The sequence below is a fragment of the Terasakiella brassicae genome (genome assembly GCF_014641495.1).
Taxonomy (GTDB): Bacteria; Pseudomonadota; Alphaproteobacteria; order Rhodospirillales; family Terasakiellaceae; genus Terasakiella; species Terasakiella brassicae.
In genome coordinates this window covers 1-57,135 of the sequence record NZ_BMHV01000021.1, presented here as the reverse complement: position 1 = coordinate 57,135, position 57,135 = coordinate 1, and the positions used below count along the sequence as shown (strand labels likewise).

Sequence of the window (57,135 nt, the reverse complement as noted above, 5' to 3'; positions counted from 1 at the left end):
GAGGCCCTCACCGGTGCTTCCAAAATATGAATGCAGCAATATCTTGGAAGTTGTTGGTTGTGATGTTCTCACAGAGCCAACTCCTTTATCCTGTTTGTTTAGGCTGGCACGGAACCTTTGTATCTAAGATCAGCGTCGGAACAGGTTGCTTGTTAGCGAACCGTCGTTTGCGGGATACGATACAACGATCTTCCAGTCGTGGGGAGGATACCCACTCATACCCCCGGTCAGTCTTCCCGGCGTGTTTTAGGCGTTGTCTTTTATGATCCTCTGACCCAACGATTCACACCGTCAGATGTTGCATTATACGGCAGGTGTGATCCTACCGTCATTTTATATCTATTACTTATCACAGAAGGTCATTTTCGTGTCCAAAATGCAAAATTACTTGAGATTCCAAGTATCCCGTCATTCCAAAGAAATACCAGCCGCATTCCAACACCGGACTTGCCATTGAACCATGCGTATGAAACGCTAGTGCGTTGTTATAGTTGGTGTTTTTGTTGATCCCTCCTGCCCTACCAAACCTCTTTTATTTAGTGGTTTCAATAGCTTACAACCTCCTGAACCATAACGGTTCTGGGGTTGTTTTGCTATGTGCACATGGCATTGGTGCTGTCGGTGGTAGGCCAGAGTGTGACACAAAAGTGTGTCACATCAGGTGCCGATTATGAGCCGGGTAGCGGGTCTATATCGGCGTGGAAACGTCTGGCAATACCGTGTCCGGGTGCCGATGGATATACGGTTAATTTTGAACCGTGAATTCATCAGACGGTCTTTAAAAACAGCGGATTACGGTGAAGCATTACGTCGGGTAAGAACGGTGTCATATGACATTGCAATGATGTTTGATGATGTTCGTCGTAATGGTGATGGGGTCCGTCGTTGGAGGCGTAGCCTGCAACGCTGGAACTTCTTCATCAATAGCTGGCATCGCTTTCTTTAATGCCGAAGATCGTCTTATTGCAACCTTCAAGGTCTGAGTAGCAGATCATGTTCAGTGCATTCGATAGCACCGATACGGAGTAGCCGCGACCATAGCTGGCTTCTACACCACGGTTGCCAGTCCAACCACCAAGGGCCAAGGCTACATCATGCTGAATTCCTGCGTTACGCATTGCGTCCCTGAAATTATGTCTAAAACTGTGAAACGAAGTGCGTTCTTCACGGGCATTGCAGCGTGTTAGAAACTGCGGAAAATATTTGCTGAACGCATGCGACAAATAGGCTCCTTCAATCTTTGGAAGGTCGGGGAATAGTTTGCCAGCTTTTGGCAGCGTAGAGTGGTATTCTGTGAAGTTTTGGTCGAGAATACGCTTGTGAACCGGCACTACACGCTCTGACGCGGCAGTCTTTACGTTTTTATCATTAGGACCATGAATGGCTTTGTCGGTTATGTGGAAGCATAATACACCATCAAGTTCAAGAATGTCTTCGGCGTTCATCTGGCAAATCTCATTCAGACGCATACCAGAATAAAGGGCGATGATGGGTATCCAGAAGCGGCTGGGCCAAGATTTGTATGCCTGCTTGGTGAACACCGGGTTTGAAAATATTTTAAGCAGTTGAGTATCGCTGAATGGCAATCGTTTGTCTTTTGCCTTCACATCTTCTTCCAATTGAAGACCGCGAGCGGGATTGCGGGTCAACAAATCTTCTTTCACTGCCCAGTTCAACAGTGCTGATAAGTTCAGAAGATATTTATTGATGGTCGATGGTGATAATGTTTCTAAGCCACGCTTCTTCGCGATTTCGGATATTTTCCGCCATGATTTACCGGGAAATCGTCTTTGAGCATGCGGTGGCAAATATCGGAGAACTTCAAGTGTCTGTCTGCACACAGTGCGATCAATTTGAACAATGGGTGTGTTCTTACCGATGACACTGCTTAAAACGCCATAAACAGCATTATATTCAATGATGGATTTGTTTGATCGCTTTTTCATCGGATCATCCATGTATCGCTTGAATAATTCTTCAAGGGTCACAACAGGCCCATTGGGTGCTTTGTGGCCCATGCCTACAAGAACCCGATTGGTGATGTTTGCAATCAGATCATCAATCTCGATATTTCGAAACGGGTTCGAAATATTTTCTGACGAATCTGGTGATGATTTTGTGGTAGAAAACGGGCCTTGTGTCACAGTTTTGTGTGCCAGTTTTATCGAGACCCCATCACCATTACGACGAACATCATCAAACATCATTGCAATGTCATATGACACCGTTCTTACCCGACGTAATGCTTCACCGTAATCCGCTGTTTTTAAAGACCGTCTGATGAATTCACGGTTCAAAATTAACCGTATATCCATCGGCACCCGGACACGGTATTGCCAGACGTTTCCACGCCGATATAGACCCGCTACCCGGCTCATAATCGGCACCTGATGTGACACACTTTTGTGTCACACTCTGGCCTACCACCGACAGCACCAATGCCATGTGCACATAGCAAAACAACCCCAGAACCGTTATGGTTCAGGAGGTTGTAAGCTATTGAAACCACTATATAAAAGAGGTTTGGTAGGGCAGGAGGGACTTGAACCCCCGACCAGACCGTTATGAGCGGTCGGCTCTAACCAACTGAGCTACTGCCCCTTACCAAAGACAAGTGGCGTGAATTTAAAGGAAACTCACGCCACGTCAAGTCTTAGAAAGACGATTTTCTTTGTTTAATAATCTAGGAAGCTGCGCAGTTTGCGTGAGCGGCTTGGGTGCTTCAGCTTACGCAGGGCTTTGGCTTCAATTTGTCGGATACGTTCTCGTGTAACGGAGAACTGTTGGCCGACTTCTTCCAATGTATGATCCGTATTCATCCCGATGCCGAAACGCATACGCAGGACGCGTTCTTCACGTGGTGTCAGAGAGGACAAGACACGTGTTGTGGTGTTGCGCAGGTTGGACTGAATAGCGGCATCCAGCGGTTGAACGGCATTTTTATCTTCGATGAAATCACCCAGATGGCTATCTTCCTCGTCCCCGATGGGGGTTTCAAGAGAGATCGGCTCTTTGGCAATTTTCAGGACCTTGCGAACTTTTTCCTGCGGCATGGACAGCTTTTCAGCCAGTTCTTCCGGTGTGGGTTCGCGACCGATTTCATGCAACATTTGGCGTGACGTGCGCACCAGTTTGTTGATGGTTTCGATCATGTGAACCGGAATACGGATTGTACGGGCCTGATCGGCGATAGAACGGGTAATCGCCTGACGGATCCACCATGTGGCATAGGTCGAGAATTTATAGCCGCGACGATATTCAAATTTATCAACGGCTTTCATAAGACCAATGTTGCCTTCCTGAATAAGATCAAGGAATTGCAAGCCCCGGTTGGTGTATTTTTTAGCAATGGAAATAACCAGTCGCAAGTTGGCTTCGATCATTTCTTTTTTTGCACGATTGGCTTCGCGTTCGCCCTTTTGGACGGTGGAAACAATACGGCGGTATTCCTGAATCGGCAGACCGACTTCACCGGCAACTTCGGTGATGCGCTCACGCAGTTGTACGATTTCTTCTTCGTGACGTTCTGCGAAACGTTGCCAGCCTTTTGCAGGCAGTTCAGAAACGCGTTCCAGCCAGTTGGGGTCAAGTTCGTGACCGTAATGTTGTTTGAGGAAATCGGCACGTGAGACACGACAGCCGGTTGCCAGACGTAACAGTCGGCCTTCGCAGTTCATCAACGCCTTATTGAGACCGTAAAGGTGATCCATAAGCTCTTCGATACGGCTGTTGTTCAGGTGAACGCCTTCCATCAATTCCACGAGTTCATGGCGCAGTTTTTCAATACGGCGTTCGATTGTGGAAGAGACTTTCTCGCCTTTGCCTAAAGCCGTGAGGCGTTGTTCCTGTGCCTTGTGCATCTTGTCATAGGTTTTGGCGATTTTTTCGAATGTTTCGACAACTTGCGGCAGGATTTGTTCTTCCATAGCGGCGAGGGAGACGTTGTTTTCATCGCCATTTTCGTCGCCATTGGCCTCGTCATCGTCGCCTTCACTCTCTTCGCCGTTTTCGTCGTCTTCCTCGTCGGAAAGATCGTCGTCATCGGGGCCGGCATCGACACCTTCTGGCGCTTCGATTTCGGCCTCGTCATCATCGTCCGTATCGTCACTGTTGTCGATATCGGCTGTCAGGCTGTCGGTGTCGGCAACTTCTGCATCCACATCTTCGGCTGCGGCGACATCTTCGGTGTTCGGGCCGCCGCCATATGTGGTTTCCAGATCAATAATATCGCGCAGGAGAATGTCACCGTTAATCAGCGCATCGTGCCATTCGATGATGGAACGGATTGTGATCGGGCTTTCGCAAATGCCGCCGATCATCATTTCACGGCCAGCTTCGATCCGCTTGGCGATGGAAATTTCACCTTCGCGTGACAAAAGTTCGACGCTGCCCATTTCGCGCAGATACATACGAACCGGGTCATCTGTGCGCCCCGTGTCGTTTTCGTCGATATTGCCGGATTTTTCGTCCTCTTCTTCTGCTGGCGCATCTTCGTCGACTTCTTCGTTATCGACGACATTGATCCCCATTTCAGACAAGGCGGACATGGTATCTTCAATTTGCTCAGAGGACATCTTGTCCGGTGGCAGGGCGGTATTCAACTCGTCATAAGTGATGAAGCCGCGCTCTTTGCCTTTGGCGAGCATTTTTTTAACGGCAGCGCCGAGGGAATCAAGAAGTGGGCCGTCACCGCCTTCTTCTTGTTTGGTTTTTGCTTCGGTAGTATTTGCAGCTTTCGCAGACATGCGATTCCCCGTGAAACTCAATAAATTTTAAAATCCAACGCTCTCTTATAAATAAATAAGAAGTGGAGACTCCTTAGGTAAGATGCGCGACAAATATGTAAAGAGCGTTAATCAAACAAATCTTCTTCATTTAGCTTGTAAGAACCGTTTTGTGCCTCGGTTTCGTCGGTATCAACCTTACCCATCAGTTTTTGCAAAGCCTGAAATTGACTTAGAACCTGTGGGCTCATTTCTTCCTTTAGGCGACGTTTCAGTTCTTTGAACTCCGCAGCCAGGTCGCGTTCCTGCATATATAGCCGGTAGGCGTCTTCCCATCCGCGAAGGACATCTTCAATGGGGCGATCAGGATGCAAAAAAGTCTCGTGCCCAATAAATCTCCCGCCATTCGGGGCGTGAAATTTGCCAAGCAGATCATCAAGCGGTTCTGAAAACCCATTTTTTCTGAGGAGACTTTGAAGCGAGGGTGAATCAAGGCCTAAATCCCCATCGACGGTCTTTAAAACTTCCTGACGAAGTTTGTCAAGCGAATCGCTTTGGAAAATCAACAGCCCTAAACGTTCGCCAACCTCGTCCATAACGTGTGGATGAAGAATAACGGCGGCAATAAGCAAGGACTCCCGCCATTTTTGTGCGTCTATTTTTGTATTTAAGCTGCTTTTTGCTTCCAAATGCGTGTGGTGATTTTTTTCAATATTTTTCCAGTCGCGGCGTTTTTGGAAAGAGTTTGTGTCTTTTTTAGCGCGAATTTCTTTCCACATCCGGTCTTTTAGAGCCGAAATAAAATGGTTCCGTACCGATTCGTCCTGAATTTGGAAGGCATGTTTTTTTAAATTATCATCTAGAACCGCACGATCTTCCGCCGTTTCCAGATTTATGCCTTCTACACAGGTGCGCCACAAAAGTTCAGATAAGGGAATGGCGCTGTCCAGGACGCTTTGCATGGCGGCGCGGCCTTCGTTCTGGATCAGGCTATCGGGGTCTTCACCCGCAGGAAGATGGACAAAATGTAAGGAGTATCCTGCTTTTAAATGGGGCAGGGCGCGTTCGGCACCGCGCAAGGCGGCCCGTTGTCCCGCCGCATCGCCATCGAAGCAAAGCAGTGGGGTTTTGCTCATTTTCCACAAAAGCTGGATTTGGTCTTCGGTTAAGGCTGTGCCCAAGGGGGCAACTGCATTGGGAAAGCCGCCCTGTGCCAGCGCAATAACATCCATATAGCCTTCGGTCACAATGATTTTGTTTTTTTTGTAGGCTTCTTCGCGGGCCTGAGCCAAGCCGTAAAGAATGGTCCCTTTGTGAAACAGTGGGGTATCGGGGGAGTTTAAATATTTTGGTTTACCATCGCCCAGAATACGTCCGCCAAAGGCAATGACCTTGCCGCGTCGGTCTGTAATGGGGAACATGACACGTTCACGAAAGCGTTCATAGGCTTTTCGATTTGGATCGTCGGGTTGAATAAGCAGGCCAGCTTCAATCATCAAGCTTTCTTCGATGCCTTGGCGTGTCAGGGCGGCTTTTAATCCGCCGGGGATGTTTGGTGAATAGCCGAGTCGAAAATGTTTGATGGTTTCTTCGCTGAGCCCGCGTTCCCGGAAATAGGAAAGGCCGATGCGCCCTTCCGGCATACGGAGCATTTTTTCATAATAGGCACAAGCGGCTTCCATCACGTCATAAAGGGTGTTGCGCCGTTCTACCCGTTCGCGCTGTTCGGGCGTGTCTTGCGGTACTTCCATGCCGGCTTGAACCGCCAGCCGTTCGACGGCCTCGGGGAAGTTTAACCCTTCGGTATTCATTAGAAAGTCGAGAGCACTCCCGTGGGCACCACAGCCAAAGCAGTGGTAAAACCCTTTGTCGTCATTGACGGTGAAGGAAGGTGACTTTTCGTTATGGAACGGACAGAGCCCGGAATGTTCGCGCCCTTTTTTGATAAGCTTGACCCGTTTGCCGACAATCTCGGAAACGGAGATGCGGTTTCTTAGTTCGTCAAGAAATCCGGGGGGGATGGCCATCTTATTCTATTGTCCGTCCTTTTTAATATGCGAAAGGTCATTTACTTTTCACATAGAACGACCCCTTATATTTGAAAAGGGGCCGTTTTCAAAATGCACGTTGTTTAGGCGAGGCGCTCTTTAATAATTGCACTGGCTTTACCAAAATCCATTTGGCCAGCATAGCGATCACGCAAGGCTTTCATGGTGGCACCCATGTCTTTTAAGGTGGTTGCCCCCAATTCGGTAATGATTTCGTCAACCACTTTAGCGATTTCTTCTTCGTTCAATTGCTTGGGAAGGAAGCCTTCGATAATGGTGATTTCTGCCGCCTCTTGTTCTGCCAATTCGAGACGACCACCGTTTTCGTACATGGTGATACTGTCACGACGTTGCTTGATCATGGATTGCAACATGGCGAGAATTTCGTCTTCACCGATCCCGTCCGGCTTGTCCTGAGTCCGGGCCGCAATGTCGCGGTCCTTCAGGGCGGCCATAATAAGGCGCAGGGTGGAAACTTTATGCGTGTTTTTAGCTATCATCGCCTCTTTTAAGGCGGATTTAATCTGCTCGCGAAGCATGACCTTGATATCTCTTGTTTTCAGGAAAGCAAGAAACTTATCGCAATTTGTAGGAAAAAGCAATAAATTACTTTTTTATAAGTCATTGAAAAATAACAATAAATTTTATTTTAGACTTCCCCTTGACGCCAGTGTAAGATTTCTTTATCAACGCGCCAATTTGCCTATGCGCTGATGCACAGCCATTTGGGCAAGACTCGATTTAAATAGCTCTTTGTAGATGAAGGACACGTCGATATGTCGCAGACACAAGCGCCCGTTGCGCCTATGCCGCCTAAAGCCCGTCCCCAGAATGCCAATGCCGCGCTGGTATTGACAGATGGAACCGTTTTCTGGGGGAAAGGTGTTGGTGTGGAAGGTGTCGCCATCGGCGAAGTTTGCTTTAACACCTCCATCACCGGCTATCAGGAAATTATGACCGATCCGTCTTATGCCGGGCAGATCATCACGTTCACCTTCCCGCATATCGGGAATGTGGGCACGAATGCCGAAGATATTGAAACAGCCAAACCGGCAGCACGCGGCTGTATTTTGCGGGCCGATATTACGGAACCGGCCAACTTCCGCGCAGCCGAACATTTTGATGCCTGGATGAAAGCCTCCAATCTGGTTGGCATCAGCGGGGTGGATACCCGCCGTTTGACACGTCATATCCGCGATAACGGCGCACCGGGCGGGACGATTATTCACTTACCTGCCGGACAGGACATTGATCTGGATGCGTTGAACACCATGTCCAATTCCTTCCCCGGTCTGGAAGGGATGGATTTGGCGAAAGATGTCATGTGTGCTGCGCCTTATGAATGGGATGAAAGCGTCTGGAAACTGGGCGAAGGATACGGCAAACAGGCTGATCCGAAATTCCATGTTGTCGCCGTTGATTTCGGTGCTAAACGCAACATTTTGCGTTGTCTGACAGCCGCAGGGTGCCGGGTGACGGTGGTTCCGGGCAATACATCCGGTGAGGATATTCTCGCATACAACCCGGATGGGGTGTTTTTGTCCAATGGTCCGGGCGACCCGGCCGCGACAGGTGAATATGCTGTCCCGATGATCCAGAAGGTGATGGACAGTGGCAAGCCTTTGTTTGGCATTTGTCTGGGGCACCAGATGACTTGTCTTGCCCTTGGTGCAAAGACGTATAAAATGCATTTGGGCCATCGCGGTGGCAACCATCCGGTAAAAGATCTGGAAACTGGCAAGGTGGAAATCACCTCACAGAACCACGGCTTTGTGGTGGACGAGGAAACCTTGCCGAAAAACGTGCGTGTCACCCATCGTTCCCTGTTTGATAAAACGATCGAAGGGATTGCGTTGGATGATAAGCCGGTCTTTTCCGTGCAGCACCACCCCGAAGCTTCGCCGGGGCCGCAGGATAGCCACTATTTATTCGACCGTTTTGTCGAAATGATGGGTAAGGCGAAATAATTCCATGTCTCTTTCACCTTTCGCAACCAAACTGCTTGACGCACTGGCACAGGATGACCAGTTGCCGGGTGGGGTGTTTCGAAATGTGGAAGAAATTTGCGATGAATTTTTGGTAAGCTTTTCCAATGTGAGCGAGCTTGCCGACTGGCTCGAAGAACTCTGCGATGCCGGTGCGGTTATTTTGGAAGATCATGAACTCCACGTTGCCCCAACGCCTCCGTTCATGGCCTCCATAACCTTGCACGGGCTGGATCTGGCCGGGTATTTGAGCCGTTAAGTAATAGGCGTCATTTTTGTGCAGGCAGAAATGACGAATTAACCGGGGTGTAAACCTCAACATGAAAGACGATAAGGTTAGTCATGCCAAAACGTACAGATATTAAATCGATTATGATTATTGGTGCCGGTCCCATTGTGATCGGGCAAGCTTGTGAATTTGACTATTCAGGTGCACAAGCCTGTAAAGCGTTGCGTGAGGAAGGCTATCGGGTGATTTTGGTGAACTCCAACCCGGCAACCATTATGACGGACCCGAGCATGGCGGACGCAACCTACATTGAACCGATTACCCCGGATGTGGTTGCCAAGATCCTTGAAAAAGAAAAACCGGATGCCCTGTTACCGACGATGGGTGGACAGACGGCCCTGAATACGGCCCTTGCCCTTTATGACAACGGGACACTGGAACGCCTGGGGATCGAGATGATCGGTGCAACGGCGGATGCCATTGACAAGGCGGAAAACCGCGAACGTTTCCGCGCGGCAATGGAAAAAATCGGTCTGGAAAATGCCCGCTCATTTGTGTGCCACACACGCGCAGAAGCCAATGAGGCCCTGAAGGATATCGGTCTGCCGGTCATTATTCGCCCGTCTTTCACACTGGGCGGTACCGGCGGCGGTGTGGCTTATAACAAAGAAGAGTTCGAACAAATTGTTGCCAGCGGTCTGGCGGCCTCGCCGACATCTGAAGTGTTGGTGGAAGAATCGCTTTTGGGTTGGAAAGAATATGAAATGGAAGTTGTTCGCGACAAGAACGACAACTGCATTATTATCTGTTCCATCGAAAACGTCGATCCGATGGGCGTTCATACAGGCGATTCCATCACGGTTGCTCCGGCGATGACCTTGACGGATAAAGAATATCAAATCATGCGGAATGCCTCGCTGGCGGTTCTGCGTGAAATCGGTGTGGATACCGGGGGATCAAACGTTCAGTTTACCGTGAACCCGAAAGACGGTCGTATGATCGTTATTGAAATGAACCCGCGTGTGTCGCGTTCGTCTGCGCTGGCATCCAAGGCAACCGGTTTCCCGATTGCCAAAATTGCTGCCAAGCTGGCGGTGGGCTATACGCTGGATGAACTGGATAACGACATTACAGGCTGCACACCGGCCTCGTTCGAACCGAGTATCGATTACGTTGTCACTAAAATCCCGCGTTTCACATTTGAAAAATTCCCGGGCACCGATGATAGCTTGTCGACAGCGATGAAATCAGTAGGTGAGGCCATGTCAATCGGTCGAACCTTCCAGGAATCCTTGCAAAAGGGCCTGCGTTCTATGGAAACCGGCTTAACCGGTTTGAACGAAGTGGAAATCGAAGGAGCCGATGGGCCGGACGGTAAAATGGCCGTGATCCGTGAATTGCAAAAGCCGCGTTCTGACCGTTTGCTGGTGATTGCGCAAGCCTTCCGTCATGGGTTGAGCATGGAAGAAATTCAAGCGGCGTGTAAGTATGAACCGTGGTTCCTGCGCCAAATCGAAGGCCTGATCAAGGCGGAAGAAGAGCTTTCCTTGAAAGGTCTGCCGCGTTCAGCGGATGATTTACAGCGTTATAAAAAGATGGGCTTCTCCGATAAACGGATTTCTGAATTGACCGGACGCGACATCAAAGTCGTGAGCTATCGCCGTCACGTCTTAAACATCCACCCGACTTATAAACGGGTGGATACTTGTGCGGCGGAATTCCCGTCCAAGACCTCTTATATGTATTCAGCCTATGAAGGCGATGGGGTAAGCGTCCCGGAATGTGAATCTGATCCGTCAAACCGTGAAAAAGTCATTATCCTTGGTGGCGGTCCGAACCGGATCGGGCAGGGGATTGAATTTGATTACTGCTGCGTTCATGCATCCTATGCGTTGAAAGAGGCGGGTTACGAGACCATCATGGTCAACTGTAACCCGGAAACGGTTTCCACCGATTACGATACATCCGATCGTTTGTATTTTGAACCGCTGACAGAAGAAGATGTGATTGAGCTGATCCGTGTTGAGCAAGGCAATGGCACGGTTAAAGGGGTTATCGTTCAGTATGGTGGACAAACGCCTTTGAAGTTGGCGAATGCGCTGGAAAAGGCCGATATTCCGATTTTGGGAACAAGTGTGGATGCCATCGATCTGGCAGAAGACCGTGAACGTTTCCAACAATTATTGGCAGAGCTGGGGCTGAAACAACCGTCAAACGGCTTGGCCCGTTCTGAAGAGGAAGCCCTGAAAGTTGCCGAAAGTATCGGGTTCCCGCTGGTTATTCGTCCATCTTATGTTTTGGGCGGACGGGCGATGGAAATCGTTCATTCTATGGATCGTTTGAAACGCTATATGAAAGATGCGGTGAAAGTATCCGGGGATAGCCCGGTTTTGCTGGACAGCTTCTTGCAAGATGCGATTGAAGTCGATGTGGATGCGATCGGGGATTGTGACGGCAATGTTTATATCGCCGGGATTATGCAACATATTGAAGAAGCAGGTATTCACTCCGGTGACTCTGCTTGTTCCTTGCCGCCTTATTCCTTGAGCGATAAAATCATTGGCGAGTTGAAAGATCAGGCGGTTGCGCTGGCCAAGGCCTTGAAAGTCATTGGTTTGATGAACGTGCAATTCGCGGTCAAAGAAGATGTTATCTACATCATCGAGGTAAACCCGCGCGCGTCCCGAACGGTGCCGTTTGTTGCCAAGGCAACAGGGGTTGCGGTGGCAAAAATCGGCGCGCGTGTCATGGCGGGTGAGAAATTATCAGACTTTGGTCTGGAAGGCCAAATGCCGAAACTGGATCATGTCGCGGTGAAGGAAGCGGTTTTCCCGTTTGCCCGATTCCCCGGTGTTGACGTCCTGTTAGGCCCGGAAATGAAATCCACAGGCGAGGTCATGGGGCTGGATAAAGATTTCCCGACCGCCTTTTTGAAATCACAAATGGGGGCCGGGTCGCATCTGCCGACAGAAGGCTGCGCCTTTATTTCTGTGAAAGAACGTGACAAAGAAAAGATCGCCCCGATTGCGCAAAAACTTGTGGATATGGGCTTTAGCATTCTGGCCACCGAGGGAACATCCAAGTTCTTGGAAAGCAAAGGGATTTCGACAAAGCAGGTCAACAAAGTGATCGAAGGTCGCCCCCATTGTGTGGACGCCATCAAGAATGACGAAATCCAGTTGGTGATCAATACGACCGAGGGTATTCAGGCGATTGAGGACAGTTATTCCATTCGTCGCGAGACTTTAACGCAAGGCATTCCGTACTATACGACAATGGCGGGCGCTTATGCGGCAAGTGAAGCGATTGATGCTTTGCGTGCAGAAGTACTTGAAGTCAGATCACTTCAGTCGTATTTTGACAATTCCTTCTAATTTTGGAAGGATGAGACTTTAACGCCACGCCTCCAGTGGACTGGGGGCGTGTCGTATTTTTGTTGTTTGTTTTTGGGAAAAGACAATGGACCGGATACCCATGACAGCTGAGGGATACGCTCAGCTTGAAATAGAATTGAAAAACCTGAAATCAGTTGAACGCCCGGCTGTTATTGCCGCGATTGCTGAAGCGCGTGAACATGGTGATCTTTCGGAAAATGCCGAATATCACGCCGCACGTGAAAAACAGGGCTTTATCGAAGGCCGGATTAAAGAATTGGAAGCCGTGATCAGCGTTGCTGAAGTCATTGATACCAGCCAATTATCTGGTGATGTGGTCCGTTTTGGTGCAACGGTGATGGTTGCGGATGAAGAAACCGATGAAGAAACCACGTATCAAATTGTTGGTCAGCATGAAGCTGATTTGGAGAAAGGTAAAATCTCCGTCAGTTCACCGCTGGCGCGTGGTTTGATTGGAAAATCACTGGGCGACAGTGTTGAAGTTCGTACCCCGGGGGGGATGAAATCGTACGAAATTATCGAAGTCGACTATAAATAACGACAGACTTTCCCAAAGACGAAAGGGCCACCTTCGGGCGGCCCTTTTTGTTTTGGGGTCTATTCTTCGTCCGGTTCCGGCCCGTCAACCTTGATCGGGACGCCGGGAATGTTTTTGGCACTGCGAATGGTCATCGCGGATTTCACATGGGCGACATTCGGGGCCGCCGTGAGATGTTTTGTCAGGAAGTGCTGGTACGAATCCCAGTCTTTCTCGACAATTTTGAGCAAGAAGTCGGTTTCACCCGCCAACATATGACATTCGCGAACCTCAGGCCATTGTTGAACGAGGTCTTCAAACGCCTTCAGATCGACCTCGGCCTGACTGTTCAAGCCGACGTGAGCGAAGACGGTGACGTTAAAGCCCAGTGCGGCAGGGGCGAGGTCGGCATGGTAGCCCCGCACAAAACCGGCTTCTTCCAAAGCGCGCACACGGCGTAAGCAGGGCGGAGCCGATATGCCAGCACGGCGAGCCAGTTCAACGTTCGTCATGCGACCATCTTCTTGCAGGTCTGCAAGAATACGTTTGTCGATTCGGTCAAGTTTGACCTTTTGCATAATAATTCTACTCCAAAAACACCATGTTTGACGCAATGATATTACAATGATCCGAGGGGGAAGCCAAGCAAAGCTTCGTCAAAATAGGAAATAAAATTTCTTTTGGAAGAGTTTTTTTCTATTAACGTGAAAAAAAAAGAACACCATTAGGGCGGTTTAGCTCGTACTTTAGAAAAAATGTTCCGGTTTGTTATCGAAAATGAAGGTGCTTTTGTGATATTTTAATTAGCTGATAAAAATAAAAGACGTTACAGTACCTATACTTACAGTGTTTCACTTGGCTATTGCAAACTGGGTCGAGGATATATAATCTGTATAAAGTTTTGAATCATTCTAAAAAAGGAAGAGATAATGTCTCAAGTTCTCGTAGGTCAAGAAGCCCCCGATTTTACAGCACCGGCCGTAATGGGCGATAACTCCATTGACGGTGAATTTAACCTCAAATCCTACCTGGACGGCTCCTATGGCGTTCTGTTCTTCTATCCGTTGGACTTTACGTTCGTATGTCCTTCTGAAATCATCGCTTTTGACCACCGTGTCAAAGCCTTTGAAGAACGCGGCGCAAAAGTGATTGCTTGCTCTATCGATTCGCACTTCACACACCTTGCATGGAAAAATACACCGGTAAACGAAGGTGGTCTGGGTCAGGTTCAGTTCCCGATGGTTGCTGATATCACCAAAGACATTGTGACCGCTTACGGTGTAAAAACCGGTCCGGGTATTGCGTTCCGTGGCACATTCATCATCGATAAAAACGGTGTTGTGCGTCACCAGTTGGTGAACGACCTTCCGTTGGGCCGTAATGTTGATGAGACACTGCGTACATTGGATGCGTTGATGTTCCATGAAGAACATGGCGAAGTTTGCCCGGCAGGCTGGAACAAAGGCGATTCTGGTATGACAGCAACGCCGGACGGTGTTGCCGCCTATTTGGCAGATAACGCAGACAATCTCTAAGGTTCTTTATTCCTTAGTAAATATGAAAGAAAGGGGGGCTCCGGCTTCCCTTTTTTCTTCTGACTTGCGCAATTGCGGCAAGGTGCATAGATTATCGTCCCCAAACAGCGACAGTTAATACAAGGATACATTTTCATGTCCGAACATCATCATTCAAAAGTCTTGATCCTCGGTTCCGGCCCTGCGGGTTATACCGCTGCCATCTATGCAGCGCGGGCCAACCTGAAACCGATTCTGGTGAAAGGTTTGCAGCCGGGTGGTCAGTTGACCATTACAACGGACGTTGAAAACTATCCAGGCTTTGCCGACCCCGTTCAGGGACCTTGGTTGATGGACCAGTTTCATGCGCAGGCTGAAAATGTCGGAACGACGATGTTTGATGACACCATCATTGAAGCTGACCTTTCCTCGCGTCCCTTTAAATTGACCGGGGATTCCGGCACGGTTTATTCCGGTGATACATTGGTCATTTGTACAGGTGCCTCGGCCCGTTGGCTGGGACTGGAATCGGAACAGAAATATCAAGGTTTTGGCGTGTCGGCCTGTGCGACCTGTGACGGTTTCTTCTATCGCGGTAAAGAAGTCGCTGTTGTCGGTGGCGGCAATACAGCCGTGGAAGAAGCCTTGTATTTGACGAATTTCGCCTCCAAGGTTTATTTGATCCACCGCAGAGACGAATTACGGGCTGAAAAAATCTTGCAGGACCGTTTGTTGAAGCATGAAAAAGTCGAAATGGTCTGGGATAGTGTTCTGGATGAAATTGTCGGGGAAGAGGATCCGTTTGGTGTAACGGGCGTTAAAGTCAAAAACGTCAAGACGGATGAAACGAAAATTATTCCGGTACACGGTACCTTTATTGCGATTGGACATGATCCCAATACATCCCTTTTCCAAGGTCAGTTGGAAATGGATGATGAAAATTACATTGTGACCAAATCGGATAGCACACAGACCAGTCTTGCAGGGGTGTATGCCGCTGGTGATGTACAGGATAAAGTGTATCAGCAGGCGGTAACGGCAGCCGGAACAGGCTGTATGGCCGCTTTGGAAGCAGAACGTTTTCTGGGGGAACAAGAAGACTGATTGACCTGATTTTCCATTAATTTGAATTTTTGCGAGGCGAAAGGGTGTTTTTTCCTTTCGCCTTACTTATCTATGCTATATATGCATGGCGACTATGCGCAGGAAGAATGGAAAATTGAATGCATTGGGATAAATTACGTGTGTTTCACGCCGTTGCAGAAGCAGGCAGTTTTACACACGCCGGGGAAAATTTAAATCTCAGCCAATCGGCCGTGAGCCGGCAAATCAGTGCATTGGAAGAAAGCTTGCAAGTGAGTCTCTTTCACAGGCATGCACGCGGCTTGATCCTGACAGAGCAGGGCGAAATGCTCTATAAAACAGCCCATGATGTCTTTGCCAAGCTGGCAATGGTTGAAAGTCAGTTGATGGAAAGCCGGGAAAAGCCACAAGGGACGCTGAAAATCACAACAACGGTGGCATTCGGTTCGACGTGGCTAACGCCCAAGTTACGTGAATTCCTCGAATTATATCCCGATATTGAAGTGAGCGTGGTTTTAACCGACAACGAACTTGATTTATCCATGCGCGAAGCCGATGTGGCGATTCGCATGAGTGCACCCAAGCAGCCGGACCTCATTCAGCGTCATTTATGGAGCATGCCTTACCATATTTACGGCGCACCGGAATATCTTAAAAAATATGGGATGCCGAAAACGGCGAAAGATCTGGATAACCATCGTATTATTGTTTATGGCGATGATGTGAAACAGCCGGTTCAAGGTTTAAATTGGCTGTTATCGGCAGGTCGTACGGATGGAACGCGAAGAACAGCCGCTTTGCGGGTGAATAATGTTTATGGCATTTATCGCGCGGTTCAAAGTGGAATCGGCCTTGGGGCTTTGCCGGAATATATGAGCCGGGAAGTGGGGAATCTGGTCGAGATTCTCCCCGAATTGCGTGGTCCGGTGATTGATACTTACTTTGTTTATCCCGAAGAATTGCGAAATTCGAAAAGAATTACCCTATTTCGTGATTTTATTGTCCGCAAAATGGCGCAGGCAATCTAGGGTAAAAACTGACCAAGCGGTTGAAAAATAGCTGTAATTTTATAAATAGTGATCGGGCTATGCAGTTGTTGCATGGCTGATCTACCTATTTAACTATGGTCTGCATTGCTGCAACACGGTACAAAGGGTTCATCGACTTTGTTGCGTTGCAGCAAAGTTTCTTCCCCTCAGGATTTTCCTGAGTGTGAGGGTCCCCTTTACGGGTCGACCCTACGTCTCCCAGACGTGAAGCCTCCCTGTTAAAACTTGCCGGGTCTTCGTGACCCGGTTTTTTTTTGCTTTTCGCAATCTCATCCTTCTTATAAAAGCTTGTTTTTATAATAATTTAAATTAAAGCTATGCGAAAAATGCATATTTGCCTTGTTGAAAAGAGGCTGGCGCGGGCAAGTGAAAAAAGATACATAAAGGCGCAGAAAATGCTGCGACGCGGTGTTTATGAATTTTTCGGGGTTCCCGCCCCGTTTTTTGGGCCAAATTTTTGGTCCTACGTCTCCCAGACGTGAAGCCTCCCTGTTATGACTTGCCGGACCTTCGGGTCCGGCTATTTTTTTGCCCAGTCGAAATAGAGATCGCGCAGGTGCATGGTCAAGGGGCCGATCGGGAATGTTTGATCTTCCAGACGCGTCAGGGGACCGACTTTAAAATAATTACCGGTACCGAAAATTTCATCCGCCTCAAATAATTCATCAAAGGAAACCGCCTTTTCAATAACATCAATGTTGTTTTCTTTGGCCAGCTTTATGACTCTTTGACGTGTAATCCCGTTTAAAAAAGTCCCGTTTGCCTGCGGTGTAAACAGGCATTCATCCTTTACATAAAACAGATTGGTATAGGCAAATTCAGCCACGTTTCCGACAGGGTCTAAAACGACAGCTGTATCGAACCCTTTTTCGTTGGCTTCGTTGACGCAGCGCCCGACATTGGGATAAAGGCAGGATGCCTTGGCATCTGTCGGTGCCATATCGCGTGCAGGCCTGCGAAAACTGGATTTACAAGCAGTAAAACCGGTGGGGGCAGGAAGGGGTGCATCGAAAATAGACAGGGTGAAACGCGTGCTTGCTGGATCGGGTGCAATAAAACCGGTTTCTGCATAAAACATAGGGCAGATGTAAAGCTCGCTGTCGGCGGGGAATTTTGCGACCCCTTCCCATGAAAGCTCGACGATTTCGTGTGTGCTCAACATGGGGGCCATTCCCAGAATACGTGCCGATTGTATGACACGTTCGCAATGGGCTTCCAGATCGGGGATGACACCATTAAAGGCACGCGCGCCGTCAAAGACGCTGGATGAGAGCCAGACACCATGTGTGCGTGGTCCCATAATCTTTGGGTTGTCCGGAAACCATTGTCCGTCAACATAGGTCCACGTTTGACCGCTACCAATATTCCCCATCGTTTACTCCCTAAGCGTTTTCTTCATTTATATGTTGGGGCAGGAATTCAATATGTGAAGTTCTTTTTGAATGCTTCTGCCGCCAAATTTTATTTCTAACCAGTTCACAATAGAGCCGACTGTTTTTCAACCTTTTTTCTAAAGACAAGTCTTTGGCTAAAAATTGCGGGATTGGCCCGTTAAAGCGATTTTCATAACAAGTCATAGTGCCTTCCTTTATAAAATAGGAAGACAAACCTAGTTTTGTTTAGGCTGTTCGTAAAGGGCTGTACGGCTTTTAATTATTGAGAGGCCCAAATAATGCGATGAATCCAGATGATTTCTTCCATTTCAAATGACCTGTCTTCATATTCGGGATTAAGGGATTGTAATTCAATGCGACGGGCGGAACGGCGGCGCAATTGTTTGGCCATGACTTCGCCCTCTTGGGTTTTGACGACAACACGATCCCCACGGCGAATGTTGGCTTGGGGGGAGACCAAAACGATATCGCCATCGCGATATACGGGTTCCATGCTTGCCCCTGTTATTTCAAGGGCATAGGCATTGGCGTCTGGAATATCGGGGAAAGGGATTTCGTCCCAGCTTCCACCGGTCGGGTAGCCAGCGTCATCGAAAAATCCGTTGGAACCCGCCTGTGCAAGACCGATCAGGGGGACATTTCGAAAAACACCCTTGCCGCCTTCGCCATGCACATAGCCAATAAATTCAGATAAGTCGGAATGGGTGGCTTCCAGTATTTTTGCGATACTTTCCGTGCTCGGCCAGCGGGCTTTGCCTTCGCGGGTTAAGCGTTTGCTTTTATTGAACGTGGTTGGATCAAGGCCGGCCTTTTTTGCCAGTCCTGATGCGGATAAACCGTATTCGTGTGCAAGCCGGTCAATGGCGCGCCATATGTCTGCATGTTTTAACATGGGGGTATTATCCTAAAAATGGAATAGGAATGCTATAGGAATTTATGCAAAATTTCTAGTTGACTCAGGAATAAAATAAGATAAATAAATGTTCACGTTGTGTTCTATTTTTTTAATGCGCAGGAAGGTATGTTTATGTCCTCAACAAAAAGAATTGTTTTGCCCCCGACACATGATGTGGAAACGGTCCCCTTTGCCGATGGTGAAGAGGCTTGGTTTTGGTTTTCGCGGTGTCAGTTGATGCGTATGGATGGCGCGCGGTTTGTGGCGGGGATGGTGGAAACACCGCGTCCTTGTGACCCGGATGATGTTTATCGTGCCGTGATGGATATCTATCGCCAACGTTTGATCGGGAATCCTCATTTACAGGTGTTGGGATCTTATGGGGAGAAACTGACACCGCCAGATGAATATATGCGTGAAGAACAAAAAGATGCGTCTTTGTGGCGTGATGCACTTGGGCGTCTGGCGGTGGCTTTGCAGAAAAAAGGGATCGTGTGTAAAGAGGAGAAAAGAGATGAGTAAAGCCTTGGTGGTGTTTAGCGACAATACAGGTGTCTGGTGGTTGAAATTTCTGAAATCCGGCTTTCGCCACTGCTTTGTCATCTTGGAGACAGACCGGGGCTGTATCTGGGTTGATCCATTGAGCAATAATTTTACACTTAAGATTCTGGAAGGTTATGAGCTGGCAGGCCTAATTCGCTGGTATCGCGATATGGGGATGCAAGTGGTGACGGTGGAGCCGCAAGCGCAAAAAAGCCAGCCGTTTGCACTGGCACCGATGAGTTGTGTGGAGGTGGTAAAACGTTTTCTTGGTATTCGTGATCGTTTTGTTCTCACGCCGTGGCAACTTTATTTACACCTAAATAGAACAAAAAGTGAAAATATAGGAAAAAATATCTTGACTTCTGTGTGAGGATTTGCTACATATAGCCTCAGTCAACAGGAGAAGTGTGACCGGAGTGTTTTTCAAGCACTCCGGTTTTTTGTTAGTCCTGCCACGTTATTGTGCATTTGTATCGTCTGGTCGATGGTGTCGGGCATATTTTTATGTTTTTTAAAGGTTGGGTGTGGTTATAGGTTTTCTTGAGATAAACCTCTAAAGGCATGCCCACATTGCTTTCAATACGTTTAATTTCATCTTTTGCCTTTTGGAGCCCCGCGTTTGCTGATTCAGCAAATAAAAGGGCTGCCCGGTATTCGTTTTGTGGATAGCCGACACCATGCAAATACATCTGAGCAAAAAGATATAAGCTGATTGGCATCCCTTCTTCGACGCCAAACATAAGATAGAATTTTGCCTTTTCTATATCTTTTGGAATGCCGCCTTCCCCGTAAATATAGATGCGTGCCAATGCTTCAGAGCAAAAGGATGAACCTAGCTCATGCCCTTGAGTGAACAAAGCGAGGGCTTTGTCTGGATCTTTAGGGATACCTTGTCCGTATAAATGCATGACACCTAAGTTAACGCGGATACGGGATAAGGGATTTATTAAGTTATTGATTCACAAGTATAAGGTGATGGGAGTAGGCTATTTATAGCTACAAAAACGGCCTACAATGGAGGTATCCATGGTTCCCATCGAAGAGATTTTCTGTGAGATCGACGATTTCTGCAAGCGTTTCTTTCCTGCTTTTGAACGCGGTCTCCTTCTGGACCCGTCCCCTAAAACTGGAGAGCACCTTCTCCATTTAGGCGGCGTTCAATTCAAACTGCATTGGACTTATGTTTCCCAGATATGAATGACAACGTTTGGGATTGTAAAATCGATTGATGTATCCGAACAAGACTTTTTCTGCCTGTTCTCTTGTCTCCAACTTCATCCGCCAGATCAATTCGGCTTTCAGGGATTTGAAAAAGGTTTCAACAGCGGCATTATCATAACAATTTCCTTTGCCTGACATGGAAGCTTTGAAGCCATGTTTTCTGAGCAGTTTTTGATAATCGTGCGAGCAATATTGAGACCCGCGATCTGAATGGAAGATCACGCCTTCAGGCGGTTGGCGCAGGGCAATGGCCCTTTGCAAAGCATCGATCACCAACTTGCGTTTCAGGCGTTTGCTGGTTGCCCAGCCGATGACACGGCGAGAATAAAGGTCAATAACAACAGCCAGGTAAAGCCAGCCTTCTGCTGTCTTGATATAGCTGATATCCCCCGCCCATTTCTGATTTGGCCCTGTTGTTGTAAAATCACCATCCAACAGGTTTGGTGCCACATTGAAGGTATGATCGCTATCGGTTGTTTTCTTAAAGGCATGGGTGCGTATCACTTTGATATTATTCTCTTTCATTAAACGGGAAACACGCTTTTCACTGACTGTAAAACCGAGATCACGTAGTTCATCCGTTATGCGTTCACGCCCATAGGATTGGTAATTTTCTTTATGGATTGTGCGGATATTGGTCAGCAAAACCAAATCTTTGCGTTGACGTTCAGACATGGGCCGCTTTCGCCAATCATAATAACCGCTGAGGCTGACGTTGAAGGCTTTGCACAGCAGGTGAAGTGGATGGTCGGCCTTTTTCGCATCAATGAACTTGAACCTCATCGCTTTTGACTCGCAAAGAAGGCCGTCGCCTTTTTTAGAATCTCCCTCTCCTCCCGCAATATTCGGTTTTCTTTGCGAAGGCGAGCCAGTTCCTTATGAAGGTCATCGTGCGGTCCTGACATCAAATCGTCATGCTTATGTTTAGCAACCCATTTGTTCAATGTGGAAAGGCCGATGCCAAGATCGGCGGCAACTTGTTTGCGAGATAAGCCACTTGTCAGTGCAAGCTGGACGGCTTCGCTTTTAAATTCATCAGATTTTTTGAGACTCATTTATTCCTCCTGTAAATCTCAGTTTAACAGAAGGTGCTCTCCAGTTTTAGGGGACGGGTCCAGCGCATTTGCAGGCCCGTTTCCCGGAAGGCAATTTTCCGGCCGATATGGTTGCCCGTTCGGAAAAGGAAAAAGATCATCGTTACGCTGTGGTCGAAGCGGTGATCGAAAATGGCCACCGTTTTGATTACATGGCGGTTTTGGAAAATGGCTATGGTGGTGTGGGGGAACCTGTCCTATTGCGCAAAGGCGTTTTTTCCCATTCTCCTTTCATCGGGTTCCGTTGGTTGAAAGCACCGGGGGAAAGTTACGGTCGATCCCCGGTGATGAAGGCGTTGCCGGATATCAAGACCGCAAATAAAGTTGTTGAACTCGCATTAAAGAATGCATCGATTGCAGTAACCGGGATTTGGCAAGCGGATGATGACGGGGTGTTAAACCCGGCAACGATCAAGTTGGTGCCGGGCACGATCATTCCGAAGGCTGTGGGGTCTGCGGGATTAACACCGTTGCAAAGCCCCGGTAGTTTTGATCTGTCGCAAGTTGTGCTGGAGGAATTACGCAAACGTATTCGCCACGGCTTGTTGGCCGATAAGCTGGGGGCGACCGAAAATAAACAAATGACCGCAACCGAAGTGCTGGAACGGTCTGCCGAAATGGCGCGTATTTTAGGGGCGACTTATGGTCGCTTGCAGGCGGAATTGCTAACCCCGCTTGTGGTGCGTGCATTGGCTATTTTGGTGCGCCGAGGGGAAGTGGAAGCCGTCCGTGTGGATGGGCGTTATGTGGATTTGCAATATAAATCCCCGTTGGCCCGTCAACAGACACGCAAGGAAGCACAAGACATCCTTGCGTGGATCCAGTCGTTAAGTGCATTGGGACCGCAGGCAATGGGATTGATCGATCCGATTAAAACGGCGCGCTTTCTTGCCAAAGCTTACGGCGTGCCTGCCGATATTTTAAAAACGCAGGAAGAGTTGGAACAGGCGCCCTCTCAAGGTGCCATGACCTTACCTGCGGGGATGGATATGGGCCAAGTCGGTGAAATGGCCAAAAAACTGATGCAAAATCCTGAACAATTACAAGAAATGATGAAGGAGGTTGGTCATGCAACCGCGTCATAAATCCGGTTGGGATTGGTTTGAAAATGCCATGACGCTGGATGAGAAAAATGAATTTCCCGAAGACTTGCCTGCCCGGTTCGCCCGATGTTTTCGCGGCGAAGATGGTGAAGCTGTCTTAACGCATCTGGCGGAAATGACGTTGGGGCGTTCGTTGGGAGCCAATGCCCATAACGGTATTTTGCGCCACCTTGAAGGGCAACGCTATCTGGTCTCCTACATCATGGGGCTGGTGCGCCAAGGTCGTCTAGGGAAGTAATTGAGAACAAAAGGTGAATAATGTCTGATTTTAAAGAAGAAATGAACGGATTGTCCAAACAGCGTCCGTCTTATCTCCCGGAAAAATTTTGGGATGAACAACGTGGAGAACCGCGTCTTGAAGCTATTGCACGATCTTATCGCGAGATGGAACGTAAGGTTGGTGCCGGTCAACATCGTCAAGTACCGAACCATCATTCTGAATATTGTGTGGAATGTAAAAGCGATGTTTTTACACCAGATGAACATGTCAACCAACGCCTGCATAATGCCGGGTTCACCAATGAGCAGGTTCAGCTTGTTTATGATCTGGCACATGAAGCACTGGAACCGTTGGTGGCTGAAATCGTTGTCGAATTATACGGACAACAACAGGTCGATCGCTTATGTGAAAAATTTGGCGGTGAAGATCGTTGGCAGGAAACCGCACGGCAAATGCAGGCCTGGGGCAGCCGTAAGTTCGGCCCTGAGGCCTTGAATGCGATGGCGTCCAGCTATGATGGTGTTCTCAGTCTGTATGACATGATGAACCGTCAGGAAGGCGAACCTGCCTTGGGCACCTTCAATGATCATCATGGGGGGCACAGTGAACAGGACGTGCGTAAATTGATGCGTGATCCCAAATATTGGCGTGATCGCGATCCCGCAATTGTGGAACGGGTGCGTGACGGTTTCCGTCGTCTGTATCCGGGCTAACATAAATCATTTTGTCGGCGGACAACCGATCTGATTTCGAAAGATCGGCCCGCCTGACCGGCCCGACAAGGCGGCGGATATGATCCATAACCGCGTTTGTGACGGGTGACTTAAACTTTTCAAACAATTCAAACAGGAGTGTTGTCATGAGTACAACAATTGAACAGTCGTTTATTGGCCATTATGTAGCCGAAGTTCACCTTCAATACCAGCAAATGGGGTCCAAGTTGCGCAATACTGTGCGGACCAAGGACAATATTCAAGGGGCGACAACAACGTTCCAGAAAATTGGTAAAGGAACAGCCAGTACCAAGGGCCGTCACGGGAAAGTGCCGATTATGAATATCGATCACGAACCGGTGGAATGTAAGCTTTATGATTACTATGCCGGTGACTGGATCGACAAACTGGATGAAATCAAGACCAACATCAACGAATTGCAGGTGGTGTCCAAGGCCGGTGCTTATGCGCTGGGTCGTAAAACCGATGACCTGATCATCAATGAACTGGATAAATCGACCAACTTTGCTGGCGATGCCACCGATGGGTTGACCAAGACAAAAGTTTTGGAAGCCTTTGAAATGATGGGGGAGGCCGATGTGCCCGATGACGGCGACCGTTACGCGATTGTCGGTTGGAAACAATGGTCCGATTTGCTGCAAATCGATGAATTTACCAAGGCCGATTATGTGGGGGATGAGGATCTGCCGTGGAAAGGGACGCAAGCCAAAAAATGGCTGGGGACTTTGTGGATGCCGCATTCCGGTCTGACAAAAACAGGGACGGCGCGTTATTGTTACTGGTATCATAAAACAGCGATTGGCCATGCGATTGGCCATGATATCAAATCCGATGTGTCCTGGCATGGGGATCGTGCGGCACACTTCGTCAATAACATGATGAGTCAAGGTTCTACCTTGATTGACCCGAGCGGTGTTGTTTCGCTGCGTTGTCTGGAAGCCGCTTAACGGTTTCGAACTCCCTTACCTAACTTTGGCCCTGTATGATTGTCATATGGGGCCTTTTCTTTTTGAAAAGGAAATTTAAATGGCTTTTGAATCTAAAAATCTCAGCGTTTTGGCCTATTCCAATGGTTTTACGCTTTGGCATTATACGACAACGGATGTCGCAAGCGATGTGGATACATCGGCTTATTTCAATGAGGCAGCCGATATGTTGCGCACAGGCGATATGGTTATGGCAAACGTGGATACGGACGGTAGTCCTGCTGCCGGTATCTTCCTTGTTGCATCCAGCACAGGGGCTGGCGTCGATTTGGCTGATATGACTGCGATTGGTGCATCAAACACCGATTAAAGCCAAAGCGGATATCCCCTTGTAAAAGCAGGGGGATATCCTACAGCTTGAATTCTTGTGGTTTTTCTTCTTCTTTGTCGTCCAGATTGTCAAAGCTGAAGAGTTGCGGGGCTTTTTCAATGACAACATTGAGAATTTCTTCAACCTTGCGCTGATCTGCGAGTGCTGCTGCATCGACTTTTCCCTGAAGGCGTTCGTTATCAAGGCTTTTTTTCATACGGTGCAAATCGTTCAGTTCACGGATGAAGACATCACGAGAGCCGATCGGCAGGTTTTTTTCCGCAATATAGCGCAAGAATTTTAAAGAGGCATGGATGGCAAGTGTGAGTTGGCGTGCCGTCAATTCATCCAGTTGGGATTGAAGGTCCGGGTTGCCACCTTCTTTTGCGGATTTTTCCAGTCGTCGCTGGATAACTTCGTTGAAACTTTCGCATTCAACGACAAGATCCCGGAATTCAAGATACGTTTTGAAACCCTCACCACTCATGGCGGCTTCGGCATGTCTGGCCCAACCATCCAGTTCATCGGTTTTATCTTTTAAACTTCCGATGAATTGAGTGATTTGCTGGCGTTGTTTGTTTCGATTGTTTTCACTGTTGTCGACCAACATGAAGGCTCCATCACTCTCGTAAAAAATAGCATCAGATTAAAGTTAAGGGACTCTCCCATAGAGGGAATCATAAGTTCCTGAGTTGGGCAAGTGACTTTTCAATGAACGGCATGAAAAAGTGTGAAAAATCTCTCTTGGGTAGAATTTGGAACGATGTTTTGACGGTTTATCGTGCAGGAAGCGCGATGGTGATTTTGCCAAAAATAACAAACAATAGATAGATAAAAGGAGGGCAGGATGTCCCTGACTAAAATTGGATTATGCTCGCGTGCTTTGTTGAAGATCGGGGCACGTACAATTTCGTCCTTCGAGGATGGTTCGGCAGAAGCAGAAGTTGCACAAAATCTATATCCGGGGGTGCGGGATGCGCTTTTATCATCCTATCCCTGGAGTTTTGCAACCGCCCAAACCCGGTTGGCGCGTTTGACCAGTCGGCCTATTGCCGATTTTTCATACGCCTATCAGTTGCCGGTTGATTTCTTGCGTGCCCTATCGGTTGGCACCGGTGATTTGGGGCGGGGGGCCTCTTATCGCATTCAGGAAAAACGTTTGCATTGTGACATGGAAGATGTCGTTTTGACTTATATTTTTCGCCCTGAACCAACGGAATTTCCACCGTATTTCACGCAATGCCTGATTACGCATTTGGCGGCGGAATTTTGTTTGCCACTGACGGAAAGTGCCTCAAGGGGGGAGGCGTTGTTACGCTTTGGCGAGAAGGATTTGATGAAGGCTCGTAATATTGATTCACAACAACAAACACCACAGAAAATCGATCTGAACGGATTGATTGGGGTGAGGTATTAAATGGCGCGCACACGGATTTCGAAAAACAGTTTTTCCGGCGGAGAAGTTTCGCCTTATTTGATTGGACGAGGGGACTTGAAAGCCTATGAAAACGGAATGGCGCAGGTGCGCAACCTGATTATCTATCCCACAGGCGGTTTACGTCGACGTGCGGGCTTGCGTCATGTTGACCAAGCTTTCGGTCCATCGCGGCTGGTGGCTTTTGAATTTAATATTGATCAAATCTATTTGTTGGTTTTTTCTCATTTGAAAATGTCGGTTTATCGTGACGGTGTCAAAGACGTGGATATTGATACCCCGTGGACAGAGGAACAACTGCCGAAACTGATCTGGACGCAAAGTGCCGATACTTTGTTGGTTGTGCACCCGGATGTTTCGCCGCGAAAAATTACCCGTACCTCTCATGTGGACTGGTCTTTAACGGATTGGTCTTTTTATGAAGATGAAGAAGTCGGTCATATTTTTCAGCCTTATTATAAGTTCAGTGAAGACAATGTCACTTTACAGGCAAGCGCGACAACAGGGAACGTGACGCTGACAGCCAGTGCCGATGTGTTTGTCGATGGGCATATTGGTACGCGTGTTCGATTGGCGAAAAAAGAAGTCGAAATCTTATCTGTTACGTCACCGACACAAGCCGAGGCGGAAGTGAAAGAAAAAGACGGTCTGGTCGATACAAAGGCAACAAAAGACTGGGAAGAACAATCCTTTTCAGCGGTTCATGGCTGGCCGGTCTCTGTTGTTTTTCATCAGGATCGTTTGGTGATCGGCGGGACGCGCGATTTGCCCAACCGTCTGTGGATGTCCAAATCATCCGATTTGTTTAATTTTGACTTAGGGGAAGGTCTGGACGATGAAGCCATTGAATTTGCGATTTTATCAGATCAAGTCAATGCGATAAGGGCTTTGTTTTCCTCGAAACATCTACAGGTCTTTACGTCCGGGGCGGAATGGATGGTTTCAGGCGACCCTTTAACACCGGAAACTATTCAATTGAAACGGCAAACACGGGTTGGTTCGCCGATTGATCGTTATGTTCCACCGCGCAACGTGGATGGGGCCACTTTGTTTGTGAGCCGGGACGGGCAGGATTTACGTGAATTCCTGTATGCAGATGTAGAACAGTCTTATCAGTCCAATGATTTGGCCATGTTATGCAAACACATTATGAATGATCCACAAGATCAGGATTACGACAGTTATCGGCGTTTGTTCTATATGGTGATGCATGATGGCACGATGGGGGCGCTCAGTGTGTACCGTGCAGAAAAAATATCGGCATGGTCCGTTCTGGATACGCAGGGGAAATTCAAAAATGTCTGTATTGTCGGTCAGGACGCTTATGTTCTTGTTGAGCGAAATGGTACATACCTGATTGAAATTTTTGATGATCAATTATCGACAGATGCCGGACTAAGTGGTTTTGATGAGGATGGTGGGCTTGTATGGTCCGGGTTGGATCATTTGAACGACCAAACGGTTATGCTGGTTGCCGATGGGGCGGTTCTTGGTGAAGGTCAGGTCAGCAATGGTCAAATCGTCTTGAAACGTGCGGTGCAAAATTTGGAAGCCGGATTGGCATATACCCATGTTCTGGAACCTTTGGCACCCGCGCCGCAATTGACAGGGCATGCGTCCCAAGGGGGGCGCTTGAGGCTGGTTGCCTTGACGCTGAGATTAAAAGATACGCAAGCCTTGAAGCTGGATGTCGGGCGCGGTCCAAAAGATGTCCCGTTTAAACAATTTGGACCGCAAGGTGTTCTGGATAGTGCACCGCAATTATTTACGGGGGATGTCACAGTACGTGCGTTGGGATGGCGATCCAACGGTATCGAAAAATTATGGCGGATTGAACAAGACACGCCACTACCTTTTAGCGTGATGTCTGTGGTCGAAGAAATTACAGCAAACGCTTAATTAACTGAATTTATTGAAGAAGAGGAGAACACGATGAGTGAAAACATCGTGATTGGAGACGTGCGTCCGCGCATACAGGCGGTGGGTGACGGTATCTTGTCCACCTTCATTTTCCCGTTTGCCATTTTTAAGGAAACGGATCTGGAAGTCTATCTGGACGATGCTCGCCAACTATCTGGCTACAGTGTGAGTGGTGCCGGTCAAACCGAAGGGGGAAGTGTTATTTTTGACGTTCCTCCGCCTGCAAATACGGTGGTGACACTGCGGCGTTATTTAACCATTGAACGCATGAGTGATTTTGCAGAAGGCGGCGCTTTTCATGCCGCAGTCATTAATCAGGAACTGGATTATCTGGTTGCCTTATCACAACAGAATGCGGATGAGATTGTCCGGTCTGTCACCCTTGATCCAACGGACGGGGATGTAGGTCTCGTCTTACCCTTAAAAGAGCAGCGGGCGCATGCTTGTTTGGTCTTTGATGAGGAAGGGGCACCGGTTGTGGGGCCGAATGTGGAGGACATTGCACAAGCTCAGGCAAATGCCGGGATTGCCACACAGGCGGCTGCGGCTGCACAAGTCAGCGCAAGCTCGGCGGCGGTCAATCTTGCTTCTACGGAAATGGCCCGCGACCTTACCCTTTCTGCCCGTGATCAGGCTGTGGCAGCGGCTCAGAATACATTTTCCGTTTTTAAATACACGGCAAGCGGTGGCGAAACAACACTCAGTGGGCCGGATGACCGTGGCAAAACGTTAATTTATACGCCGGGCGTTGTACTGGTCGATATGAACGGTGCCCTTTGGGAAGAGGGGACAGATTATGTAGCCGCAGATGGGACGAGCCTTTCCGGCTTTGCTGCGCTTGCAGATGGTGATGTAATCACTATTCGCGCTTTTGGATCTTTTAGCATCACAACAGAAATGGACGCCCTTGTCGCCGAAGGTGCGAGCCAAATCGCAAATGTACAAGCCGAAGGCATAATCCAAACAGCCAGTATGCAGACCTATGCACAGCAAATGGCGGATATCGTCAACAATACATATTCAGGGGCTTTCTTTGAAATGGACGGCAACGGTGACGTCATGGCGACCCTGTCCCCGATTTATTCCGAAACTTATGAGCTTGACATCAACGGCGATATCCAGCCGCTTTAAGGAGATTTTGAAACATGGCAACTAAAAATATTGTCCCTCGCGCCAATGGTGAGGGGAGTATCGGCACAAGTGTAAAACGTTGGCTTAAAGGCTGGTTTAACAGTGTGGATGTGTCCGGTGACGTGGATATTGGCGGTAATTTTATTCTGCCCGATAGTGGCACACAAGCCCTTCGCAGCAAGAATGGAAACAACAAGATTTTCCCTATCACCAGTGTTGGGGATATGTGGCAAATTTCATCAGGAAACTGGATAGCGGATGCTAATAATTTCACATTTCGTTCGTTAGACTCAGCCATAAATCACAAAACAGTAACACAAAATGGTGAAACGATTAATCATTGCAATATAAATGCCGCTGCGCATCAAGTGAAGGCTGGTCCTGCCGTAACAGACTTTACGCCTTACTATGCTGACATGAACAATGCGGAACGATATCGGGTTCGGTATAATACGAACGATACTTATATTCAACTCATTTCGGGAAGTGGCACGAGGGCTCAAATTACAGAAACCACTTCGGGGCATCTATATTTTGGCACAAATAACAGAGTTTATGATCTCGCGTTAAATCCTGCTGGTACTGAATTTTCATACCTCGGATATGGCCAATCCAACGATAACCGACTCATTGTGGGCTATGATCCAACTACTGGAGTTGGATCATTCAAAGCATACAGTACTGGTGGTAACACATCTATTCATTTAGGGACTTCCAATGCAGGTGTTTATGCTGATCATTTCCACATGAATAACCTCGGATATGTTGGAATTGGCACCGCGTCACCATCTCGTTCCCTTGATGTAGAGGGTAATGGGTCTGCCCCACTCGTTGAAATAAACGAAATTTCCGCATCCACTACAACAGGCGGCATTGTACAACTGAAAGCATCAGGACGCGCGGCCTCTACAAGTTTTTCCTACTTGGTCACGCAGGCCGGAGGGTCTGACAACCAACACCGTTTGCGGGGCAATGGAGACATTGACATTGATGGGGTGGTTAATACCACCGGTGCCGACTACGCAGAATATTTTGAATGGGTAGATGGAAATCCAACTAACGAAGATCGCCGTGGATGGGCGGTTGTTCTTGAAAATGGAAAAATCCGTAAAGCACTTGCTGCGGAAATTCCGTTTGGTGTGATTTCTGCGCGTCCAACTGTGGTGGGCGACAACAGTTGGAACTACTGGACGGACAAATACATTAAGGATGATTTCGGCTCCTACATCATGGAGGATTACGAAGTTGTTGAATGGACGGAAACGAAAATTGTTCAGGACGCAGCCGAGGCCGTTTACGAAACGGTCACGAAAGAGCGTGAGGTGCAAGCAATAGAAACCGTTTCAGAAGATGTTTCTTCCATTGAATTGATTGACGGTAAATATACCAAGATTGTCAAAACAGAGACAAAAAAAGTCCCGCTGTTTGATGAATTTGATCTTTATGAAGATGGTCAAGTTATTGGTGTTCATCGCGTTCCGCGAATGGTCACGGAAACATACGAGGTTGAAGAAGTTGTATCGCCTGCACAGGAAGAAAAGACAGAAGATGTCCAACATTCTTACGCGGTTGATCAAGTGCCTGACGGTATCGTTGTTCCAATGGATGTAACACGTTCAACACAACAACGCCGTAAACTCAATCCCGATTATGACGAAACACAGGAATATAGCCCCCGCTCTGAACGTCCTGAATGGGATTGTGTCGGTTTGATGGGGAAATTGCGTCTTGTTAAAGGTGAAGTTGTCAACCCGAACTGGATCAAGATGCGCGATGTTTCCGATACTGTTGAAGAATGGTTAGTGCGATGAGCGGGCGTAACCTTGCGGAAATGGCGCGCGGCCTTACGCCGGCGCACATTCCGGCCGGCAGTATCACGTCTGATAAGCTGGCGACGAATGCTGTGGGTGCTGACGCTCTTGACCCATCGGTAACGCCTGTTACGACAAAGCGCCAAGTTTCCGGTGAATATACGATAACCGCGAGTGCTGCAATTGATTGGGAACATGGTCTTGGCAGTATCCCCCAAAAACATGGTTTAAAGCTGAAGTGTGTTCTTGCGGAACGAGGCTATTTGGCAGGTGAAATTATCGACTTCCCCAACCAGAATATTGGTGTTGGCGGTAATAACCATAACATTGCGGTCAGTGCTGATGCAACGCATGTCCATGCTAAAATTGGTGTAACAACGGGTGTTTTTGGAGGCGGCGGACCAATCCTGATTATTCGGCGTGATAACGGCGGCAGTGAAACTTTAACCTCGGCAAACTGGAAGCTGATTATCTGGGCGGAAGCGTAAAAACGATACGATCAGCCTGAAGATAGGTGATTGTTGACCCGTTCTGCACATTTTTTGTGTGGGGCGGGTCAATGTAGCTGAAGAGAGGAGAAAGGAATGGAGGACAGTCCAAAACCCATAAGGCGTCGGCAACGGCGAAAAAAAGCATCATCAATTGAAGATGTACGTAGTTTACTGGCGGGTTTGCTTCCCAATCTTATTCAAAGTGCGACAACAAGTTATGAAGCTTTTTCGCGTGGGGAAGAACCAGAGGATGCGAAAGGTTTTGCGGCCCATCACGCCGCCTGCAAGGCCGCTTTATCTCATGTGGAATTATTGACCAAGCTTGTGCGCTGGGCGGAAAATACAGAGGAAGAAACAACAAAACCTTTGTCGGAGGATGACGAAATTGCAGGCCTTCTGGCAGGTGCGCGCGCAGCGTTGAAAGGACTGGAAAATGAATGCTGATGAATGAGTGTTCATGCTGGAAAAAGGAGAATAATAACAATGAAACAGCGTGTGGCCTTTCCGGAATTTGTCATGTTATGGGATCAACTTCAGGGGTTGGGTATGCCGCAGCATCACTTGAAAATTTGTCGATGGCTGGATGAGACCTGGATGCAAGGTCGACGTGAACTTTTACTTATGGCTTTTCGTAATTCCGGTAAAAGTACATTGGTCGGTTTGTTTTGTGCGTGGCTGCTGTATATGGATGCAGATCGTCGCATTATGGTGATGGCGGCTGATTTTGCCCTAGCCAAAAAAATGGTGCGCAATGTAAAGCGTATTATCGAACGTCATCCACTGACAAAACGACTAAAGCCAAAACGAAAAGAACAATGGGCATCGGATCAGTTTACCGTTAACCGCCCCAGTGAATTGCGTGATCCCAGTATGTTGGCAAAAGGCATTGGGGCCAATATTACTGGCTCGCGTGCCGATGTGGTAATTTGCGATGATGTGGAAGTCCCTAACACCTGTGATAGTGCGCCTAAACGGCTTGATCTGCGGGCGCGGTTACAGGAAATTGATTATGTGATTGTGCCGGGGGGATTGCAACTTTATGTCGGCACACCGCACACGTACTATACCATTTATGCCGATGAAGCGCGGGAGGAAAATGGCGAAGACGATGCCTTTCTCGCCGGGTTTGCAAGGTTCAAACTGGCATTGCTGGATCAAAACGGGCGCAGTCAATGGCCGGAACGTTTCCCTGATAACAATATTGCTGCGATTCAGCGACGAACGGGAAAAAATAAATTTGAAAGCCAAATGATGCTGCGCCCGGTGAATATTTCTGAAAGCCGTTTAGATCCTGATCTAATGCAGATTTACGAACGGGATTTGGACTATAACGAACATAACCGGATGGCTTCCTTGTCGTTGGGGGATCGTCAGTTGGTGTCGGCCAGTTGTTGGTGGGATCCGTCATTTGGATCGCCCAACAAAGGGGATGCCAGTGTTATTGCGGCCCTTTATACGGATGATCAAGGGGCTTATTGGCTGCATGCGTTACGCTACATGACCCATGATCCGGCAAAATTGGCAGAAGCTGACGAAGCAACCCAGCTCTGTCGGCAGGTGGTTTCTTTTGTTCGGGAATATTATTTACCTTCTGTTTGTCTTGAAACAAATGGCGTGGGAAAATTCTTACCGGGATTGTTGCGCCGTGAACTGGAAAAGGCCGGGGTGTCTTGTGCGGTGATCGAAAAACATTCTCGTGTGAATAAAGCGGAACGTATTCTATCTGCATTTGATGTGGTGTTGGCATCCAAGGCGTTGTGGGTTCATCGCAACGTCTGGAAAACAAGGTTTCCAACTGAAATGCGGGAATGGGTTCCTTCGGTTTCGGCAAAAGATGACGCACTGGATGCGGTGGCGGGATGTTTGCTTAGTGAACCTGTTCGTTTACCTCGCACCCCTTTGCATGAATTGGATGGAAAGATGATGCCCCACTGGGGAGGGAATGCGAGTTTTGTAAACGTTGATTGTGAATTTGATGTGTAAAAGAATCCTTGAGAGATAGGTTTGCGATGACCATATATTTCTAAATTGTAAAGTGAATGAAGGAGGATGTCATGCAACGTGTTTTTAGTGCATTTATTCTTTTCTGCGCCGTGATGTCCTTCGCCTTCCCATCTGTAGCACAAAGCCTGTGTGGTGAACGTGTGGACATTATTGATGCTTTGAAAGAACGCTATCACGAAGTTCCCGTTTCAATGGGATTGGCGGGGAACGGTGGTGTCGTTGAAATTTTTGCCTCAAACAAAGGAAGCTGGACCATTATTGTTACAAAACCAACAGGCGTTGCCTGTGTTGTCTCGGCAGGTGAAGCCTGGGAAAGCCTGAAGGGCAGAAGGGATAACGATACGGGTGTTTAGAGACGCAAGACTAGACTGAGAAAAAGTAGCAAAGAGAAACGCTTCGGCAGGTGATGCCGAAGCGTTTTTGTTTTTTAAGGAGATTTAGAAGATGAACGGAAGTTGGAGTATCGACCTGATCTGGTGGATTACGGCGTTTGAATTGCCGGCGATGGCAGGCTTGTTCTGGATGATTTGGCGAAGTCGACAAGACCATGATGATGATCGTGCTGAAATGCGTGAACATACGGAAACCGGATTTGGGAAATTGCGTGAAAATTTATCTGCTTACAAGCTGGAGGTCGCCAAGAATTATGCCTCAATCGCTTATATGAAAGATGTCGAACGTCGTCTAACAGGGCATTTGGTACGAATTGAAAATAAGCTGGATCAACCTATGCGTGGCGGGGTGTAAGTATGAGTAATTGTCGTTATTCCCGCACACCGGATAAGGCGGTTGATGTTTTGGCGCGGACCTTGTTTGGCGAAGCGCGTGGGGAAAAGGTTCGCGGCCTTGAAGCGGTCGCTTGTGTTGTGATTAACCGGGTTGAAAAAGCCATTCGTCGTGGCGGCTATTGGTGGGGCAATGATGCCGAAGGGGTGTGTTTACGTCCTTGGCAATTTTCCTGTTGGAATGTGAACGATCCCAATCGAGAGCAGATTTTGCAGGTTACAGATAACAACAAAGTGTTTGCAAGTTGCCTGCGGGTTGCCAGACGCGCGTTATTTGGGGGGGTGAAAGATCCGACACAAGGCGCGACACACTATCACCGCATTGGATTGTTACCGGCTTGGGCGCGTAATCGTATTCCCTGTGCGGAGATCGGAAATCATGTCTTTTATAAAGATATTCCTTGATCGTTTGGAAATGGAAATAAGGTGTTTTTTCTACGGAAAGGGCATTTGCGTATTGCTTCAAACTGACTCATTCTGTAATGTGCGCCAACTTTTTTCGTAAAATACTATGTATCCTTTTGTGCGGCTGGGTTATATTGACCGCTTGTATGTAAGGGAATGAAAAATCGTGAAGGAACGGTTATGAGTGTAGATTGGACGCCGGAACGAATTGAGATTTTGACTCAGCTGTGGAATGAAGGTATCGCCACCAGTGAAATCGGTCGACGTCTTGATGTGACGAAAAATGCGGTCGTCGGTAAGGTCCACCGTCTGGGGTTGCCGAAGCGTCAATCGCCGATCCAGCGTAAGCCCGCAAAGAAAAAGAAAGCACCGGAACCGGAAGTTATCACAATGGATAAACTCCGTCCGGGTATGTGTGCATGGCCAATCGGTGATCCAGGTACGCCAGGTTTTCATTTTTGCGGTGGCAAGGCAGTTGAAGGCAAACCTTATTGTGATACGCATTGCGAACAGGCTTATGTACGCAGTGTAAAAGACGATAGGAATAATGCGAAACGTGCTTCCTGATTTCTAAAAATACCGAATAAAAGCGCGCCTTTGGTTATGAAGGCGCGCTTTTTTTTGTCTGCAAACAAGCCATGTAAAGGACGACAGTTATGTCTTCACTTTTCCCGGGTTTTTCAAACCTGTTCAGTGTTGGAAACACAATTAGTCAATCATCTAACACTGACCCGAATGACGTGTTGAATACCAAAAACGCCCTTGCTCAAATCGGGGATTATCAGGTGCCGGATTATGGCATCACGGATATTCCCGATATGGGCATGATCAATGGCCTTAAGCGTTTCCAGCAAAAAAATGGTCTCAAGGTCGACGGGATCATGAAACCCGGTGGCCCGACTGAAAGCAAGATTGGTGAAACTCTCGCTAACCAAGGAATTTCGACGGTGAATCCGCTGGCAACCAAGGTGTCTAATCCCAAACCTAAACCGACAAAAATCGACGCACTGACAGGTTTGCGGGAAGTCAAAATGCCAAAACTTAAGAAACCAACGAATGCCGTGTGGGAGCAGGCTGCTAATCAGCAAAAGCCGGAAACAAGTCCTTGGTTTAAAACAACCAAACGGCAAGCTGTTTCTAATGAAGCCCATGCGGAAAACACCCGCACCATGGACGGTATGCTGAATTATTCGAACAATGGATTTCTACCAACGTTGTACGCTGACGCAGTTAAAAACGGGGGCGATCAGGCGATAGCTGAATATGCGAACTTTCTAAATCAGCTATCAGATCGCAAGAAAGAACGTGTGTACGGTTTTGAGCAAGAGGTGATGAACAAACTGCCTGATAATCAAAAACAAGCCCTTCTCGCTCTTACCGAAGGGGGGCAAGAAACAGGCGGCGATACAGAATCAGAACAGGAACCTTCGCAGCAATCAAATGAAGATTATCAAGATTCAAAAGAGTGTATTAATTTAAAATCTAAATATGATAGTGCACACAAAGAGGTCAAAAAGTATAAGAAAGCTTACTACGATAAGCGTGATGATATGACACGGTTAGGGGAAGAAGCGGACAAAGCAGAGCAGGAAATTCGTGATATTGTTTATGATGTTGCTAAAGATTTAACGCTGATTTCGTTTTTTGAACTTATTACCAGTGGAAGTGTTGAACAGGCTATGAATTGGCTTAAGAAACGAATTAAGCGTCCATTAGACTGGATCACAATTGCTCAAGATGCTTGGATCATCTACAACAATATGAAGAAGATTGAAGAGCTGGAAACGGAATCAAAGGATGATTATGATGAGTGGCAAAAATGGGTTGAGGCACGTGACGCTATTCAAGATAAAGCAGCAGAAGAGCCCTATAGCTGTAAAATTTACGGTTGGTACGAGGGTGATTAGTGGCATCGTTTCATATTTACTTTAAATCGGTGGTCATGCTGAATTGATCTTTGGAGATAGGAGCCAATTTTTTGTTTCGCTTTTTCAACTTCAGAAGCAACATCAGCTCCATTTTCACGAGCCATATGATACCAACCGTAAGTGCTTTGTTTATTTTGTTTTACGCCATAATCACCTGTTTCAGATAATTGGGCTAATTTAAGCATAGCGGGTACATATCCGCATTGAGCAGCCCACATAAGGTGCATCTCCCCTTCACGTCTGTTTTTATCGTCAAATGAACCTTTTAAGTATTCTATTCCAAGGATGAAGCGTGCTTTCGGTGAGAATAAGGCTGTTTGGCTCAAAATATTTCTTGCGGAGATTTGATCTATTTGAAGGGGACTCCTACCAAGATAACGACCTGAGCCATCTAACAGAGCTTGGGCTAATTCAATAAGGCCATCATCTGTGGAAGTTGTTTCGATCAACCACTCAATACCTTCTTTTAGCAAAGGCGGTATGGGACGGTCTTTTAATAAATCTTCATAGCGTTTATAGGTTCGCGAATTTTCAGTAAATGCTCCACGAGTGAGTAATAACTTGAACGCCTCATTGGCCTTGGCCTCAGATTTTTCAACACCATGCCCATAAGAGTATTTCCAACCGACATGAGCGTAAAAAGCAGGGCCACCCGCATCTGCGGCTTGTTTAAAATATTCAAACGATTTCTTAGGCGAATATTCTACACATACAGCACGGTCATACATTTCTGCGTAAACCAATTGGGCCGAATATCGGACATCACTATCTGCACTTTGCAGTTTTTCATTTAAATGTGAAAGAAGAGGGGTGCAGTTTCCCTGAACACCCTGATCATATTGTTCAAAAAAGGCACTGCTAGGGCCATGATGCAGAACCTCTTTCGCAGACCGTTTCGGAAGTGGCTTTGATAAATCCATTGCGTGAACAAGGTTTGGCCAGACAGCTCCAACCGTTAAAGCGGCGATAAAACCCCACAAGTGATATTTAAATCCAAACATTGCATACGGCCCATGATGATAATTTGACACATCATGCCCTATGAATGGTTCGGAGGGAATATCTCATTTGGTTGGGGGCCTACGGGTATATTTGGCGGCCTTGCCAGCCGTTTAGAGTGTCTCGTTGTCGCTGGAATTATACTCTTTTATGGGCGCGCAGGCTGGCAAGGGAATGCAAGGCCAGAGTGCCAACCACAATCCCACCGCCAATAACAGCGTTGGAAGACGGTATTTCATTTAGAACGGCCCAAACCCAAATGGGACCGATAATGGTTTCCAACAACATCAACAAGCTGACTTCGGCAGAGGGGATATATTTTGCCCCTAACCCTAACATGACAAATGCAAAAGCATTTAAACCACCCATTGCCCCCAATGTGATGAGCGATTGTACATTGACGACGAGGTAGGGAGCCAGATAGAGCGTGGGAATACAAACGACGATCCCGCCCCAGGCAAAGACATTCAAGACATTGATGTTTTTTTCACTTCGAATAACGGTCATGTTGGCTGCGGTGACAAACGCGCAGGCCAAAGCAAAGAGCTTGCCGTTTAAACCTGTTGTGTCCAGATTGTCGATAAAGACGATAATAATGCCAATGATCGCGCATCCCATTGCGATTATGGTCCGTAATGCAATTCGTTCTTTTAAGAAGATCAACGACAAGAGTGCGGCAAACAAGGACATGGTGCTTAAAATGACCAGTGCGTTGGCAACCGTTGTATGGGTGATGGAGAGGACGAAAAACAAGGTGCCGAAACCTGCCAGAATGATACAAAGCCATTCTTTTAAATGGGCAGGCCAAAGGGCTTTCAGGCCTGCGCGACGGCGAAAGAAAATTTGATAGAGAAACAAACAACAAGCAATGATCAGGCCGCGCCAGAAAACGATTGTCCAGTCGTGTGCATCCACAAGACGCACAAGCAATCCGTCCGGTGTCAGGGACAAAGCCCCCAGTGTGGCGAAGATAAGACCTTGAATATGGTCGGGACGTTGTTGCATGGTGTGTCAGTCATTTTTCAAAAAAGGGAATATACCGATGGGCTACATAGATCATATTCGGGCGTGTAACAATCACGATTTGTCCCGTTTTGTTTCTTTTCAGGGGCCTGCGGGGCAATCCATCGGATGGGTTCGGCGTGACAATCTGGCACTATTGTCAGAATTTCATGACGTTTTTGATTTTACGCAGGATGTCTTACGCTTAAAAAAAGTCGATGACATAACAGCACATATGGCGCAGGTGACACAGGCGTTACAGGATAAAAAACAAATTAACGGATGGCGTGGGGAACTGTACGCTGTATCACCACGTTTTGGGGAGGAGCCGTTATTTTTAATTGAACGGGCCGCGACACCGTTATTTGGTATTCGGGCTTATGGTGTTCATATCAATGGCTTTGTTCGTGATAAAGGCCAAATTAAAATGTGGATTGCCAAACGTGCGGCTGATCGGATGGTTTGCCCGGATATGTGGGACAATATGGTGGCGGGCGGTCAACCGGCAGGTCTGAGCCTCATGGGAAATATTATCAAGGAATGTGGTGAAGAAGCAGGGATCCCCGAAGATCTGGCACGTCAAGCTCAATCGGTTGGTACGGTCAGCTATATGATGGAAACCGATGGCGGTTTGAAACCCGATGTGATGTTTTGTTATGACCTAGAAGTCCCCAAAGAGTTCGTCCCGAACAATACGGACGGGGAGGTCGCGAGCTTTCATCTGATGGGCGTGGAAGAGGTTGCCGATATTGTCAAAAAGACCTTTGATTTTAAATTTAATTGCAATCTTGTCATTATTGATTTTCTTATTCGCCACGGTGTGCTCAATCCGGACGAGATCACAGACTATGAAGAATTGGTACGTGGTCTGAGGCGTTAATTTTGGAAATGTTATAATTTACTTTTCTACATTGTAAACTTGAAGAACAACCTATATAAAAGCCTTACATAGCCCACGGGTGCCTGTTTTGATGAAACCAGACAGGATAATCGGGAAAGCGGTGAAAGTCCGCTACGTGCCCAACGCTGTAACGGGGACTGTTGTGACAATTTTGACCACTGAGTTTTGCTTGGGAAGGTCGTTTACAACGGAATGAACCGAAGTCAGAAGACCGGCCTGTCGGGAAGTTTGATGAAACGGATTGGACGTTCGTTTCTGAAATAATCCATTTAAGGGGAATGAAAATGGATGGAACGACTTTGCCTATTCAGCCTGAAATCGATTTTTGTGAAAATGACCGTCACGGTGTGTACCGTGCGATTTTTGAACGTCGCGATGTGCGCGGGCAGTTCAAGCCGGACCCGGTTGAAGATGATAAACTTGCCCGTTTAATCACCGCTGCACATTATGCGCCTTCTGTTGGTTTTATGCAGCCGTGGGATTTTATGGTGGTGAAGCAGCAAGAGGTGAAACAAAAGGTTCACGACCTGTTTAAAACGGCCCATAATGAAGCCGCTGACATGTTTGAGGAAGAACGCCGCGAAACCTATCGCAGCCTTAAGCTGGAAGGTATTCTGGAAAGTCCGGTCAATCTGGTGATTACCTGTGATCGGTCCCGTTCCGGCCCTGTGGTGGTGGGACGAACCCATCAAAAGACAATGGATTTATATTCCAGTGTTTGTGCTGTGCAGAACTTATGGCTGGCGGCGCGTGCCGAAGGCCTCGGCGTTGGTTGGGTGAGCATTTTTAACGAAAAGGCTGTGAAAGAGGTCTTGGGTATTCCGAAAAATATTACAGTGATTGCCTATCTTTGTATCGGTTATGTCAGCCACTTTTATCAAAAGCCAGAATTGGAAATGGCCAATTGGCGCGAACGTTTGGCGATCGAAGATATTCTGCATTTCGATCAATGGGGCCAAAGTGAACAAAATTCACTGACGCAAACCTTGAAGGACCAACAGGCTGCCGCGCAAGAGGGCCGTTTCTTATCTGAAATCCTCTAACATGTCCCAGACCTGTTGTGGGCTATAATCTTTGTTACGCAAAGAACGGATGGTCAGCGATTTGTCCCGTTTGGCAAATCGCTTGCCGTCTTTGCCATGTAGCAGTGCATGATGATGATATTGCGGAACATTCAGACCCAGTAGGGCTTGTAGCAAACGATGGATATGGCTGGCGTGGAACAGGTCTTCACCGCGCGTCACCAGTGAAATATCCTGTAAATCATCATCAACCGTGACAGAAATATGATAGCTGGTCGGGGTGTCTTTGCGGGCCAGTACAATATCACCGAAAATTTCCGGCGTGGCCTGTTGTTTGCCATGCGCATGATCTACCCAATGAAGGGGGCCTGCGTACTGGCAGGCTTTGGTCATATCAAGACGCAATGCAAAGGCTTTGCCGTCCGCCAGCAGGTCTTCACTTTGGCTTTGGGTTAAATTGCGACAGGTACCGGGATAAAGAAGCCCATCGGGACCATGCGGGGCATGTGCTGAACGGGCAACCTCGGCCTGAATATCCTTGCGTGTACAAAAACAAGGATACAAAAGACCCTGACTGTTCAGCTTGTCTATGGCCTTTTGGTAATCGTCCATATGTTGTGATTGAATGCGCACCGGTATTTCCCATGACAGGCCAAGCCAGTTGAGGTCGTCATAAATGGCATCGATAAATTCAGGGCGACAGCGTCCTTGATCTATATCTTCGATACGCAGGAGAAAACGTTGCCCCTGTTCAGCACTGAACCGGGCACTGTAGGCATGGCCTAAATGCAGGTAGCCGCTGGGGCTTGGGGCAAAACGGGTGGTCTCAATGATCATGACAACTTTTATATATTCTGTAACTCCTTTGTCATAGGGATTTGTTAGGGTATAATCATTGATAGACAGGAGGTTAAACGAATGTATGCCTCGCCGATGCATTACCCGGCCCTCGTCCTCAATGCGGATTTCCGTCCTTTGAGCTACTACCCGCTGTCTCTATGGTCCTGGGAAGAAGCCATTCGAAATGTCTTTACCGGGCGGGTACAGGTGGTGTCGGAATATGATACCTGTGTGCATTCTCCCAGCCTTGAAATGAAGTTGCCGAGCGTTATTGCGTTAAAAGAATACGCAAAACCGGTTTCTCAGGTTGCCTTTACCCGTTTCAATCTGTTTTTGCGCGATATGTTTTCCTGTCAATATTGCGGGGTGCAGTTACCAGCACAGGATTTGACGTTTGATCATGTGCTACCCAAATGCAGGGGCGGGCGGACCCATTGGGAAAATATCGTGACGGCATGCAGGCCGTGTAATACGCAAAAGGGACATCTCAGTATTAAAGATGCCGGGATGAAGTTAATGACCCCGCCCTATAGACCCAGCAGTTTCGAACTTCAAGAACACGGCCGTTTCTTCCCGCCCAACCATTTACATGAGAGTTGGCGGGATTTTCTTTATTGGGATACGGAACTGGAAGATTAGAGAAATCAAACACTTGCAGTGGTGTTTTTACACTTCGGATTTTAATTTTACACTTTCGACCAATTTAAGCATGGCTTGGGAGGCTAATCGTTCCTGATTGGTTCCTCGGGCATAAAGTTCCACCATCGATGATGTTTTATGCCCCGTGATGGCTTTGACTTCATCAAAGGTGCAACCGGCTTCAATCAGCTTGACCGTTGCCGTTTTCCGCAGTCCATGAAAAACCTTGTTTTCGGGAATGCCAGCAGCGCGGCTTGCGGTTTTGAATTTGAGTTTCAGGTTAGATGCCGTCCATTTCAGATTGGTTGGGGTTGTCAGAACATGGATGTTGTTCTTCGGCATTGCTGAAATGATCTGCTGCAATGTTGGATGAATGGGGACCCAAAGCTCAACACCAGTTTTTTGCTGAACGACTTTTAGTCTGCCGTTGTTGATATGGCTCCATTTCATGTTGATGAGGTCACCTTGGCGCTGACCGGTATAAAGGGCAAAGGCCATAACCTGTTTAAGCACTGTAGGTGTGCTTTCAGCTTCCATGAAGCTTGCAACTTCTTCATCACTCCAGGGAAGGTGTGTGCCACCTTTATAGGGCTTGATACCATTTGCAGGGGAGGCTTTGAGGTAATCAACTTCAACAGCGAAGTTAAAGAGCTTTTTTAGCATTCGCAGGTGATTGTTGGCTGTTCCTTTTTTATTGCTCAATGACCCCATGTATTCCTTGAGCAAGGATCGGTCGATTTCGTAGATTTCCATCGGCCCGAAAACGGAACGGAGTTTATCAATATCCAGCCGGTATTCCTGCCGTGTGCCTTCCTTTAAGCCTAGGTAGTCCTGACTGCGGAGATATTCTTCGCAAAGGTCATGAAAGCCACCATTCGGGATTGGAGGAAGTTCTTCAAAGCTTGCATGAATTCTGGCATAGGATGCCAAAAAAGCAGGGCTGTGTGGATCGCCTTCAATACGTTGACGTTGGCCGCCTCTGCGATAATAGGCATATGGCTTGCCCTTACGTTTTATAATTTGAACATATTTAAGATTGCTGCGCATTCGGGAACCTCCTTCGGGCTTCTTCCCGTGCGTTATGTACTGAATTCAAAAGGCCAGAATGTTTATCAAGACTTCGATCTAGCAGGACGACATCCCAAAGGTTCCGTTTTATGCCTGGGTATTTGATAGGGGGTGGAAGTAACCCCTCATGAACAAGCTTCATAAAGGTCGGGACCGAGAGGCCCGCCCTCCGTGCGGCTTGTTTGTCTGATAACATGCGTTCGATCATGACTTATCTCCATTTGTCATTTTACTCTCGTGGATGAGTAATAATGGGCAAAGAGATATAAATTAGTCAAGATCAATAATGCACACATTATCTAAAATTTAACAATAGCACCAATTATGTGAGCGATTATATCGGTGCTAAAGTGAACTTGCGTAGTACCATTTTTGTTTTTGAGATCATTGTCCAAAGATATTGGTATGTGCCGTGGGTCGGTGCTTTCGGGGTAAAGCCAGAGATTGCCTTCATCGTCTTTTTCAAGGCGTTTACAGGAGATTTCTGTTCTTTCGGTCTCTTCATTGTAGCGTGCAAAAATGTAGTATTTTCCGATCTCTTGGATGGCTCCCTTGCTATCGGGAGTACATATAAGGATGCTGCCTTTAGGGAATCGTTTGTTCATTGAATTATCAAGGATTTCGATGCCTACAACAGTATCCGGATAAAGTTTATAAGGGTAGGGAACGGTCTTTATGGTTTCTGTCGATAAGGAATGGATGTATTCAGGTCTCCATTCATCTGCCGCGGCAAGTTCAACAATGCGAAGCTCTTTTGGTGAATAGCTGGGAACGGATTCATTTCCTTTAGTCGGTATGCCAAACTTTTCTATTGCTTGAGCAAGATACCAGACTTTTTCAATGTCTTCGGGCGCAAGTCCAATTGGGAGAATACCATCATTTTCTTCAAGTAAACGCTCAACAATTTGGTGAGATTTCAAGGAAACTTGAGATTCAACCTTGTTTAAGAGGTTATTTGCAATTGCACTAAGCGTAGAGAACTTCACATTATGTTTTGGGTTCTCGGTTTTCATAAAACGGCTTAGTGTCGTATGGGCAAAACCTGCATCTTTTGCCATACGGCTGATGGTCCAGCCACTAATTTTTTCAAGTTCACGTATGAATGCTTTTGTTCGTAGAATTTCTTGATGGTTCGACATGATTTTGCTTTGTTTAAATACGTAATTGCACTTTTCTAACATGGAAAGAATAGATGGGCAATTGTTTGAGCAAAAATGCACAATCTTAGATTTGAGTATTTAATCCGGTATAATCCGGTAAATATCCCGGTTTACAATCCGGTATAATCCGGTATATTTACCGGTATGATAAACACCGAGACACTAAAAATCACACTAGAGTTATTAACCCTCATTGCAGAAGTTGATGAGTTCAAAGGCGCGTGGCGGGCCTTGGGAACACTTGCGCCAGAGCGTCTTAAAGCGCTTCGCAATGTCGCAACCATTGAAAGTATTGGCTCATCGACCCGGATTGAAGGAAGCCAGCTTTCGGACCGTGAAGTTGAGAAGCTTTTAAGCAATCTTGAAATCGCCCGTCTCGGGAGCCGTGATGAACAGGAAGTAGCCGGATATGCGGAGGTAATGGATACGATTATCCATGTCTGGCAGGATATTCCCATCACAGAAAATTATATTAAGCAGCTTCATCGCGATTTATTGAAATACAGCGGTAAGGATGAACGCCACCGTGGGGCCTATAAAACGGTTAGAAACGATGTCGGGGCCTTTGACGATCAAGGCAATATGATCGGTGTCGTTTTTCAAACAGCTTCGCCCTTTGATACACCCCGCAGGATGGAAGAATTGATCGCCTGGTTTGATGAGGCATGGGAGACAAAGCATTTCCATCCGTTGCTTATCATTGCTGTGTTTGTTGTGGTCTTTTTGGAAATTCATCCGTTTCAGGATGGCAATGGCCGTTTGAGCCGTGTTTTAACAACGCTTTTATTGCTGAAGGCCGGTTATGCCTATGTGCCTTATTCCTCATTGGAAAGCGTGATTGAAAACAGTAAGGAAGGTTATTATCTCGCCCTGCGCCAAACCCAAGGCACAATTCGGGGCGATGCACCGGATTGGCAACCCTGGCTCGGCTTTTTCATGCGCGCCCTTCAACAACAAAAACGCGGTCTTGAGGTTAAGGTTGAACGTGAAAAGAATGCCCTGATGGAATTGCCGGAACTGGCTATAAAAATTCTGGATTATGTGCGCGATCATGGCCGCGTCACAACCCGCGATATGGTCCGAGAAGAAGGCGCAAGTCCTAACACCTTGAAGGCCACATTTAAAACATTGGTTGATCGGGGACTGTTGGTACGATACGGGGCAGGGCGATCAACCTGGTATGGTTTGAATTAATCTGAAGGTCTGAACTGTAAAAAATGCTTTCAAGCGGTTGTCTAACATTAAAAAGCATGACAAAAATAAAGGGCTAAATCTATGCGGGTGGTGGGGATGCCGTTATTCAATAAAAAATATATCAAAAAGCAAGTTGGGGAGCATCCTGCACCAATTCCGGATGAGCATTTGAAAACGCTCACAGATTGGGCGGGTTCCATTCAGGATGGTTCAATCTACCTGCAAAAAGAAACAGCCCTTCATGGGTCGTTTAAGTCTAAAATCGTTGAAGGTGTTTTAGGCTATCAGGATTTCACTACGGGTGACCAATGGACCGTTACGGCTGAACAGAATATTGGTCGCGGCGAAGTAGATTTGGCTCTTGGCATATTTTCCAATGAAGGAACGAAAATCCTTGCTCCTTTTGAACTTAAGGGCGCAAAAACCAAAGACCTTGATGCCATGATGCCGGGGCGCAATAAAACCCCGGTGCAGCAAGCCTGGGAATACGCAAATGCCGTACCCGGCTGCGGATGGGTTTTGGTGTGCAATTATGTTGAGCTTCGGCTTTATTCTTACGCAACGGGCAGTCTGACATATGAAACATTCTATTTTGCAGACCTGACCAAGCCGGAAGAATACGCCCGCTTTATGATGTTTTTGTCGGCAGACGCTTTGCTTTCAGGGCGCACGCAAGACCATTTGGCAGCCAGCCAGCGTGAAGAAAAAGACATTACCAACAAACTCTATGATGATTATAAAGAAATTCGTCATGTGCTGATTGACCAGGTTGCAAAAGCCGCCCCTGATCTGGATGGGGAAACCCAAATTGCCTATGCCCAGACGATCCTTGACCGGGTGTTGTTTGTGGCCTTTGCTGAAGACACCAGCTTGCTTCCGGAACGCAGCCTTGAAAAAGCATTTGAGCACGCTGATCCGTACAACCCCAAACCGGTTTGGGACAATTTCAAAGGTCTGTTCAAGGCCATCGACAAAGGCAGCAAGGACCTGAATATCCCGCGCTATAACGGTGGTTTGTTCAAGCGCCATCCGGGGATTGACAAGCTCAAGCTGGATGATCTGGTTTGTGAAGGGTTCAAACGTCTGGGCGAATATGACTTTGCTTCTGAAGTCAGCGTCACGATCCTGGGTCATATTTTCGAACAATCCATCACCGATCTTGAACGCCTTCAAGCCATTGCCCGGGGCGATGAGGTTGAAGAAGAACCTAAAAAAGCCAAAGGCACCAAAGGCAAGCGCAAGCGTGATGGCGTTGTTTATACACCGGATTACATTGCCCGCTTTATTGTGGACCAAACCTTGGGCGGTCACTTGGAAGAATTGTTTGACGATTGCCTGAAAGGCAATGTGGTCAAGGCCAGCCTTGGTAAGCCCTATGAAGAATTGCAATGGCGTGGCAAAGGCTCCGAGCTGAAAGCCTGGAAAGAATATCAAAAACGTCTGGGTAAACTGCGCATTGTTGATCCGGCCTGTGGCTCTGGCGTTTTTCTGGTAACGGCCTTTGATTACCTGAAAGCTGAATATCACCGGGTCAATGCCAAGGTAGCTGATCTATCCGGGGCGCAACCGGGTTTGTTTGACCCGGATGGTGAAATTTTGTCGAAAAACCTGTTTGGTGTGGACGTGAACTCCGAAAGTGTTGAAATCACCAAGCTCTCGCTTTGGCTCAAGACAGCACGGCGCGGCAAGGTGCTGGACAGTCTGGATGACCACCTGCGGGTCGGGGACAGCATCATTGAAGATGCCAATTATGCCTACCTCGAACATGGCTTTAGCTGGAGAGAAGCTTTCCCTGAAGTCTATAATGATGGCGGGTTTGATGTGGTGCTGGGGAACCCGCCTTATGTGAGGCAGGAATTAATTTCACCCATGAAGCCTTACCTTGAGAAAAGGTTTAGTGTCTATCATGGGGTCGCTGACCTATATTGCTATTTCTTTGAACGTGGGCTGCGTTTGCTTAAAAAAGGTGGTCATCTTGGTTATATTTCTAATGCGACCTTTTTCAAGACAGCCTCAGGCAAGCCCTTAAGGGAATATCTTTCAAACAACGCATCACTAGAAACAGTGGTCAATTTTGGAGATACACAGGTCTTTGAAGGTGTCACGACTTATCCCGCAATCCTGATTATGAAACAGGGTGAGGTTTCAAAAGATCATCAGGTTATGTTTTGGAATGTGACGGAGCTACCTAATTCGAACTTTGGGAAAGCGTTTGATAAAAATAAAGCGCCTTACAGTCAGATCAATCTTTCAAGCGAAGCATGGGAACTGGAAGATGAACGCTTATGGGCATTGCGTAAAAAAATTAAAGGCAATCGTAAATCATTGAAAGAGGTTTACGGAGCACCACTATATGGTATTAAAACTGGGCGAAATGAAGCTTTTGTTATCGATAAGAAAACGCGAGATAGATTGATTTCAGAGGACCCTAAATCAGCAGAAATAATTAAGCCATTTCTGGAGGGTAAAGACCTTAAACGATGGCATGCTGAAAGCCGGGATTTGTATCTGATTTTCACTAGACGTGGGATAGATATTGAAAATTACCCAGCAGTTTTAAAGCATCTTGAGCAATACCGAGAAAAACTGGAGCCCAAGCCATCAAATTGGAAACCTAAAAACAAAGATGATAAGTGGAAAGGAAGAAAAACAGGGACATACCAATGGTATGAAATTCAAGATACTGTTGATTACCATGATGAATTTCAAAAACTAAAAATTAACTACCCACACTTTTGTCAGGAAAGATTGTTTAATTTTGATAACAGTCATTTTTATTCTAACGATAAAAGCTATATCATCCCTGAAAGCGACTATTTGTTATTAGGTTTATTAAATAGCTCAACATATTGGTACATCATAACTGGCATGTCTCCAGCAGTTCGGGGTGGTTTTCATGAGCTGAGAATTCAGTATATGCAAACGTTACCTATACCAAGTGTGGACGAAGCGCAAAAAGAGGTTTTATCTTCTTTAGCCAAGGCTTGCCAATCAGCCGCAGAAAAACGCTATAAGCTCCAGCGATCCATCGTTCGCCGCATCCCAGACCTTTGTCCTCCTGAGCGTGAAGCCAAACTCTCAAATAAGCTTAAGTCATGGTGGGAGCTTGAAGATTTCAAGGCCTTTCAGGCCGAGATTAAATCCAAGTTCAAGGCCGACATCCCGTTGAAGGAACGCAACGACTGGGAAGAATTGCTGAGCGAAACCAAACAGCAAATCAATGCCCTTACCGCAGAGATCGAAGCTAATGAAGCCAAAATCAACGCCCTCGTCTATCAACTCTTCGACCTCACCGCCGAAGAAGTCAAACTGATCGAAGAAAATGTGTAATTGCAAGAGATGTCTTATTTGCTGCTTGAGAAGCATCTCAGCTTCAAATTTTCAAATTTTAAAGGGAAGTACAACGTCCAAGGTAAATGAAAAAGAGGTAGATGAGAAATGCCACTCTGTCCCTTCATTTTGTAAGTATATTGCATTTATTCCTTTCTCAATTGCAGCTCTTGTTGTGTCGAGCATAATTTTCGTTGGTTTTTTTTACCTGACTGACAAGTGGGAAGAATTTCGCAAGGTCATTCATAATTATCCAGATGATCTCTGGATACTGGCTATTTATGCTTTGATTATCGTGTTTGCACCATTGTTTGCTGCTATTTGGTTCAAAAGTTCTTTTGATAAACATTTTACTAAATGGTGGCGGCCTATATCTAGCTATGGGCAAGGTGTCACTTGGGACGATGTCAAATATATTCTCAAAAATGATCCCCTTTGCCTTGAAGAAAGGCTCACTTGTCCAAGATTTTCGCATTCCGTTATTGGCCTTTTTTATCTGACAGCAATCAGTGCAGCCTATTTACTTTTTATCTCATGGCATCCAGTTGACTTTATCTGCTTTGTACATAGTCTTGGAGATGTTGGTGCGGATGGGGAAGGGTTTCCTCTTGCTGTTGGGTTGGCTACAGCTGCGATTGCTGCCTTGGTTGCCTTTTTGCAATTTCGCGCAGCTGTGAAATCAAAAAACCGTCAAGACTGGATTGAAAAGCTGAGAGGTACATTAACTAAACTGATGGAGAATATTCCAACAGAAAGCGAATTAAGAAGCTCTCAAGAGAGAGTAAATGAAGAAAAACGAGCAAAATGTGTACAAGCAATCTGGGAGTTGGAGTTTAGAATCAACCCGTCTGAGCCTGATCATCGGGTGCTTTTAACTTTATCCCGTTTATTGATTTCTCGATATACTGGATACGACCCTTTCCGAAACCAAAATAATTCCATTTTGGACACTGATGCAAAGTCAATTGAATGCCTGAAAGAATGGAAGACTTTTGGTGACAATACTAAAAGCCTTAATTTCCAGCTCGCGAAGACTGATGAAGAGGTAGTTAGATGGTGCGATTTGAAAAACATGGTTGCCAAACTCTCCCAAGCTGTTCTCAAAAAAGAGTGGGAACGGGTGAAGCGTGGGATGTGATCAATGACGCGGCATATTTTTCGACTGACATATTTTAAGAATATTGAGACCTTCCTGCGCGATGGATTGGTTTTTGCGAAGAACCACCCGTCAGCGCAAAGATGCTGGCGGACGTCATATCCTGACATCGTGCATAGACGAGGTCGAAGCTTTTTTACGCCTGATCAAGATAATATTAACGACTATGTCCCATTTTATTTTTCTCCAATTACATCTATGTTTTATACAATTCATAAAGGTAACGTAGATTTAAAAGGGCCAGATGACATTTGCTATGGCAAAGCATCACAAGACGGAATTGTTTTTCTAGTTTGCAATACCGATAGGATAGCAAGTCAAGGACTACCACTTTGGTTCACTGACATTGCCTGCAATTCCGCGTTTATTCCAAATTTCGAAAATGATTTGTCAAAGCTATCAACACATGTTGACTGGCCTTTGTTCGAAGAAAGTTTTAGTAAAGCAAGAATTTCTGAAATTGGTTACCGTGGCGTTCATTGGGACTTCACAAGTAAAGATAATCCAATGGAATATAGGAATAGAGATAAGAAGCGCATGGCAGAATTTATGATCAAAGATGCCTTGCCCATGGATTTGGTGGATTGCATTGTTGTCCATAATAACGGTATAAAACAACAGGTCGAAACGTGGATGCAAGCCTCAAGCTTCAGCATCCCGGTTTACGTCAAGTCAGGGTGTTATTTTTAATTATGGCCATCATTTACACAAAAGGCGATATGTTTAAGACGGATGCGGATGCAATCGTCAACACAGTCAATTGTGTTGGGGTGATGGGCAAAGGTGTTGCCCTGACCTTCAAAAACAAATGGCCGAAAAACTTTAAGGCTTATAAAGCAGAATGTGACGCAAAGCGTCTGCGCCCCGGTAAGATGTTTATCTTTGAAAACGGCGACATGCTGAGTCAAGAACGCCCACGATATTTGATAAATTTCCCCACCAAGGATCATTGGCGCGGAAAGTCCAAAATGTCTTTCATTGAAGACGGTCTGAATGATTTTGTTGCGCAAGTTCAAAAACTAGAAATCAAAACCGTTGCCTTACCGCCGTTAGGTTGCGGCAATGGGGGCTTGCCCTGGAAAGACGTTAAAGCCGTTATCGAACAGAAACTTTCGGCTGTTGAAGGCATTGAATTTATTGTCTATGCCCCGAAGGAAGAAAACCTGAAGCCGGAGCATGAAGAATTTCCAAGTGAACCAATGACTTTTGAACGCGCATTGTTAATTCACACCATGGGTGATTTCGAAAAGTATTTTGGCGGCCACTTGACGCGCATTTCTTTGCAAAAGATCGTTTACTTTCTGCAAGAGTTTGGCTTTGACTACAATATGAAATTCGCTCGCCATAATCATGGGCCTTACAGTGAACGTCTCAAAGATGTTTTTAAATCCATGGAGCGAAAGAATTTCATTCATGGCTTTATCGATAAATCAGAGTCAGGAATTACAGTGACATCAGGCGCGTGGGCGGCGGCTGAGGAATTCTTCAATAAGGCCGATGCTTCAGAAGCATTTGCGAAAGTCAAAAAGCTATCCTTACTGATTGAAGGTTATGAAAGCCCTTATGGTATGGAGCTTCTTTCAAGCGTCCATTACCTTGCGCTCAAGGAAGGCCTCAAAAGCCCTGCCGAGGTCGTTGAGGCTATGCAATCCTGGAATGATCACAAGAAAAGCCAGTTTGCCCCAGAGGCGATTGAAACAGCCTATGGCCGCTTGCAAGAAGACGGGTTCATTCACTAGGCCATTTGTTTATTTGGAAGATTGTTTATAAACCTGCTTCTGATTTTGGGAGCAGGTTTTTCTTTCTGTTGAGCATTTATGCGAATAAACTAGCCCGATGTATATTGGGCTATTGGGAAGGGTGGGACCACTTCCCATAACTTGCCACCGGATACGACATAGAATGAGTTTTACAAATTTAGAGAAACTCGGAGAAACTTAGAGAATCTTGTAGAATTTCTCAGAATGGGGCTGAAACATAGAGAAACTAAGAGAAAGATGTAGAATCTTAGAGAAATTCGTAAAGTATGCCCTGAATTTTGGCTAGCCGCTTGAGAAACGCCTTGCTATACCTTTTAAAGGTGTATTCAAGTTTTCAGGGGGTGAAATGGCTATTCCGGATTTTCAATCACTCATGTTGCCAGTGCTGGACGCTGCCAAGAATGGTGAAGTTAAAATCGGTGATGTTGTCGAAAAGCTTGCTGATGACATGCAGCTCACCGTGGATGAAAGAAGCCACCTTTTGCCATCTGGGCGACAAACCACTTTTGCAAATCGTGTGCATTGGGCGAAGTCGTATCTTAAAAAAGCGGGCTTAGTCAGAATAACCAGGCGGGCATATTTCGAGATAACTGAGGAAGGTTTAAAGGCTTTAAATTCTAGCCCTGCAAAAATTGATATTGAGTTTTTGTCCCGATATTCAGATTTTCAGCAGTTTCGGGAATATTCCAATAGAAACAGTTATTCGCAGTCTTTAAATGATGCTGAAGAAACAAACGATAGCCTCACCCCTGACGAACAAATCCGAAAGGCAGCTCAAAGCCTCAACAGAGAATTGGCAATAGAGCTTCTGGCTAAAATCCGGGAAGGCACGCCGACTTTCTTTGAAAAGCTGGTTATCCGCCTGCTTCATTCTATGGGCTATGGCGGTTCTGTTTTGGAGATTGATAAAGCCCTGGTTGGCGGGGCTGGTGATGGCGGCATTGATGGTGTGATTGACCAGGACCCACTTGGCCTCGACAGAATTTACATTCAGGCCAAGCGCTATGGTGAAGGCAATAATATCGGCTCAGGGGCTATTCGTGATTTTTTTGGTAGTCTGGATCGGTTTAAAGCTTCGAAAGGGCTTTTTGTCACAACCTCGGCCTTTTCGAATTCTGCAAAAGAAACGGCTGAACTCTTGAGCAAACGCATCGTTCTTATCGATGGTCTTCAATTGGCCAAGCTAATGATTAAGCATGAAGTTGGTTGTCGAGTGGAAGAGGTCATCCAACTTAAGAAAATTGATGAAGATTTTTTTGAGTAGCCCCCAAAAAAATAACAGATCAACGGAATTTAAAATTAATACGGGCCTGTAGACAAGTGTGACCAGTTGGTCCCTTGTCTGAGTTTTCTATTTCATCCAACGCTCGCACCGATCTCGGTGCGGGCGTTTTTTTATGTCCAGACGAAAGGAAAGTTCATGTTTGGAAACGATCTATTGGGGCTGTCGTCGACCATCAGCCCTTTCAATGACACCCAACCCGATGATGTCATCAAAACCAAATCCGCCTTGGCTCTAACGGGCCACTATCAGATACCGGACTTTGGCATCACGCCGTACCCCGATACACCGATGATTGATGGGATCAAGAAGTTCCAGAAAGACAACGGTCTTAAAGTTGACGGTGTGATGAAACCGCAAGGCCCAACGGAAACAGCCCTTGGGAGTCAATCCAAGAGCATTTCCACGGTCAACCCGTTTGCAGCTTCACAAGAGGAGAAAAAGCTATCCACACCAAAGCCACCCAAGATTGATCCGTTGACAGGCTTGCCGGAGCAGAAAGCTCCGAAGCTGAAAATGCCGACTGCAAAACAGTGGGAACAGGTTGCCAAAATCCAAAAGCCGAAGACGGCGATTGTTCCAGAAGGCAACACGGTCAATCAACGTATTCAGTCTATGATGAGCGATCCGCGTTATCAGGACAAATTCGACACCCGCTTGCGTGACCATGTGCAAAAGCAGTTTCAGAAAGCCTATCCCGGTACGGTGGAATATGACGAAACCGGGAAGATGGTTCAGCCCGTTGCGGTGATTTCACCGGAGGACGTTGATCCTTACGACCCAGATGGCGAACTACAGTTTCAAACGATTACCAACAATATAAATAATCAGCAATCTGCGGAAAACTCGGTCGAGTTCATAGATGATGTAACTGAACCTGACGAGAAAATCTCTCAAAACGATTCATATGATGAGCAAAGAGAGCAAAAAGAAGGTAGTGAAGATATGCAGATGGCTTCAAGTGGAACAGATATTGAGGATGCTGTTGCTGATGCAAATAGCAAATGGCCTAACGCCAAAATCCGAATTACCGGACGTGCTCGCACTGTCAATAAGCAGGCAACCTTGATGGCAAAACGCCGCATGGCGAGCCGTGAAGATTTTATGGGGACATATACCAATCATGATTACATCAAAGAAATGGATCAATATGTCACTGACAACCCAAACGCCAGTCTTGGGACGGTAACCAGTGAATTTGAACGCATTATCCGAGCAGCCTTGGCAGCCGGTTATAAAGTGTCAGATCACCTATCAGATACGGCTCGTGATGTGAGCATACCGCGTGCGAACAAATCTGATGTTCGTACATTCTTTGAAAACAGTGGTATAAGAGTGTTGGATGAAAGTGGTGCAAGTAGTGGAGCACACTGGCACTTGGATTACCAATAAGCAAAAGGTACAGGGGAATGACCAAGATATTTGTTAAAATAGTTGCAGTCGTGAGCATATTGATGATGCACACCAACTCAATGGCATCTGATGTCGTTCCCCTATCCTTTTTTACAGACACAAGTGATGGGGTGCAGTGGAACTGGTATCTCCCAGACAAGAAGACAGTAACAACGCTCTATACATTCCAGAAAAAACCCGATGCTATTCATATCGACCACGATAGCAAAACCATTCAGGTTGTTGCGGATGGTGAGATCCTTCAATTCAATAAGAGTGGTCAGCGACAGAATACGGTCGTAAAATTGCCCACATTTATGCCCGATGAGCACCCCATTGTGCTTTGGCGTGACAAAACAGACGAGCAACTTCGTTTAGCAACGTGGCTATATATCAAGCCTAAAAATATAATCACGCAAAATGCTACAACTATTCTCAAACTCCCCAATGGCAATACTGTCAAAGCTATGTTGGAACCTGAATGGGGAACCCATCATGTAAACCGCATATTTACATTAAAAGATGGTGCTTGGCGTGTTCTTCATACGCTGGTAAGCAAAGGGGAAGCAGGGGATACACCGGGCCTTACGGTAATTAAACCCTATTTCCATGAAGCGGGTAGCAGTGACTTTAAACTGATCGCCAACAAGTATTGTGCGTCATTGCAGGAATTCTATCCGGGTCGTATCTGTCATAGCGACCCCATTGACAAAATTCTATTGAAGCTACTTTTTGCAAATACTTTTACAGACTGTGAACGCTCATCTGATGGGTACATTAAGCCTCGTAGTTGTGCCATTGATACGATTGGGCTTATCAATTGTCCTGATTGTATTTATGACCTGATCCACGCCTCTGTACAAGGTGACCGTCTTCACGCCATGACCCCACTCTATCTCTTGGAAAAGAAGACACAGAAGTACGTCGAACTGACACTGCCCGGAATTTCTTCCGGGCAACAAGTCTGGCTAGACCAATCTGGGCATCATATTTTAGCTGAAACACGAGGCAAGGTCTTTGTTATTGATATGAACACCGGCTCTGCCATTTCCGCTACAAGTGGCTATGAAGCAGTGTGGCTGAAAAATCTCAACCAGAGAAATTGACATGCACAAGCTCGAAGGTGAATGGATTGAGAAAATTCCTGCCGATAAGGTATCGCCTACGAAAACAAGGCCACAAAGTATGAGTTTAACAGCACCATTTTTGAAAAGCATTTCGGTTATCTCTGAACAACGAAAGAAGGATAAATTCCCATTCAATACCTTGACGTTTTTGAACGATACATTCCGTTTGAATTTTGAAACCCCTATTACCTTTTTCGTTGGTGAAAACGGTTCTGGGAAATCCACGGTATTGGAAGCACTGGCACAATTATGTGGTTTCCATAAAAGTGGAGGAAGTCATATGCACCAATTATATCATTCAGATGATGGTGTCGTTTCCGGGTTAAGAAACACCCTGCGACCATCATGGTTACCTAAAGTCAGCCAAGGTTTTTTCTTTCGTTCAGAAAGTTTCTTCAACGTCGCTCGATACGTCGATATGGAAGGTAATCCTTACAAATATTGGGGCGGGAAACAGCTGCACGGACAGAGCCATGGTGAATCTTTCTTAGCTGCATTTGAAAACCAGTTTAAGACTGACCAGAAAAAAATGTTTCTGTTAGACGAACCCGAAACCGCACTCTCACCAACTCGACAATTGTCGTTTCTCTCTTTGCTACATGAATGGCACCAATCAGGAAATGCACAATTAATTATCGCAACACATTCGCCGATCCTACTGTCATACCCTAATGCTCGGATCATCGAATTCAGCCATGATGAATTGCGTGAAGTGACTTATGAAGAAACTGAACATTACAAAATAACCAAAGCATTCATGGCAAACCCGGATCGTTTCCTCAAAGAACTAATATCTGATTAAGTGGTGGAAGTTGAAATTTCAGAGCCAGAATACCGTAATGAAAAGTCATGACCTTAGTCGCTAGAAAGCGATGGCAGTGGGACTTGACTATCCCTGACAGGCTTTAATCCCGCATTTTCGAAAACGTGAACCGCATCCAACTGTGGCATGATCTGTCTGATGTTTTGATCGACCCGCTCAAATCTGCGTTTTATGTCTTCAGGGGGAACTCTGTGGCCGCCATCCAGGACCCGACTGTAGACGCGGCCTAGTGATTGTTGCCAGGAATTCAATTTCATGTAGATCAGTTTGATCTGAAAGCCTGCGCCGCGGGCTTTTCGAATTAGGTTGAACCCTGCACGACCTGAAAAGGTTGTTTCGACAATGAATGATGTTCTGGATTTTATGTACTAGAAGTGGCCCCTATATGTTGGACAGTTTAGCAGCGAATTTAAGGTGGGATGCCTGAGTTAATATTTATGCTGCGATACCGTTCATCGGGGTTAACCCCGATGAACGGTAGTAAAC

General features: G+C 46.8%; 55 protein-coding genes, 1 tRNA gene and 1 riboswitch. Of the genes, 39 read left to right on the top strand and 17 right to left on the bottom strand.

Going from position 1 to position 57,135, the window contains the following annotated elements:
* Window positions 1–670 precede the first annotated feature (670 nt).
* Window positions 671–946 (top strand): DUF6538 domain-containing protein, encoded by a 276-nt coding sequence (locus tag IEW74_RS13565; RefSeq protein WP_188666145.1) that lies wholly within the window; start codon window positions 671–673, stop codon window positions 944–946.
* Here IEW74_RS13565 and IEW74_RS13560 read toward each other — a convergent pair.
* The 5 genes from IEW74_RS13560 to IEW74_RS13540 form a co-directional block, all read right to left on the bottom strand.
* A complete protein-coding gene (locus tag IEW74_RS13560) occupies window positions 921–2,378 on the bottom strand; it encodes a site-specific integrase (protein ID WP_188666144.1) in 1,458 nt (485 codons plus the stop codon). The two genes, IEW74_RS13565 and IEW74_RS13560, sit on opposite strands and share 26 nt — an antisense overlap.
* A gap of 146 nt (window positions 2,379–2,524) precedes the next feature.
* Window positions 2,525–2,601: transfer RNA gene (locus IEW74_RS13555), tRNA-Ile, on the bottom strand.
* Window positions 2,602–2,675: 74 nt separating this feature from the next.
* Complete coding sequence (gene rpoD, locus IEW74_RS13550) at window positions 2,676–4,745, bottom strand: RNA polymerase sigma factor RpoD (RefSeq protein WP_188666142.1); 2,070 nt, start codon at window positions 4,743–4,745, stop codon at window positions 2,676–2,678.
* Between the two features lie 107 nt (window positions 4,746–4,852).
* The gene (gene dnaG / locus IEW74_RS13545; RefSeq protein ID WP_188666139.1) at window positions 4,853–6,751 is read right to left on the bottom strand and encodes a DNA primase; all 1,899 of its coding nucleotides are present in this window, start codon (window positions 6,749–6,751) and stop codon (window positions 4,853–4,855) included.
* 104 nt (window positions 6,752–6,855) lie between these two features.
* Entirely contained in the window at window positions 6,856–7,311 is a 456-nt protein-coding gene (locus IEW74_RS13540) for a GatB/YqeY domain-containing protein (protein ID WP_188666137.1), read from the bottom strand.
* Between the two features lie 237 nt (window positions 7,312–7,548).
* On the opposite strand from IEW74_RS13540, the gene carA reads away from it, so the two are divergent.
* The 4 genes from carA (at window position 7,549) to greA (ending at window position 12,919) form a co-directional block, all read left to right on the top strand.
* Entirely contained in the window at window positions 7,549–8,739 is a 1,191-nt protein-coding gene (gene carA, locus IEW74_RS13535) for a glutamine-hydrolyzing carbamoyl-phosphate synthase small subunit (RefSeq protein ID WP_188666136.1), read from the top strand.
* A 4-nt stretch (window positions 8,740–8,743) separates the two neighbouring features.
* Window positions 8,744–9,016 (top strand): hypothetical protein, encoded by a 273-nt coding sequence (locus IEW74_RS13530; RefSeq protein ID WP_188666134.1) that lies wholly within the window; start codon window positions 8,744–8,746, stop codon window positions 9,014–9,016.
* Window positions 9,017–9,099: 83 nt separating this feature from the next.
* On the top strand, window positions 9,100–12,360 hold the full coding sequence (gene carB, locus IEW74_RS13525; RefSeq protein ID WP_188666132.1) for a carbamoyl-phosphate synthase large subunit: 3,261 nt from the start codon (window positions 9,100–9,102) through the stop codon (window positions 12,358–12,360).
* 85 nt (window positions 12,361–12,445) lie between these two features.
* Complete coding sequence (gene greA / locus IEW74_RS13520; protein WP_188666131.1) at window positions 12,446–12,919, top strand: transcription elongation factor GreA; 474 nt, start codon at window positions 12,446–12,448, stop codon at window positions 12,917–12,919.
* Between the two features lie 59 nt (window positions 12,920–12,978).
* On the opposite strand, the gene IEW74_RS13515 is transcribed toward greA, so the two are convergent.
* The gene (locus tag IEW74_RS13515) at window positions 12,979–13,476 is read right to left on the bottom strand and encodes an Lrp/AsnC family transcriptional regulator (protein ID WP_188666128.1); all 498 of its coding nucleotides are present in this window, start codon (window positions 13,474–13,476) and stop codon (window positions 12,979–12,981) included.
* A gap of 351 nt (window positions 13,477–13,827) precedes the next feature.
* Here IEW74_RS13515 and IEW74_RS13510 point away from each other — a divergent pair, with 351 nt between their 5' ends.
* From IEW74_RS13510 to IEW74_RS13500, 3 genes are all read left to right on the top strand, one after another.
* Window positions 13,828–14,433: a peroxiredoxin gene (locus IEW74_RS13510; RefSeq protein ID WP_188666126.1), complete on the top strand. Its 606-nt coding sequence runs from the start codon at window positions 13,828–13,830 to the stop codon at window positions 14,431–14,433.
* A gap of 135 nt (window positions 14,434–14,568) precedes the next feature.
* Window positions 14,569–15,516 carry a thioredoxin-disulfide reductase gene (gene trxB / locus IEW74_RS13505; RefSeq protein WP_188666124.1) on the top strand — a complete coding sequence of 316 codons (948 nt, stop codon included), beginning with the start codon at window positions 14,569–14,571 and terminating at the stop codon, window positions 15,514–15,516.
* A 119-nt stretch (window positions 15,517–15,635) separates the two neighbouring features.
* Window positions 15,636–16,523 carry a LysR family transcriptional regulator gene (locus tag IEW74_RS13500; RefSeq protein WP_188666122.1) on the top strand — a complete coding sequence of 296 codons (888 nt, stop codon included), beginning with the start codon at window positions 15,636–15,638 and terminating at the stop codon, window positions 16,521–16,523.
* 541 nt (window positions 16,524–17,064) lie between these two features.
* On the opposite strand, the gene IEW74_RS13495 is transcribed toward IEW74_RS13500, so the two are convergent.
* Window positions 17,065–17,916, bottom strand: coding sequence for a branched-chain amino acid aminotransferase (locus IEW74_RS13495; protein ID WP_188666120.1), 852 nt, complete (start codon window positions 17,914–17,916; stop codon window positions 17,065–17,067).
* Between the two features lie 281 nt (window positions 17,917–18,197).
* Window positions 18,198–18,830 (bottom strand): S24 family peptidase, encoded by a 633-nt coding sequence (locus IEW74_RS13490; protein WP_188666118.1) that lies wholly within the window; start codon window positions 18,828–18,830, stop codon window positions 18,198–18,200.
* A 135-nt stretch (window positions 18,831–18,965) separates the two neighbouring features.
* Here IEW74_RS13490 and IEW74_RS13485 point away from each other — a divergent pair, with 135 nt between their 5' ends.
* Both IEW74_RS13485 and IEW74_RS13480 read left to right on the top strand, forming a co-directional pair.
* Window positions 18,966–19,355 carry a hypothetical protein gene (locus IEW74_RS13485; RefSeq protein ID WP_188666115.1) on the top strand — a complete coding sequence of 130 codons (390 nt, stop codon included), beginning with the start codon at window positions 18,966–18,968 and terminating at the stop codon, window positions 19,353–19,355.
* Window positions 19,348–19,746 (top strand): hypothetical protein, encoded by a 399-nt coding sequence (locus IEW74_RS13480; RefSeq protein ID WP_188666113.1) that lies wholly within the window; start codon window positions 19,348–19,350, stop codon window positions 19,744–19,746. The genes IEW74_RS13485 and IEW74_RS13480 overlap by 8 nt, the downstream gene beginning before the upstream one ends.
* A 73-nt stretch (window positions 19,747–19,819) precedes the next feature.
* On the opposite strand, the gene IEW74_RS13475 is transcribed toward IEW74_RS13480, so the two are convergent.
* Window positions 19,820–20,284, bottom strand: a complete 465-nt coding sequence (locus tag IEW74_RS13475; RefSeq protein WP_188666110.1) for a tetratricopeptide repeat protein — start codon at window positions 20,282–20,284, stop codon at window positions 19,820–19,822.
* A 238-nt stretch (window positions 20,285–20,522) separates the two neighbouring features.
* Window positions 20,523–21,652 (bottom strand): IS3 family transposase gene (locus IEW74_RS13470; RefSeq protein WP_188666109.1). Its coding sequence is split into 2 segments (ribosomal slippage): window positions 20,523–21,406 and window positions 21,406–21,652, totalling 1,131 coding nucleotides; the frame shifts between segments, so codons are not numbered across the junction.
* A 68-nt stretch (window positions 21,653–21,720) separates the two neighbouring features.
* Between IEW74_RS13470 and IEW74_RS13465 the strand changes: the two genes are divergently transcribed.
* The 5 genes from IEW74_RS13465 (at window position 21,721) to IEW74_RS13445 (ending at window position 25,044) form a co-directional block, all read left to right on the top strand.
* Complete coding sequence (locus tag IEW74_RS13465) at window positions 21,721–22,776, top strand: portal protein (protein ID WP_308419104.1); 1,056 nt, start codon at window positions 21,721–21,723, stop codon at window positions 22,774–22,776.
* The gene (locus tag IEW74_RS13460; RefSeq protein ID WP_188666107.1) at window positions 22,760–23,032 is read left to right on the top strand and encodes a Bbp19 family protein; all 273 of its coding nucleotides are present in this window, start codon (window positions 22,760–22,762) and stop codon (window positions 23,030–23,032) included. Before IEW74_RS13465 ends, IEW74_RS13460 begins: the two co-directional genes overlap by 17 nt.
* 20 nt (window positions 23,033–23,052) lie before the next feature.
* Window positions 23,053–23,727 carry a capsid assembly protein gene (locus IEW74_RS13455; protein ID WP_188666105.1) on the top strand — a complete coding sequence of 225 codons (675 nt, stop codon included), beginning with the start codon at window positions 23,053–23,055 and terminating at the stop codon, window positions 23,725–23,727.
* Between the two features lie 146 nt (window positions 23,728–23,873).
* The gene (locus IEW74_RS13450; protein WP_188666103.1) at window positions 23,874–24,695 is read left to right on the top strand and encodes a phage capsid protein; all 822 of its coding nucleotides are present in this window, start codon (window positions 23,874–23,876) and stop codon (window positions 24,693–24,695) included.
* A 79-nt stretch (window positions 24,696–24,774) separates the two neighbouring features.
* Window positions 24,775–25,044, top strand: a complete 270-nt coding sequence (locus IEW74_RS13445) for a hypothetical protein (protein ID WP_188666101.1) — start codon at window positions 24,775–24,777, stop codon at window positions 25,042–25,044.
* 40 nt (window positions 25,045–25,084) lie between these two features.
* Here IEW74_RS13445 and IEW74_RS13440 read toward each other — a convergent pair whose 3' ends face one another.
* Entirely contained in the window at window positions 25,085–25,654 is a 570-nt protein-coding gene (locus IEW74_RS13440) for a hypothetical protein (protein ID WP_188666100.1), read from the bottom strand.
* Window positions 25,655–25,891: 237 nt separating this feature from the next.
* Between IEW74_RS13440 and IEW74_RS13435 the strand changes: the two genes are divergently transcribed.
* The 12 genes from IEW74_RS13435 (at window position 25,892) to IEW74_RS13380 (ending at window position 36,933) form a co-directional block, all read left to right on the top strand.
* The gene (locus IEW74_RS13435) at window positions 25,892–26,461 is read left to right on the top strand and encodes a phage connector family protein (RefSeq protein WP_188666098.1); all 570 of its coding nucleotides are present in this window, start codon (window positions 25,892–25,894) and stop codon (window positions 26,459–26,461) included.
* Window positions 26,462–28,378: a phage tail protein gene (locus IEW74_RS13430; RefSeq protein ID WP_188666096.1), complete on the top strand. Its 1,917-nt coding sequence runs from the start codon at window positions 26,462–26,464 to the stop codon at window positions 28,376–28,378.
* A 33-nt stretch (window positions 28,379–28,411) separates the two neighbouring features.
* Window positions 28,412–29,530, top strand: a complete 1,119-nt coding sequence (locus tag IEW74_RS13425) for a hypothetical protein (RefSeq protein WP_188666093.1) — start codon at window positions 28,412–28,414, stop codon at window positions 29,528–29,530.
* 14 nt (window positions 29,531–29,544) lie between these two features.
* Window positions 29,545–31,341, top strand: coding sequence for a peptidase G2 autoproteolytic cleavage domain-containing protein (locus IEW74_RS13420; protein ID WP_188666092.1), 1,797 nt, complete (start codon window positions 29,545–29,547; stop codon window positions 31,339–31,341).
* Window positions 31,338–31,829, top strand: coding sequence for a hypothetical protein (locus tag IEW74_RS13415; RefSeq protein ID WP_188666089.1), 492 nt, complete (start codon window positions 31,338–31,340; stop codon window positions 31,827–31,829). The genes IEW74_RS13420 and IEW74_RS13415 overlap by 4 nt, the downstream gene beginning before the upstream one ends.
* A gap of 96 nt (window positions 31,830–31,925) precedes the next feature.
* Window positions 31,926–32,276, top strand: a complete 351-nt coding sequence (locus IEW74_RS13410; RefSeq protein ID WP_229734361.1) for a hypothetical protein — start codon at window positions 31,926–31,928, stop codon at window positions 32,274–32,276.
* Window positions 32,277–32,315: 39 nt separating this feature from the next.
* Window positions 32,316–33,815: a phage terminase large subunit gene (terL, locus tag IEW74_RS13405; RefSeq protein WP_188666087.1), complete on the top strand. Its 1,500-nt coding sequence runs from the start codon at window positions 32,316–32,318 to the stop codon at window positions 33,813–33,815.
* A 71-nt stretch (window positions 33,816–33,886) separates the two neighbouring features.
* Window positions 33,887–34,189, top strand: coding sequence for a hypothetical protein (locus IEW74_RS13400; protein ID WP_229734360.1), 303 nt, complete (start codon window positions 33,887–33,889; stop codon window positions 34,187–34,189).
* A 91-nt stretch (window positions 34,190–34,280) separates the two neighbouring features.
* Window positions 34,281–34,583 (top strand): hypothetical protein, encoded by a 303-nt coding sequence (locus tag IEW74_RS13395; RefSeq protein ID WP_188666085.1) that lies wholly within the window; start codon window positions 34,281–34,283, stop codon window positions 34,581–34,583.
* Between the two features lie 2 nt (window positions 34,584–34,585).
* Window positions 34,586–35,026, top strand: a complete 441-nt coding sequence (locus tag IEW74_RS13390; protein WP_188666082.1) for a cell wall hydrolase — start codon at window positions 34,586–34,588, stop codon at window positions 35,024–35,026.
* A 156-nt stretch (window positions 35,027–35,182) separates the two neighbouring features.
* Window positions 35,183–35,593 carry a GcrA family cell cycle regulator gene (locus IEW74_RS13385; protein ID WP_229734359.1) on the top strand — a complete coding sequence of 137 codons (411 nt, stop codon included), beginning with the start codon at window positions 35,183–35,185 and terminating at the stop codon, window positions 35,591–35,593.
* A gap of 89 nt (window positions 35,594–35,682) precedes the next feature.
* Entirely contained in the window at window positions 35,683–36,933 is a 1,251-nt protein-coding gene (locus tag IEW74_RS13380; RefSeq protein ID WP_188666080.1) for a peptidoglycan-binding domain-containing protein, read from the top strand.
* Here the strand turns inward: IEW74_RS13380 and IEW74_RS13375 are convergent.
* Entirely contained in the window at window positions 36,930–37,955 is a 1,026-nt protein-coding gene (locus IEW74_RS13375; protein WP_188666078.1) for a tetratricopeptide repeat protein, read from the bottom strand. The genes IEW74_RS13380 and IEW74_RS13375 overlap by 4 nt on opposite strands.
* Before the next feature lie 136 nt (window positions 37,956–38,091).
* Complete coding sequence (locus IEW74_RS13370) at window positions 38,092–38,958, bottom strand: DMT family transporter (RefSeq protein ID WP_188666076.1); 867 nt, start codon at window positions 38,956–38,958, stop codon at window positions 38,092–38,094.
* A 37-nt stretch (window positions 38,959–38,995) separates the two neighbouring features.
* Here IEW74_RS13370 and IEW74_RS13365 point away from each other — a divergent pair, with 37 nt between their 5' ends.
* Complete coding sequence (locus IEW74_RS13365) at window positions 38,996–39,835, top strand: DUF4743 domain-containing protein (RefSeq protein WP_188666074.1); 840 nt, start codon at window positions 38,996–38,998, stop codon at window positions 39,833–39,835.
* Window positions 39,836–39,895: 60 nt separating this feature from the next.
* Window positions 39,896–40,090, top strand: a riboswitch (cobalamin riboswitch).
* Between the two features lie 50 nt (window positions 40,091–40,140).
* Window positions 40,141–40,899 (top strand): 5,6-dimethylbenzimidazole synthase, encoded by a 759-nt coding sequence (gene bluB / locus IEW74_RS13360; RefSeq protein WP_188666071.1) that lies wholly within the window; start codon window positions 40,141–40,143, stop codon window positions 40,897–40,899.
* On the opposite strand, the gene gluQRS is transcribed toward bluB, so the two are convergent.
* Entirely contained in the window at window positions 40,882–41,715 is an 834-nt protein-coding gene (gene gluQRS / locus IEW74_RS13355) for a tRNA glutamyl-Q(34) synthetase GluQRS (RefSeq protein ID WP_188666069.1), read from the bottom strand. The two genes, bluB and gluQRS, sit on opposite strands and share 18 nt — an antisense overlap.
* Window positions 41,716–41,796: 81 nt before the next feature.
* On the opposite strand from gluQRS, the gene IEW74_RS13350 reads away from it, so the two are divergent.
* Complete coding sequence (locus IEW74_RS13350) at window positions 41,797–42,357, top strand: HNH endonuclease (RefSeq protein WP_188666068.1); 561 nt, start codon at window positions 41,797–41,799, stop codon at window positions 42,355–42,357.
* Window positions 42,358–42,384: 27 nt separating this feature from the next.
* Here IEW74_RS13350 and IEW74_RS13345 read toward each other — a convergent pair whose 3' ends face one another.
* Both IEW74_RS13345 and IEW74_RS13340 read right to left on the bottom strand, forming a co-directional pair.
* The gene (locus IEW74_RS13345; protein WP_188666067.1) at window positions 42,385–43,404 is read right to left on the bottom strand and encodes a tyrosine-type recombinase/integrase; all 1,020 of its coding nucleotides are present in this window, start codon (window positions 43,402–43,404) and stop codon (window positions 42,385–42,387) included.
* 320 nt (window positions 43,405–43,724) lie between these two features.
* Window positions 43,725–44,564, bottom strand: coding sequence for an XRE family transcriptional regulator (locus IEW74_RS13340; protein ID WP_188666066.1), 840 nt, complete (start codon window positions 44,562–44,564; stop codon window positions 43,725–43,727).
* Between the two features lie 165 nt (window positions 44,565–44,729).
* Here IEW74_RS13340 and IEW74_RS13335 point away from each other — a divergent pair, with 165 nt between their 5' ends.
* The 9 genes from IEW74_RS13335 to IEW74_RS13295 all read left to right on the top strand — a co-directional run bounded on the left by IEW74_RS13335 (window position 44,730) and on the right by IEW74_RS13295 (window position 56,628).
* Window positions 44,730–45,779, top strand: a complete 1,050-nt coding sequence (locus tag IEW74_RS13335) for a Fic family protein (RefSeq protein WP_188666065.1) — start codon at window positions 44,730–44,732, stop codon at window positions 45,777–45,779.
* A gap of 168 nt (window positions 45,780–45,947) precedes the next feature.
* A complete protein-coding gene (locus tag IEW74_RS13330; protein WP_229734358.1) occupies window positions 45,948–49,109 on the top strand; it encodes an Eco57I restriction-modification methylase domain-containing protein in 3,162 nt (1,053 codons plus the stop codon).
* Window positions 49,110–49,134: 25 nt separating this feature from the next.
* Window positions 49,135–50,247, top strand: a complete 1,113-nt coding sequence (locus tag IEW74_RS13325; protein ID WP_188666061.1) for a hypothetical protein — start codon at window positions 49,135–49,137, stop codon at window positions 50,245–50,247.
* Window positions 50,248–50,250: 3 nt separating this feature from the next.
* Complete coding sequence (locus IEW74_RS13320; protein ID WP_188666059.1) at window positions 50,251–50,955, top strand: DUF4433 domain-containing protein; 705 nt, start codon at window positions 50,251–50,253, stop codon at window positions 50,953–50,955.
* Between the two features lie 2 nt (window positions 50,956–50,957).
* Window positions 50,958–52,004, top strand: coding sequence for a type II toxin-antitoxin system antitoxin DNA ADP-ribosyl glycohydrolase DarG (gene darG, locus IEW74_RS13315; RefSeq protein WP_188666057.1), 1,047 nt, complete (start codon window positions 50,958–50,960; stop codon window positions 52,002–52,004).
* A gap of 367 nt (window positions 52,005–52,371) precedes the next feature.
* On the top strand, window positions 52,372–53,289 hold the full coding sequence (locus IEW74_RS13310; protein WP_188666055.1) for a restriction endonuclease: 918 nt from the start codon (window positions 52,372–52,374) through the stop codon (window positions 53,287–53,289).
* Between the two features lie 156 nt (window positions 53,290–53,445).
* On the top strand, window positions 53,446–54,699 hold the full coding sequence (locus IEW74_RS13305; protein WP_188666053.1) for a hypothetical protein: 1,254 nt from the start codon (window positions 53,446–53,448) through the stop codon (window positions 54,697–54,699).
* A gap of 17 nt (window positions 54,700–54,716) precedes the next feature.
* A complete protein-coding gene (locus tag IEW74_RS13300; RefSeq protein ID WP_188666051.1) occupies window positions 54,717–55,805 on the top strand; it encodes a hypothetical protein in 1,089 nt (362 codons plus the stop codon).
* A gap of 1 nt (window position 55,806) precedes the next feature.
* The gene (locus IEW74_RS13295; protein WP_229734357.1) at window positions 55,807–56,628 is read left to right on the top strand and encodes an AAA family ATPase; all 822 of its coding nucleotides are present in this window, start codon (window positions 55,807–55,809) and stop codon (window positions 56,626–56,628) included.
* A gap of 53 nt (window positions 56,629–56,681) precedes the next feature.
* Here the strand turns inward: IEW74_RS13295 and IEW74_RS17655 are convergent, their stop codons facing one another.
* Entirely contained in the window at window positions 56,682–57,014 is a 333-nt protein-coding gene (locus IEW74_RS17655) for a zeta toxin family protein (RefSeq protein ID WP_373283813.1), read from the bottom strand.
* Between the last annotated feature and the right edge of the window lie 121 nt (window positions 57,015–57,135).

Coding starts and splice junctions, on each gene's coding strand:
- IEW74_RS13565 (WP_188666145.1), top strand. CDS start 671: ATGAGCCGGGTAGCGGGTCTATATCGGCGTGGAAACGTCTGGCAATAC.
- IEW74_RS13560 (WP_188666144.1), bottom strand. CDS start 2,378: ATGAGCCGGGTAGCGGGTCTATATCGGCGTGGAAACGTCTGGCAATAC.
- rpoD (WP_188666142.1), bottom strand. CDS start 4,745: ATGTCTGCGAAAGCTGCAAATACTACCGAAGCAAAAACCAAACAAGAA.
- dnaG (WP_188666139.1), bottom strand. CDS start 6,751: ATGGCCATCCCCCCCGGATTTCTTGACGAACTAAGAAACCGCATCTCC.
- IEW74_RS13540 (WP_188666137.1), bottom strand. CDS start 7,311: ATGCTTCGCGAGCAGATTAAATCCGCCTTAAAAGAGGCGATGATAGCT.
- carA (WP_188666136.1), top strand. CDS start 7,549: ATGTCGCAGACACAAGCGCCCGTTGCGCCTATGCCGCCTAAAGCCCGT.
- IEW74_RS13530 (WP_188666134.1), top strand. CDS start 8,744: ATGTCTCTTTCACCTTTCGCAACCAAACTGCTTGACGCACTGGCACAG.
- carB (WP_188666132.1), top strand. CDS start 9,100: ATGCCAAAACGTACAGATATTAAATCGATTATGATTATTGGTGCCGGT.
- greA (WP_188666131.1), top strand. CDS start 12,446: ATGGACCGGATACCCATGACAGCTGAGGGATACGCTCAGCTTGAAATA.
- IEW74_RS13515 (WP_188666128.1), bottom strand. CDS start 13,476: ATGCAAAAGGTCAAACTTGACCGAATCGACAAACGTATTCTTGCAGAC.
- IEW74_RS13510 (WP_188666126.1), top strand. CDS start 13,828: ATGTCTCAAGTTCTCGTAGGTCAAGAAGCCCCCGATTTTACAGCACCG.
- trxB (WP_188666124.1), top strand. CDS start 14,569: ATGTCCGAACATCATCATTCAAAAGTCTTGATCCTCGGTTCCGGCCCT.
- IEW74_RS13500 (WP_188666122.1), top strand. CDS start 15,636: ATGCATTGGGATAAATTACGTGTGTTTCACGCCGTTGCAGAAGCAGGC.
- IEW74_RS13495 (WP_188666120.1), bottom strand. CDS start 17,916: ATGGGGAATATTGGTAGCGGTCAAACGTGGACCTATGTTGACGGACAA.
- IEW74_RS13490 (WP_188666118.1), bottom strand. CDS start 18,830: ATGTTAAAACATGCAGACATATGGCGCGCCATTGACCGGCTTGCACAC.
- IEW74_RS13485 (WP_188666115.1), top strand. CDS start 18,966: ATGTCCTCAACAAAAAGAATTGTTTTGCCCCCGACACATGATGTGGAA.
- IEW74_RS13480 (WP_188666113.1), top strand. CDS start 19,348: ATGAGTAAAGCCTTGGTGGTGTTTAGCGACAATACAGGTGTCTGGTGG.
- IEW74_RS13475 (WP_188666110.1), bottom strand. CDS start 20,284: ATGCATTTATACGGACAAGGTATCCCTAAAGATCCAGACAAAGCCCTC.
- IEW74_RS13460 (WP_188666107.1), top strand. CDS start 22,760: ATGCAACCGCGTCATAAATCCGGTTGGGATTGGTTTGAAAATGCCATG.
- IEW74_RS13455 (WP_188666105.1), top strand. CDS start 23,053: ATGTCTGATTTTAAAGAAGAAATGAACGGATTGTCCAAACAGCGTCCG.
- IEW74_RS13450 (WP_188666103.1), top strand. CDS start 23,874: ATGAGTACAACAATTGAACAGTCGTTTATTGGCCATTATGTAGCCGAA.
- IEW74_RS13445 (WP_188666101.1), top strand. CDS start 24,775: ATGGCTTTTGAATCTAAAAATCTCAGCGTTTTGGCCTATTCCAATGGT.
- IEW74_RS13440 (WP_188666100.1), bottom strand. CDS start 25,654: ATGTTGGTCGACAACAGTGAAAACAATCGAAACAAACAACGCCAGCAA.
- IEW74_RS13435 (WP_188666098.1), top strand. CDS start 25,892: ATGTCCCTGACTAAAATTGGATTATGCTCGCGTGCTTTGTTGAAGATC.
- IEW74_RS13430 (WP_188666096.1), top strand. CDS start 26,462: ATGGCGCGCACACGGATTTCGAAAAACAGTTTTTCCGGCGGAGAAGTT.
- IEW74_RS13425 (WP_188666093.1), top strand. CDS start 28,412: ATGAGTGAAAACATCGTGATTGGAGACGTGCGTCCGCGCATACAGGCG.
- IEW74_RS13420 (WP_188666092.1), top strand. CDS start 29,545: ATGGCAACTAAAAATATTGTCCCTCGCGCCAATGGTGAGGGGAGTATC.
- IEW74_RS13415 (WP_188666089.1), top strand. CDS start 31,338: ATGAGCGGGCGTAACCTTGCGGAAATGGCGCGCGGCCTTACGCCGGCG.
- IEW74_RS13410 (WP_229734361.1), top strand. CDS start 31,926: ATGGAGGACAGTCCAAAACCCATAAGGCGTCGGCAACGGCGAAAAAAA.
- terL (WP_188666087.1), top strand. CDS start 32,316: ATGAAACAGCGTGTGGCCTTTCCGGAATTTGTCATGTTATGGGATCAA.
- IEW74_RS13400 (WP_229734360.1), top strand. CDS start 33,887: ATGCAACGTGTTTTTAGTGCATTTATTCTTTTCTGCGCCGTGATGTCC.
- IEW74_RS13395 (WP_188666085.1), top strand. CDS start 34,281: ATGAACGGAAGTTGGAGTATCGACCTGATCTGGTGGATTACGGCGTTT.
- IEW74_RS13390 (WP_188666082.1), top strand. CDS start 34,586: ATGAGTAATTGTCGTTATTCCCGCACACCGGATAAGGCGGTTGATGTT.
- IEW74_RS13385 (WP_229734359.1), top strand. CDS start 35,183: ATGAAAAATCGTGAAGGAACGGTTATGAGTGTAGATTGGACGCCGGAA.
- IEW74_RS13380 (WP_188666080.1), top strand. CDS start 35,683: ATGTCTTCACTTTTCCCGGGTTTTTCAAACCTGTTCAGTGTTGGAAAC.
- IEW74_RS13375 (WP_188666078.1), bottom strand. CDS start 37,955: ATGTTTGGATTTAAATATCACTTGTGGGGTTTTATCGCCGCTTTAACG.
- IEW74_RS13370 (WP_188666076.1), bottom strand. CDS start 38,958: ATGCAACAACGTCCCGACCATATTCAAGGTCTTATCTTCGCCACACTG.
- IEW74_RS13365 (WP_188666074.1), top strand. CDS start 38,996: ATGGGCTACATAGATCATATTCGGGCGTGTAACAATCACGATTTGTCC.
- bluB (WP_188666071.1), top strand. CDS start 40,141: ATGGATGGAACGACTTTGCCTATTCAGCCTGAAATCGATTTTTGTGAA.
- gluQRS (WP_188666069.1), bottom strand. CDS start 41,715: ATGATCATTGAGACCACCCGTTTTGCCCCAAGCCCCAGCGGCTACCTG.
- IEW74_RS13350 (WP_188666068.1), top strand. CDS start 41,797: ATGTATGCCTCGCCGATGCATTACCCGGCCCTCGTCCTCAATGCGGAT.
- IEW74_RS13345 (WP_188666067.1), bottom strand. CDS start 43,404: ATGCGCAGCAATCTTAAATATGTTCAAATTATAAAACGTAAGGGCAAG.
- IEW74_RS13340 (WP_188666066.1), bottom strand. CDS start 44,564: ATGTCGAACCATCAAGAAATTCTACGAACAAAAGCATTCATACGTGAA.
- IEW74_RS13335 (WP_188666065.1), top strand. CDS start 44,730: ATGATAAACACCGAGACACTAAAAATCACACTAGAGTTATTAACCCTC.
- IEW74_RS13320 (WP_188666059.1), top strand. CDS start 50,251: ATGACGCGGCATATTTTTCGACTGACATATTTTAAGAATATTGAGACC.
- darG (WP_188666057.1), top strand. CDS start 50,958: ATGGCCATCATTTACACAAAAGGCGATATGTTTAAGACGGATGCGGAT.
- IEW74_RS13310 (WP_188666055.1), top strand. CDS start 52,372: ATGGCTATTCCGGATTTTCAATCACTCATGTTGCCAGTGCTGGACGCT.
- IEW74_RS13305 (WP_188666053.1), top strand. CDS start 53,446: ATGTTTGGAAACGATCTATTGGGGCTGTCGTCGACCATCAGCCCTTTC.
- IEW74_RS13300 (WP_188666051.1), top strand. CDS start 54,717: ATGACCAAGATATTTGTTAAAATAGTTGCAGTCGTGAGCATATTGATG.
- IEW74_RS13295 (WP_229734357.1), top strand. CDS start 55,807: ATGCACAAGCTCGAAGGTGAATGGATTGAGAAAATTCCTGCCGATAAG.